This is a genomic window from Vibrio sp. AH4, assembly GCF_030710545.1.
GTDB lineage: Bacteria > Pseudomonadota > Gammaproteobacteria > Enterobacterales > Vibrionaceae > Vibrio > Vibrio metoecus.
In genome coordinates this window covers 287,766-345,436 of record NZ_JALAIV010000001.1, presented here as the reverse complement: position 1 = coordinate 345,436, position 57,671 = coordinate 287,766, and the positions used below count along the sequence as shown (strand labels likewise).

Sequence of the window (57,671 nt, the reverse complement as noted above, 5' to 3'; positions counted from 1 at the left end):
TGAACCGTCATGAGCATCATCCCGAATTGGGGCATGTGATGGATGAGGCAAGCATGCGCCGCGACATTGAATTGATGAAACAGAGCAATTTCAATGCGGTGCGCACCGCCCATTACCCCAATCATCCGCGTTGGTACGAATTGTGTGATGAGTACGGTTTGTATGTGGTGGATGAGGCCAATCTCGAAACTCACGGCCAATTTCCAATGAGCCGACTTTCCAATGATCCACAATGGGTGAATGCCTATTTGCAGCGCATGATTGGCATGGTGGAGCGCGATAAAAACCACCCTTGTGTGATCATTTGGTCGCTCGGCAATGAATCGGGGATTGGCACCAATCATCACGCCATGTATCAGTGGACGAAACAGCGCGACCCATCGCGTCCTGTGCAGTACGAAGGGGGCGGCGCTAATACGGCGGCGACCGATATTGTTTGCCCGATGTACGCGCGGGTCGATCAGCATCAGCCACATCCTGCGGTTCCCAAATATGCGCTGAAAAATTGGATCAGTTTGCCGCAGGAAAACCGCCCCCTCATCTTGTGTGAATATGCTCATGCGATGGGCAACAGCTTGGGCGCGTTTTATAAATACTGGCAGGCGTTTCGTGAGTTTCCTCGTCTGCAAGGTGGCTTTATTTGGGATTGGGTCGATCAGGGCATTTCCAAATGGGATAGCGAGGGGCGCCACTATTGGGGCTATGGCGGTGATTTTGGCGATACGATTAACGATCGCCAATTCTGCATAAACGGTTTGCTGTTCCCAGATCGCACGCCGCATCCTGCTTTGCATGAAGTCAAAAAAGTCCAGCAGCCGTACCAGTTCACGCTGAACTATCCCAAGCTCACCATTCACAATGAGCGCTTGTTTGCAGCGCTGCCGCTGGAGTTGGTAGTCAGTGTGCTGTGCGATGGGCAAGAGATTAAGCAAGAGCGTCAGCCGCTTGATATTGCGCCGCGCGCTACAATCACGTTGGATTTAGCGTTGATGCCAATGTTGCCAGAGCATGAATACCACCTCAATGCAGTCTTATTGTGTCGTGAGGATCAGCCTTGGTCTCAGGCTGGGCACTGTATTGCTAGTGAGCAGTGGTGTTTGCAGCCACGAAGAAGCATGTTACCTAAAATCACACACGCTCCGCTGCCTCAATGGCAGCAAGATGGGGATAAGTTGCGCATCGAGGCGGCCAATCAGCAATGGCAGTTTAACCGCCAAACTGGGCTATTGGAGCAGTGGTGGCAAAGTGGTCAGCCCGTATTGAGTGAGCCGCTGCGCGATAACTTTTACCGTGCGGTATTGGATAACGATATTGGTACCAGCGAAGCACAGCATCTTGACCCCAATAGCTGGATTGCACGTTGGCATGCGGCAGGCTTAGATAAGCTGCGTGTGGAATGTGAGGATCTTCGCGTCACCACCTTGGCCAAGAGTGTTGAAGTGGTGGTCGATGTCGCCCATTACCATCAGCAAGCGTTAGCGATTCGTACCCGTTGGCGTTACCACATCTTCGGTGATGCGCGGGTAGAACTGAATGTTGAGGTGAGGGTCTGTGCCGATTTGCCGCCGCTGCCAAGAGTGGGATTAACGCTCGCATTGCCAGTGGCAGAAACCCCAGTGTCTTGGTTTGGTCGCGGGCCGCATGAGAATTATCCAGATCGTTTGCAATCGGCGCATGTGGGGCGATACACCGCCACGGTGGATGAGCTGCATACACCGTACATTTTCCCGAGCGAAAATGGTTTGCGTTGTGATACTCGCCAGCTACAAGTGGGCACTTTGGCGGTGGAAGGGCATTTTCACTTCTCGCTTAGTCGCTACTCACAAGCGATGTTGGATAAAGCCAAACACAGCAACGAGTTGGTGGCGGGCGATAAGTGGTATCTCAATCTGGATGCGCAGCATATGGGGGTGGGCGGTGATGATTCGTGGAGCCAAAGTGTGCACCCTGAATTTTTGCTCACTCAGCCGCACTATCAGTATCAGCTCACCTTACGTGTGAAAGCGTCATCCCCACAATAAGCCAGAGAGCCTTAAGGCTCTCTTTTTTGTGCCACGCTGTCGCGGCGAACGATGGTGGGCGAAAAGATCATCGGATCATTTTCACGCGGTGCATCGGTTGCCAAAGCAAGAGCCAACTGAGTGGCTTTTTCTGCCATCAGTTGGATTGGGTAACGCACGGTCGTCAGGCGTGGGCGTAAGTAGCGCGAAATCAGGGCATCGTCAAAACCAATCACTGAGACATGTTCAGGAACCGAATGCCCATTTTCCTCAAGTACCAACAGGGCTCCAGCGGCCATATTGTCGTTGTAGGCGACCACTGCGGTAAAAGGCAGTGATTTCACCAGTAGGTTAGTCATCGCCTGTTCGCCGCCTTCACTGTCTGGGCTGGCTTTTTCAATGTAGCTGCTGCTTAGGGTTATGCCATGTTCGTTCAAGGCTTGTTGATAGCCCGCAATACGCTGATCGGCATCCTCAATTTGATGAGAGGAACTGATGCAAGCAATGTTTCTATGTCCTTGACGGATGAGAAAATCGGTTGCTAAATAAGCACCTTTCTGGTTGTCGAGTGAAATACAGCGATCGGCGAGCTGAGGAATATGGCGATTGATCAACACCAGCGTTTTTACCTCGTTGGCGTACTCAATCAGCTCTTCATCGGGAAGCGCTTTGGAGTGGATGACCAAGGCATCACAGCGGCTGTTGATGAGCAGTTCCAGCGCGCGGCGCTCTTCTTCCGCTCGGTGGTAGCCGTTGCCGATCAGCAAATGTTTTCCTTCGCGGTGGGCGACAGTATCGACGGCTTTGACTAAAGTTCCAAAGAAGGGATCAGATACATCGCTGACCAAGACCCCTATGGTATTGGTGCTTTGATTGACTAAAGCGCGAGCGGCGGCGTTCGGACGATAGCCGAGTTTGTGCATCGCACTGGTCACCGCATCAATCGAGGCTTGGCTAGCTTTCGGGGATTTGTTGATGACGCGTGAAACCGTTGCCACAGATACACCGGCTTCACGCGCTACGTCTTTTATGGTTGCCATAAGATTCCTTTTCTGTCACAGGCGCAATAGTAGCGCTCTCTGTGAAAACAGCGCAATTGTAACTGAGTACATAAGAGTGAATTGTGAGCCATCACGCTTGTTCAACAGGGATTGGCGTAAAGTGTAAACGTTTTTAATGATAAGAAGGGTGATTGCTATGGACTCGGCGTTTTTGACGGTAGGGTACGATGATTTTGCGCGATTGGATTTGCGTATTGGAACAATTATTGAGGTAAAACCTCATCCTCGTTCAACACGCCATTATATTGTGCAAATCGAAGTTGGAGAGCAGCCTTTGCAAACTGTCACGGCGTTAGCACCTTATTACGCAGCAGATGCCTTACTTCATCAGCAAGTGGTGGTGCTGTGTAATCTCAAACCAAGTTTAGTTGCGGGAGTGCAATCACAATGCATGTTGTTGTGCGCGGAAACGCAAGATGGTGAAGAGAGTGTATTACTCACCCCACAGCGCGCCATCGCAAGCGGGGTGAGAATTGTTTAACGCACGGTAGCAATTAATTGATCAATCAATGAGTGATGTTCTGGATTCACCCCCGCCAAGTTGCCGTATTTGGGGGCGTGACGGTCATTGTCTAACGGATGCTGCCAGCCCAAAGTTTGCTCGACAAATTGCCGTGCAAACGCTTCGGAAAACTCAAGGCAGCCACTGAGCACGGTATCGACATAGGTTTGCACGATCGGGCTTTGTGAACAGGGCGGTTGATGCTGCTCAGTGACGTAAATCCAAATCGGTTTTTCATGATCAAAATGGTCTTCTGCATGAATACGATCAGCGTTCAGTGCAATGCGCTGATAACCGCGCTCACGGCGATCAAATTCCGCTAACGCAACCTCATTAATTTCCAACAGCACGCCGTTAATTTGCCCGTCACCTTGATGAACCACTAAGGGCGAAAGAATGTAACTGTCATCGATTTTGCCAAAATAGCGCACTAATCCGGTTGCGCTGGCGGGAATAGCACGTCCAGTCTGGCCAGTTAAACGGCGTGAGGCAGAGTTAATTAGGCTTCCATAGCCAAAGATATACATGATGACTTCCTGTAGCGATTTACGATTGATTTTCAAAAAAACGCAGACGGCGCAAAATCCAAAACTCTAAGCCGAAAATTAGCCCAAGTCCTGCGCAAAATAGCCCAAAGGCGATGGGCGATTCAGTCCCCGGAATGCCGCCAACGTTCACGCCTAACAAACCCGTTAAGAAACTGGTCGGCAGGAAAATTGCCGCGATCACGGAAAACAAATACGTGTTCTGGTTCATCTTCTCTGCATGGTACTGGCGCAGCTCACCTTTGATGATTTCCAGCTCACTCAAGAAGAAGTCCAAGGTTTCGTTAATCCGCGTTACCGTGTTGACGCTGTGGCGCAAACGTAAATGCTGGTTTTTCGCGGGGGTAACCTCCGAGTTGAGGTAGTCATCCAAGGCGTATTGCTGGGGTTTAATAAAACGTTTGAGTTTGAGCAAGGATTTATGGGTTTCCATCAACTCATTACTGAGCTCTAACTCCTCATCAAATTGAGCGATTTTGTCTTCGATTTGATCGAGATAGACGTCGATATTTTTATTCAGTTCATCGACCACTCGCACAATCAATTCAGCTAAGTTTGAAGGCCCTTGGCCTGCTTCTAGCGCTGCACGCACAGTGCTGATCGCTTTAGACGGTGTTTTTCGGGTTGAAATCAATGCCCCGTGATAATAAAGAATACGCACACTAAGCATGTCGGCTGGATCTGCATTGTCATTGAGATTCACGCCACGCAGAATCAGCAGAAAGTTTTGTTCATCATACTGTTCAAACAGGGGGCGAGTATCTTCGGCCAACAAACTTTCGATAACCGATGAGGGAATGCTCTGTTCGAGTAGCCACTCACGCAGCCCTTCCGCATCTCGTTGACAGTGATACCAATCACCGGCTTGTAGCTTTTGCAATTGAGCGGGATGGCGTTGTGGCGCTGCATCACCAAAGCGCCAGTGATCGATGAGAAACTCCATGGTTATCCTTGTTTACAAAACGTTGATGGCAAGAAAGTAACAATGGAGCGATAAAGAGTCAAAGCCCGGAATATCTCCGGGCTTAGTTGAGAAGGGTAAAAATGCTTTAGAAACCACGCATCTGAATACGGCGTAAGAACTCGGTCATGATGCGGTCATACAGCAGATCGCCCAAAAACGCGTCTTCCACATGGTGATCGATACTTGGGTTATCGTTCACTTCAATCACGTAAACTTGACCATCAATCTCTTTAAGATCCACACCATAGAGGCCGCCACCAATCAGGTTTGAGGCTTTCACCGCCACATCGACGACATTTTTGGGTACTTGTTTGAGATCCAGTGTCTCAAAGCCGCCCGCAGTCACTCGACCGCTGTTGTGGTGCTGGTAAATCTGCCAGTGGCCACGGCTCATCATGTACTTACAAGCAAAAATCGCTTGGCGGTTCATCACCCCGATACGCCAGTCAAAGTCGGTCGGCATAAAGGCTTGCGCCAAAATCAGCGCACTTTTCTCAAACAGGGTGCCGGCTTCTTGCTCCAGCTCTTGTTCATTACGCACTTTCACCACACCGCGAGAGAAAGCACCATCTGGGATTTTCAGCACCATCGGGAAATCCAACTGTTCCATCAGTCCGGTTTTCCACTCAGGGTCAAAACTGCGGATGATCACGCTTTTCGGAGCAGGTACTTTGTTGGTTTCCAACAGCTCAGTCAAAAATACCTTGTTGGTGCATTTCATGATCGATTCAGAGTCATCCATCACCACTAAGCCCATCTTCTCGGCCGTTTTCGCGAAGCGATAGGTGTAATTACTGATGTTGGTGGTGGCGCGAATAAACAGACCATCAAATTCCCCCAAACGCGACAAATCATCCGGTGAAATAGTTTCCAAGTTCATACCCAAACGGTTGGCGGCGCGATGGAAACGTTTGAGCGCAGAAGCATCAGACGGTGGCATTTTTTCATCTGGGTCGACCAGCATTGCGATGTCGTAGCGGTACTTCTTCTCTTGTTTTGGGCGACGCCACACTTTGGTAGAGAACATTTCTAGCGACTCAATGAAGAAATCCTGCTCGGGGTCTTCTAAGTCTTGAAACGGGAAGGGGGCGATTTTGATGATCTGCCATTGCCCTTGGTATTTGTGCATTTCCAGTTCAATCACGGGCACCATGAACTGCTCAAACAGGCGGCGCGCCAGTTTTTCTAAGCCTTTTTGTGGAGTGCGGCCAAAGTAAATTTTGGTGTTGATTACGTCAGTACCACTGTTCAGTTTGTGCATCTTGATCAGGCCGGAAGAGAGGAAAAACGGCTGATTGATATCATTGATCGCCATCACGCGCGGGATCACGCGGTGGCCACGGGCTTCGGCCATCAAGGAAACATAGTAACCGCTACTCATGTAGCCGTAATCGCGACACAGGTTGACTACCTGTACACTGCGGTGATTGAATTTCCAGTCAGTATCGAGATATTGATCGACACTAACAACTTGTTCTGAAGGGAAATATTGTTGCCAGTCACTGACCTGATCGGTCACGATTAAAAGGTTAGCCATCGGTATATTCTTCCTATTGTCATAGGTTTATGCCCTTCCTACTTGTCATGGCAGCGGTGTTGGCTAGGTTCATTCACCCCAAACATAGAGTGAACTATGCTCATGGGGATGAATTCACTTGCTGCCTACCTGCAACTTCAAGTCGTTTGGGGCTATTATGTGAGTCGCAATCTCGTCAATCCACTCATTACTAAGGATGTTGAATGGACATTCGTCGTGCCAATAGCGCTGATCTCAATGCGCTCAATGCGTTAGAACAACAGCTTTTTGACGGGGATAGAATCTCTCCTCGCCAAATGAAGCGTTTTTTACATTCCGACCATGCGGCGTTATTCGTGGCAGATGCCGGCGACCAGCTGGCGGGATATGCATTGCTTCTATTTCATCAAGGTACACAGCTATCAAGATTGTATTCGATTGCCGTAAAACCTGAATTCAGAGGGCAGAGAATTGCTCAGAGTTTAGTCGAGCAATGCGAGCGTGCTGCTCTTGATCAAGGCTCAACTACATTACGGCTGGAAGTGCGTGAAGACAATACCGCCGCCCTAAAATTATATGAAAAGATGGGCTATAAAACCTTGAAGTTGCTCATCCATTACTATGACGATTTGTGCGATGGGCGCAGAATGCAGAAAAGGTTAACGCCTCAAGAGTCCAAAGTCTTGCTGCCGATGCCTTTATATGTGCAAACCACGCCATTTACGTGTGGTGCAGCCTGTCTGTTAATGAGTTTTGCCTGCTTGGATAAAACCTTTGAGCCGAGCCGCACGCAAGAGATGCAGCTGTGGCGTGAAGCCACCACGATTTTTATGGCGGCTGGGCATGGTGGCTGCAGTGGGCAAGGTTTGGCTCTGGCCGCCGCAAGACGTGGCTATCATGTTGAGCTATGGAACCAATCTCGATCAACGCCTTTTATTGATAGCGTACGTGACCCCAACAAAAAGCAGATCATTGAGTTAGTGCACCAAGATTTTTGCCAGCAACTTGCTGAGCAAGATGTGAGTATGATTGATGCGCCACCATCGCAAGCCCAGCTCGAAGAGTGGGTACGGCAAGGTGCCTGTGTGCTGCTGCTCATTAGCACGTACCGTTTTGATGGTAAGAAAGAGCCGCACTGGATTGTGCTCAGTGGTTTGAGTGATAAGTTCTTCTTTTTCCATGATCCGCATGCCGAATCGGAAGAGCATGTGAGCGGTTCGGGTTATATTCCGGTGGGCAAAGCGGCACTGTCGCAAATCATCGGCTTTGGTAAGCAAAAGCAGATCGCTTGTGTGGTGATCACACCTCGCCTATAGAGTTTGAGTGAAACACACATTAAAAAGTCATAATGACTCGATTTTTCGGTGTCATTATGACTTTTCCTTTTTCTAGTCTATTGATTTTAAATATGAATTATCTTGGCTTGGTTTGTGCTCATCACTGGTTCGGTCTGTGATGAAGTCGGCGAAGGAGCCAAAGTGATCAACATTATCGATAAACGTGTCGAAGAGCGTATTCCTGCCGTACTGCGGTTGGGATTTCGTCCTTTCTTCTTACTTGGCAGTGTTTATGCCGTGGTGGCGATTGTGGCTTGGGTGTGGATGTTTCAAACCGGACAACCGCCACACTTGCAAGTCCCCGCGCTGTGGTGGCATGTGCATGAAATGCTGTTTGGTTTTGCGATGGCGATTGTGGCCGGATTTCTGCTCACGGCGGTGCAAAACTGGACGGGCATGACTGGCACGAAAAGCCACCGTTTAGCTCTCATTGTGGCTTTGTGGCTAATGGTGCGGATTCTGTTTTGGTTGCCTGTGCCGCTGTGGTTAACGTCGAGTATTGAAGCGCTATTTCTTCTGGCGGTGGCCTATGAAGTGGGGTTACGGGTGCTAAAAGCCAAAGGTTGGCGCAACCTATTTTTTATCCCTCTGTTTCTGTTGGCGATTGCCGCTAACTTTGCCAGCTACGCCACCATTAAAGGCATGCCGCCATTCCCGAGCAGTGCGGTGTGGCAAGCCATGCTGTGGTGGTTTATGTTGCTGCTTTCAGTGATGGGCGGGCGAGTGATTCCGTTTTTCACCGCAAGACGTTTCCAGTTTACAAAAGCGGAGCCGATTTTGGCTTTGGATGTGATCGCTAACGGTAGCTTACTGGCTCTGTTTGTACTTAGTTTCTTCCCATTGACCATGGCACAACTCGGCCAGCCTTTGATGCTGGTAGCTAGCGTCGCGCAATTGATCCGCTTTTTACGTTGGCAGCCTTGGCGTACTTTCAGTGAGCCTTTGGTGTGGTCACTGCATGCTGCCTATCTGTGTATCCCGCTGAGTTTGCTGCTGCGTGGGGGAGTGAGTAACGCTTGGCTGAACCACAACTTACTGCATTTATTTGCGATAGGTGCGCTCTCAGGCCTAGTTTTAAGCATGATTGCGCGTGTCACTATGGGGCACACGGGGCGAGCGATTTATCAAGGCCCTAACATGCAATGGGCATTTATCGCTTTGCTGCTTGCCGCTGTCGTGCGTGGTGTCGGTGTGGGTTTGCTACCGCAGCAGTTGCTGATTTGGGTGAACCTGAGCGCTGCGCTGTGGGTGATTGCGTTTGCACTGTTTGTGCTGCGCTTTGGCGCAATGTTGCTGAAACCAAGAGTGGATGGTCATCCCGGTTAAGCGTATTGAAATGCAAGATTTGAGATAAAAAAATGGCTTGGAAATCCAAGCCATTTTTCTTGCATCACGAACGTATCAAGATCAGTTGTTCTTGTGCAGTTCGCTGTTGAGTTCCACGGCCGATTTGTTGGCCAGACACTCAATTTGTCCAGTCAGTGAGTTACGACGGAACAGCAAATCCGAAACGCCAGCCAGATCGCGTGCTTTTACGATATCGACTTGGTTGCCATCTTTATCCAGCGTGCGCACTTTGGTGCCGGCCGTCACGTACAAGCCTGATTCCACAGTACAGCGATCGCCGAGTGGGAAGCCCAAGCCTGCGTTGGCACCAAGCAGTGAGTTTTCACCAATCGATACCACTACTTTGCCGCCGCCAGACAGCGTACCCATGATGGATGCGCCGCCGCCGATGTCTGAGCCATTGCCCACCACAACACCCGCAGAGATACGGCCTTCAACCATGCTCACGCCAGAGGTTCCCGCGTTGAAGTTGATGAAGCCTTCATGCATCACAGTGGTACCTTCACCCACATGTGCGCCCAGACGTACGCGAGAAGTGTCCGCGATACGAATGCCAGTTGGAACCACGTAATCGACCATTTTCGGGAATTTGTCGACGCAATCGACCGTTAGCACACGGCCAGCCAAACGCGCTTCGATCTGGCGCTCCGCTAGTTCTGGCAGATCAATGGGGCCTTCGTTGGTCCATGCGATGTTGTGCAGTAAGCCGAAAATGCCATCCAGCACAGTACCGTGTGGTTTAACCAGTCGGTGAGAAATCAGTTGTAACTTTAGGTAGCCTTCAGCCACGCTTTGTGGCTTGTCATCGCTGGCCAGAATCACCAGTACGAGAGGCTGTTTGGCATTGGCAGCTTTATCAGCAAATGCTGCGCTTGCGGCTTGTTGATGAGCGGCGAAAACAGCGGCTAATTGCGCGCTTTGTGCCGCGGTGATTTCTAGCGCTTGATTGCCTTCTTGATAACCTGCGATCGGTGCCAATGCCGCAACCAAAGCGTCGCTAGGAGCCAGAATGGGGGTTGGGAAGAAGGCTTCAATAATTTTTCCATCACGATTTTTGGTCGCGGTTGCTAGACCTAAAGCAAAGTACGCCATGTTTATTCTCCATCATCAAAAGTGAGCGGTTTACTGTTGTGTTTTGCAGCAGCAAAGGCAGTAAGTTGAGCATCCACCGCTCAACCGATAGGTAGTTCATCATAAAGAGTGGATGAGCAGGATAAAAGACCGCAAAGGCAATCCGTCTGTAGAAGAATGCATTTTGTCTTTTTAAAGAGATATTGCGTTTCCCCTTCCTACTTGAAGCTGCAGCGGTGTTAGCTACGTTCGTTCACCCCAATCACATAGTTTATCTATGCTCATGGGGATGAACTCTCTTGCCGCCTACCTGCAACTCCAAGTAGTTTGGGTATAAAAAGAATCCCGTTCGTTTTTCGCAGTGCTTCCTTTGTGAGTCAACCTCAGCAAATAAAAAACCGCTGGTTTCACTCAGCGGTTTTTTGAATTAAGCAGCGTCGTCGATAGACTCATCTTCATCACTGTCTGCAACTGCTTTCGGCTTTTTGCCCGTTGCTGGAGCCGGTTTGCGTTTGGCGCCCAGTGCACACAGTACGTCTTCTTTGTTTTGAGCCAAGAACATGGCTAGCTCTTCTTGCTTGGCTTCATCTTCGATCAGAGCACTTTTACCCAGCAGTTCGAACAGCTCGTCTGCCATATCCAGCATTTTGTCATAAGCGTCAGCTTCGGCTTTCGAGGTAAAAGTCATTTTCTCTTCTCCGTTGCGCTCCACCACGTACTTCACGATAACAGCCATGGTTAATCCTCTAGTTTGTCGCTAAAAATAACTGGCTGTTTATACAGTTTCTAGTCATTAAAGTCCAGTTATGACCGCCAAAATGCGTGCTAAGTCATATCCCTTTGGGGTTGGAATTAATCGAGTTGCAGCAGAGCACTTTCGTTTGCCCATTGTGGACAAAATTCAATAAATTGGCGCAGCAGGGGATTTTGGTATTTCTCTTTATGAACCAACATCCAGAAGCGACGTTTCATATCAAGAGGGACATTGAGAATCACCACACGCCCATCTTGTTGAGGCGTTTTCGCGGCTAATCGAGACAAGCAGCCTAGCCCTAAACCGGAAGAGACACTATTGATTAGCGCTTCGGTGGTATTGAGCTCAAAGGCTTCAATCCAATGTTCGATGCGCGGAGCAATCACGCGTAGGAAAAATTCGCGCGAGCCTGAGCCAGCTTCGCGCAGCACCCAATCGCTGTGTTCAAAATCGCTCATCACCAAGCGTTCACGTTGAGCAAAAGGATGATCGGGCGCACAGATGATACACATCTCATCTTGGCTAAATTGAGTGGAAATAAGTTCCGGATGCTGCGTTTTGCCTTCAATTAGGCCGATATCGAGTTCGTAATCAACCAGTTTCTGGCACACTTGCGCTGAGTTGGAAATAAACAGGCTTTGTGACGGATGCGGATGCAACTGCCGAAAGGCACTGATCAGATAAGGTGCAACTTGATTACCTATAGTGTCACTCGAACCGATGCGCAGTTTGCCAGTGAGCACCTGCTGCTCTGCAAACAGGCGGTCGATATCTTTGGCGCGCTGCAGCAGTTCATCGGCCATTGGCAGCAGTTTTTGCCCTTCTTGGTTAAGCACCAAGCGGTTGTTGACGCGATCAAACAGTGCATGGCCAAGCTGTTTTTCTAACTCTGACAGAGCGACACTGACCGCGGCTTTGGAGAGGCACAGCACTTCTGCGGCGACAGTCAAACTTTTATGTTGAGTGATGGTGGTGAAAACCCGCAATTGTTTGAGTGAAATATGGCTAGCCATGGCGATCGTTTAGTTTTATTGAACATGTGTTAGAAATAATTAGATAGTTGAAAACAAAGTGCAAGCGTAAGATGCGCTTATTAACCGATAACCATCAATAGAGAGACAGTATGATTCGAGCAGCAAAAGCAAAAGTGATGGGAGCGCCGACCCCAATGGCCGGCCTCGCGCTAGGGATTGCGAGCTTGGGATGGAGTTGGGAAAATATGATTGCGGCACACGGTGTCGCGCAGTGGGTGGGGGCAGCAATCGCCAGTGTGCTATTGATTGTGCTGGCCTTTAAATTTCTATGGCACGGCCACTTGTTACGCCAAGATTTGGCACATCCGGTAGTGGGCAGTGTGGTGCCAACCTTTGCCATGGCAACCATGGTGGTGTCGGCGTCGCTGGGTCATTTTTACCCTGTGGCTGGCGATGCTTTGTGGCTGTTTGCCGTGGGCTTACACATTCTGTTTTTGGTGAGTTTTTTGTATCACCGCGCCCAAGCGTTTGAGCTGCACCACATGGTGCCAAGCTGGTTTGTGCCTCCCGTCGGCATTATTGTCGCTGACGTTTCTTTCTCGGGCCATCCTGCGTTAGCGCCAATTGCCTACGCGTGTTTAGTGTTTGGCATGCTGGCTTACGCCGTGATGCTGCCTATGATGATCTATCGTTTTATCTTCACTCAAGAGATCCCAGATGCGGCGAAGCCAACGTTGGCGATCATGGCCGCGCCTGCCAGCCTCTCTCTGGCGGGGTATCTGACCGTCGTGGCAGATCCTTCACCTGTGATTGTGGCGCTGCTGTTTGGGATAGCGGTACTGATGACCGCCATCATCTACTTAGCATTCACACGCTTACTGCGTCTGCCTTTTAGCCCCGGCTACGCGGCATTCACCTTCCCGATGGTGATTGGCGCGACCGCGCTATTTAAAATGGCGCACTGGATGGAAAATATCGGCGTGGCAGAGCATTACGTAGCACAAGTGCATTGGTTAGCGAGCCTTGAGTTGATCGTAGCCACGGTGGTGGTGAGCTATGTTGCGATTCGTTATCTGGCCTTTTATCAACCACATAAAGTGTTAGTGGGTTCTCGTTAACCAATTGAGATCCTGCCCAGAGCTTTTTTATCCTTCCCGACATGCACTTATGCTACTCTCAGCTCATGATGAGTCGAGCAGCATGAGTGCATTGTGTTTACTGTCTACCACTCCAACCAAGTTGAAACGCTGAAGATCCTGTTGGTGCATTTAATCAAAAATGAGCCGTTGGACGATCCCTTTATTCCTGAAAGCATTTTGGTGCAAAGCCCCGGTATGTCGCAGTGGCTTAAAATGGCGATGGCCAGTGAATTAGGGGTTGCCGCGAATCTTGAGTTTCCTCTACCGGCAACCTTTATCTGGCAGATGTTTACTCAAGTGTTGCCAGACGTTCCGCAGCGCAGTGCCTTCAATAAAGAAGCCATGAGTTGGCGTTTGATGGAGCTACTGCCTAAGCTGCTTGACCGTGAAGAATTCCAACCGCTGCAACGCTATTTACAAGACGATGAAGATGATTCTAAGCGCTTCCAATTAGCGGAAAAAATTGCCGATATTTTCGATGGTTACTTAGTGTATCGCCCCGATTGGATTTTAAGTTGGGAAGCGGGGGAAGAGGTGGCGGAAATCGCTGACCAACACCCGTGGCAGCCGATTTTGTGGCGTGAACTCTACGCTTACACGCATAAGCAAGGGCACTCGATTTATCACCGTGCTAACCTCTATCAGCGTTTCATTGAGCAGTTGGCGAGTGGCGATTTTGATCGCAGCACATGGCCTAAGCGCTTGTTCATCTTCGGTATTTCTGCGCTGCCGCCCCGTTATATTGATGCGCTGCGCGCGATGGGTGAGCATATCGATGTGCACCTGATGCTGACCAACCCTTGTCAGCACTATTGGGGCGACATTCGTGACCGCAAATATCTGGCGCGAGTGGCAGCGCAAAAACGCAAACTCCTGCACATTAACGGTGAACAAGTCACCATCGGCAGTGAAGTTTCGCCGCTCAAAGGCGATGTGGAAAACTATCTGCAAGAGTCGCTGCACCTAAGTCACGCGGTAGGCAATAGCTTACTGGCCTCGATGGGCAAAATGGGGCGCGATAATCTCTATCTTCTGGCACAAAACGATCAGTCCGAATTAGAGCTGTTTATTGACATTCAACGCGACTCGCTGCTGCATCACATCCAAGCGGATATTTTGCATCTGCAAGAGCATCAAGACGATGCCAAGTTCGCCATCAGCAGCCATAAACCCAGCATTGCCGCGCAGGATGATTCCCTGCAGATTGCCTTGTGTCACAGCCCAATTCGTGAAGTGGAAGTGCTGCACGACCGACTGCTGGCCGAGTTTGAGCGTGACCCTAGCCTGAAACCGCGCGATGTGATTGTGATGGTGCCTGACATTAACGCCTACGCGCCTTACATTCAGGCGGTGTTTGGCAACGCGCCCGGTGAGCGTTTTATTCCGTTTTCAATTTCCGATCGCAGCGCCGATCAGGAAAGCCCTATCTTAACCGCCTTCTTGCAGTTGTTAGCGCTGCCGCAATCACGCTGTCTGGCGTCTGAATTGCTTGAGCTACTTGAAACCCCGGCGATTATGGCGCGTTTTGCAATTGACGAAGAAGAGTTTGCCACTGCCAAACGTTGGGTCGAAGAAGCGGGCATTCGTTGGGGACTCAATAGCGACACGGGCGCAGAGTTTGAACTGCCCGCCAGTGAACAAAATACGTGGCAGTTTGGCATTGAACGTATGTTACTGGGTTACGCCATGCCGGCTGAAGCGGGATTGTATGAACTTGGCGGCCAGTGGCTTGCTCCTTATAACCAAGTCCAAGGTATGAGCGCTGAGTTGGCGGGTAAGCTCGCGCACTTTGTACAAACGCTCAGCGAGCTGCGTAGCCAACTGGCGCAAACCCAAAGCATGGAGCAGTGGCGTTATTGGCTCAACGAGCTGTTGGAGCGCTGTTTTAGTGTCGATCTGCAAGGTGAGCTGGCGCTGAAAACCATCCGCGATAGTTTGGTAAACCTAAAACAGCAGTTGGCCGATGCGGGCTACCAACAAGCGATTTCACCGGCCATTATTCGCCAAGTGCTGACCAATAAACTCTCCGGCACGCGGATTAGCCAGCGCTTTTTAGCGGGACAAGTGAACTTCTGTACTCTGATGCCGATGCGTTCGATCCCGTTTCGCCGAGTGTGCCTACTTGGCATGAATGATGGGGTTTATCCACCCAATGAAATGGTGGAGGGGTTTGACCTGCGTAATGTGCAGCGCCGAGTCGGTGACCGTTCGCGGCGTGAAGAGTCGCGCTACCTGTTCCTCGAAGCCTTGTTGTCAGCCAAAGAGCAGCTTTATATCAGCTATGTCGGCCGATCGATTCAAGATAACAGCGAGCGCGTGCCTTCAGTGCTGGTCAGTGAGCTTTTGGAATATTGCGAGCAGAACTACTGCTTGGCTGGCGATGAAAACCTAGAAAGTGATGACTCCGGACGCCGCTTGGTTGAGCACTTAACCACCCAGTATCCTATGGTGCCGTTCAGCCCGCAGGCGTTTATCGCTGGCAGTTTTGCCCGCGAATGGCTGCCTGCCGCGCGCCGCCAAGGGCAGAGCAGCGCCGATTTTCTCACGCCACTCAGTGATTATCTGCTCGAAGTGAGTTGGCCGATGGAACTGGATCTGGTCGAGTTGCAACGTTTTTGGCGTCTGCCCGTTGAGTATTTCTTCAAACGTCGCTTGAAAGTGAGCTTTGAGCCGCCGCTTGCCGTGCTGGATGATGATGAGCCGTTTGCTTTGGATGGATTGAGCGCGTATCAGCTGCGTGATGAGTTGGTGGAAAATCTGCTCGCTTGCCGCGATGGCGCAGAGCGTGACCAAGTGGTGGCGCAGTTTGCTAAGCAGCAACGAGCGCAAGGCAAGTTGCCGGTGGCGGCGTTTGGCGATCTTGAATTGGCGCAAAGTGCGCAACAAGCTTTGGCGCTGGCGGAAAAAATTGGCTTTTTGTGTCACCAACCACTGGACGATGAAGAGATTGATCTACGCTTGCAGCCCTTTGACGATGGCCGAGAAGTCTTACTACGTGGTTGGCTCGTGAAGCGTTATCAATCTGGCTTGGTGCGCGCACGCAGTGGCGCGATTCGCTCGGAAGATTTATTAGCCGCATGGATTGATCATCTCTGCTTGGCGGCGAGCGGCAAAGCCGTCACGACCCATTTGATTGGTTATGAGCGCAAAGAAGGAGTGCAGCACCAGATGCTGCGGCCACTTAATGACACGCAGCAAGCCAAGGCGCTACTGAGTGAACTGGTGACGCTGTTTTGCCAAGGCATGAACCAGCCTTTGGCTTATTTTCCGAAAACGGCGTTGGCTTGCGTTGAGGCCGGATTTTCCCGTGGCAAATGGCAGGAAGATGAAGAGAAGTCCTACAAGAAAATGGCGGACACCTTCAACGATAGCTTTTACATCAAGGGTGAAGGCGGTAATCGCTACATCGCGCGTATTTGGCCGCAGTGGAGTGATGAACTGGCAAAAACGCTGCGCCAATTGGCCATCACAGTGCTGCAAACACCGCGTTTACAAGTGCAAGATGCCGAACAGGTTTAATCATGAATGACGTGGGAAGTGGGTGGCCGCCAGAAAATCATTATTGGTGTAGGGCGTTCGCTGTACGGCCACAGGTCAGAGGGACCTAAATTCTTGTGTAACAAATGAATTTGTTAACGTGCGCGCAGTGTAAAGTGCCGCCTTGGCTTGTACCGTGAAGTGGATCCCATAAGCCCATACTCAATCACGGTTTTTAGTTTAATGCAGAGAAATATTCGTTTGGGGTCACATCTCTGTCGTCGGTAGATAGAAGGATTAAGGCTGATGAGTGCCGATTCAAATAAGCTCGCTGTTACGCTCGATACGTTGCGCTTTCCTTTGCATGGAGCGCGGCTGATTGAAGCCTCGGCAGGCACCGGAAAAACCTACACCATTGCCGGACTCTATCTGCGTCTGGTGCTTGGGCATGGCTGCGCGGAAACTCGCCACGCGCATCCGCTAAGCGTGGATCAAATTCTGGTGGTGACTTTTACCGAAGCGGCCACCGCAGAGCTGCGTGACCGTATTCGTCGCCGCTTGCACGATGCGCGCCTCGCCTTTGCCCGCGGTGCAAGTGACGATCCACTGCTTTGCTCCCTGCTGGCTGAATTTACCGATCACAACTTAGCCGTCTCTTTGTTGCTGAGTGCCGAGCGACAGATGGATGAAGCGGCCATTTTCACCATCCACGGTTTTTGCCAACGCATGCTGACGCAAAATGCGTTTGAATCGGGCTGTCGCTTTGAAAATGAATTCGTCACTGATGAAAGTCGCCTCAAAGCGCAAGTGGTGGCCGATTATTGGCGTAGACAGTTCTACCCTTTGCCCATTGCCCTCGCGAGCGAAGTGCGCCGCTTATGGCCGGCGCCCTCTGCGCTGTTGGCTGAGATTGCCGGTTATCTTTCTGGGCCGCCAGTCAAACTGACCACACCTTTGATGGAAGGGGATTTGGCCGCGCTGCAACAAGCACAGATAGCGCGCATTTGCGAGATTAAGCAGCACTGGTTAGCGGAGCGAGAGGAGATTGAGTCCGCAGTAACTGGCTCTGACCTGCACAAAAATAGCCAAAATGCGCTGCTGCGCCGTTTGCCGATTCTGGATGCTTGGGCGCAAAGTGAAACGCACGATCTGCAAGTACCGTCAGAGCTTGAAGAGTTCACCCAAAGCGGGTTGCTTGCCAAATCGAAGAAAGGCAATCCGCCACAATTAGCGCTGTTTGAACGGATAGAAGCGTTTCTTGCTGAGCCTGTGTCACTCAAAACGCCGCTTTTGGTGCATGCGATTCATCACTGTCGCCACTGGTTGGCGAAAGCCAAATCCACCCATCATTGGCTCTCGTTTGATGACTTGCTGACTCAACTCAGCGCTGCGCTCGATAATGATGAACAAGGGCTATTGGGCGATCGCATTCGCACGCTGTATCCGGTAGCGATGATCGACGAATTCCAAGATACCGATCCGCTGCAGTACAGCATTTTCAGTCGGCTGTATCTGGACCATCCGCAGTGTGGCTTGTTGATGATCGGCGACCCGAAACAGGCGATTTACGCTTTCCGTGGAGCCGATATTTTCACTTACATCAAAGCGCGCAATCAGGTGAGCGCTCACTACACCTTGGGTACGAACTGGCGCTCCAGCGCGGCTATGGTGGCGGCAGTTAACCAAGTGTTCAGCTTTGCGACGCATCCGTTTATTTACAGTGATGACATTCCCTTTCAGCCCGTGGCGGCAAGCCCTGGTGCCGATAAACGCCACTGGACACTGGAGGGGCAAGTACAACCAGCCTTGACCTATTGGTGGCCGGAAGATCTCGATAAACCACAAAGCAAAACCGATTACTACGCGCAAATGGCTGAAGCGTGTGCGGCGCAAATTCAGCATATTTTGACTGCTTCGGCCTCTGGCGCGGCGACTTTTCACCGCGGCGAGGCGATTGAAGCGGGCGATCTGGCGGTGCTGGTGCGCACCGGTAATGAAGCACGCATGGTGCGCGATGCGCTCAGTCAGCAAGGCATCGCCAGTGTTTACCTTTCCAACCGTGACAGCGTGTTTGCCAGCGATGTGGCACAAGATATTGAACGCTTGCTGCTTGCCGTGTGGCAGCCAGAAGATGAACGCTTGCTCCGTGCGGCTGTCGCCTCGAATCTGTTTGCGTTAACCGCCAGCGAGCTGGATGCGCTGAATAACGATGAAAACGAATGGGAACAGTTGATTGCGGAGTTTCGTCAATATCGCCGCTTGTGGAGTGAGCGCGGCGTATTGCCGATGCTGCGTGCGGTGTTGACACAGCGCCATATTGCCGAGCGTTGGCTGGCGGAAAGTGAAGGTGAGCGCTGGCTCACCGACTATCTGCACATCAGCGAACTCTTGCAGCAAGCGACGCGTGAGATTGATAGCGATCAGGGCTTACTGCGTTTTCTGACTCAGGCGATGGCGGATGCTGCGCAAGGATTGGGGGGCTGTGATGAGCAGATCCAGCGCCTCGAATCTGAGCGCCGTTTGGTGCAGATCGTCACCATCCACAAATCAAAAGGGCTTGAGTACCCGTTGGTATTTTTGCCGTTTGTGATGAGTTATCGCGAGAGCAGCGAAGGCAAATATTACGACGTTGAATCGGCCACTACTTGGGTCGATTTAACCGGCAATGAAGAGGCATTAGCCAAAGCCGATCAAGAACGCTTGGCAGAAGATTTACGCTTGCTGTATGTAGCGCTCACTCGCGCTGTGTATGGCTGTTTTATTGGCATTGCGCCGCTGCGCAACGGCAATTCGAGCCAAGAGCCAACCTCGGCGCATCGCAGTGCGATCGGTTTCCTGCTGCAAGATGGTCAAGAGGGTGGTATCGCGGATCTGCAGCAAGCGCTGCTCAAACAGTGTGAAAACTTGCCAGATGTCGCGCAATGCCCGCCACCGAAGCGTTTTGAGCAAGTGTATCAGCCACCCCAATTGGACGAGCGAGAGCTGACTGCCCGTGAGTTAAGCCAAGCGATTGATCGCCGTTGGCGAGTCACCAGTTACTCAGGTTTGGTGATGCAATCGAGTCATGCTCGTCACGATCCTTTGCAAGAGTTTCCCCTACTTGAAGTGGGCGGTTTTGATCTTGATAGCGCGCAAGAGCGCGATGGAGCGGCGCTGGAATCTGTCGAGCGCTCGATTTTCAATTTCCCGCGTGGCGCACGCCCCGGCACGTTCTTGCATTCGCTGTTTGAAGAGGTGGATTTCCAGCAATCGGCGCACAGTGAACCCAATACTAAAATCATCCTTGAACTGATGGAAAGTGAGCAGATTGAAAGCGAGTGGCTGCCGGTGTTGCAACAGTTGGTTGACACCGTATTGAGCACGCCACTGGATGGTAAAGCGCTGCGCTTACAACAAATTATGGCCGCCCAGCGTCTGACCGAGTTGGAATTTTTACTGCCAATCGAAGTGTTGGATGCGCCAACCCTGAATCGCATCACCCAGCGCCATGATCCGCTTTCGGCACACGCGGGTGATCTCGGTTTTCACTCAGTACAAGGCATGCTCAAAGGCTTTATCGATCTGGTGTTTCAATATCAAGGGCGCTATTACGTGCTGGACTGGAAATCCAACCATTTAGGTGACGATCCTGCGGCGTATCATCCACAGCGTTTGGGCAGTGCGATGGCCGATCACCGTTACGATCTGCAATACCAGATTTACGCGTTAGCGCTGCATCGCTTTTTGCGCAGCCGTTTAGCCCATTACAATTACGAGCAGCATTTCGGCGGCGTGTTTTATCTCTTCTTACGCGGGATGGATGGGCGCAGCGATCAAGGTGTGTTCCATACCAAGCCAAGCTTGGCCTTGTTAGATGAGTTGGATGGGTTGATTGCAGGGCGTGAGCTGGCACAAAGAGCGAGTAAAGCTGGGCAGATGGAGCTTGATTTATGATGTTTTGGGATAGCGAAGTAGCGAAACGTCTGCTGGCACAAGGTGCGCTTCGTCCTTTGGATGTGCAGTTTGCTCGCTTTATTGGTAAACAAGCCGCGTTAGCAGGACATAGCGTGGCAGAAAGCGAGCTTTTGAGTGTACTGAGCGCGGCGCTCAGTGCAGAACTTGGGCGTGGGCACATCTGTTTGCCACTGTGTGATACACACGGCAATCTCTGCGATCTGGCGGCGCTGATTGGTCTTTATGGTGACGCGAGTTTGCAGCACTGTGAACGCTGGTTAGCGGTAGATTGGCAAGCCTTACTGCAAGCTTCATCTCTGGTGGGGCAGCAAGGTGAAGCGGTGCCGTTGATGTTTGATGGCGCAAGGCTCTATCTACATCGCTACTGGCATTATGAAAAGCAACTGGCGGCGCGATTGACTGAGTTGGCCGCCCCCCAACGTTTAAGCCCTGCTGAATTGGCTAACTTGCGTGAACGCCTGAATACCTTATTTGCCCGCGACTATTTAGGCTTGTGGCAAGCACTACAACAAAAGCCGCTAAGTTCGGTCGAGCGGATTCAACTGCTGAATGATCGATTGGATGTGGTGGAGTCGGATGCGCTGGATTGGCCAGCGATTGAAGCTGTAGTCGAAAAAGCGCAGCGCGCCGCGGATTTACAACCGTTAGAGCAGCTTATTCCGCTTACTCACTGCTTAAACTGGCAAAAAGTGGCGGCCGCCGTCGCGCTGACGCGCCGTTTTGCGGTGATTTCCGGTGGGCCGGGAACCGGCAAAACCACCACAGTGACCAAGCTTCTGGCGGCGCTGATTAGCCAGAGTATGGCGCAAGGCAAAGTGCCGGAAATCAAATTGATCGCCCCAACCGGTAAAGCCGCGGCGCGTTTAACAGAATCGATGGGTAAAGCGGTAAGCCAACTGGCGATAGAACCAGAGATCGCCGCGGCGATCCCAAGCACTTCCAGCACCATTCACCGTTTGCTTGGTGCGATTCCGGGCAGTGCTGAGTTTCGTCATCACGCACGTAATCCACTCCATCTTGATCTGTTGGTGGTCGATGAAGCGTCCATGGTTGACTTGCCTTTGATGGTGAAACTGGTCGAAGCGCTACCGAAGCGCGCTCGGTTGATTTTGCTTGGCGATAAAGATCAATTGGCCTCGGTGGAAGCGGGGGCGGTGCTCGGTGATATTTGTACCTTCCTGAACCAAGGTTACGGCAATGAGCAGGGCGCGCAGTTGGCTGAACTGACAGGCTTTGCTACTCTGCGCCAAACTGCCAGTAAAGCGGTGAATCCGGTGGCGGATTGCTTATGTATGCTGCAAAAAAGCTACCGTTTTGATGCGCGATCTGGCATTGGTCAACTGGCAAAAGCGATCAACAGTGGATCTCCGGCGCGCGTTGAAACTGTGTGGCAGCAATCGTTCAGCGATATTGAACACTTTGCGCTCAGTGGCGAGCATTATCAGCAACTGCTGCAAACCTTAGTGCAGGCTTATCGTCCTTATCTGAATTTACTCAATCAATCGACTGAGCAATTTGAGTCGACAAAGCAAACCATGCTCACACTTGCCAAATCAGCACTTGATGCGTTCAGTCGCTGCCGATTGCTCTGTGCGCTGCGTGAAGGCGATTTTGGGGTGATGGGGCTGAACACTCGTATTGAACGGGCGTTGAATGCTCATAAGCTGATTAAAACCCAAGAAGAGATCTGGTATCACGGACGGCCGATCATGGTCACGCGCAACGATCATGGTCTAGGGTTATACAATGGCGATATTGGCTTGTGTATGCGCGATCGCGAAGATGAACAGGGGAGACTGAAAGTCTATTTTGAGTTGCCGGATGGCAGCATCAAAGCCGTGTTACCGAGCCGAGTACCGCAACATGAAACGGCGTATGCGATGACCATACATAAATCGCAAGGCAGTGAATTTGATTTGACCTTGCTGATTTTACCGCCGGATTACAGCCCGATTTTGACGCGCGAGCTTGTGTATACCGGCATTACTCGTGCGAAAAAACAGCTCAAATTGTATTGTGATAATCAAGTATTGCAGCGGGCAATTAAAGTGAAAACACAAAGGGCAAGTGGGTTAGTGGCGAGGTTGGAGCAGTAAGTGCTCCGCCAATCCATGGCGGCACGGTATTAGATTTTCGCAAACGCTTTGGTAAAGGTAATGCTGCGAATCTGGTAACGTTCACATGACTGAAGTAGGAACGTTTTTAGGTTGTCACTGGCTGGGAATACACAGTGCACATCAAGCCCAGAGAGGAACTCAGCGTCAGCCATGTCCCAAAAGCTTTGTAGAGAATTACAAATAACGGTTTTCATAGACGATTTGCTCTTAGATACTGAATTTAGTAGTAAAAGCAATCCATGCGTGAATTGAGAAAAATCTCAAGCGTCAAATCCTGACAAGAAATGTTGAACAACATTTAATCAAACGCGCGCATTCTACCGATCTCTCGCACAAAATAAAAGCAAAAATCGAATAAAAAAGATGCAACAAATTGCATCTTTTTTTCACTTACGTTCATATGTATTTCAAGCTGTTGAATTTAAAGCGACAACATCAAAATTTTCGAGCGACGTTGGTAGTTATATAAGCTCTTTTTCGCCACCGGTAGCGCTTCCACATCGACCTCATTAAAACCTTGTTCACGAAACCAGTGCGTGCTGTGAGTGGTGAGTACAAATAGGTGACGGATGCCCATTTGCTTGGCTTGATGCTTGGTGTGTACCAATAAATGCAGGCCGCGGTGACCATCTCGATATTCAGGATGAATCGCGACACAAGCCATCTCAGCCATACGTTCTTCTGGATAAGGGTAGAGTGCAGAGCAGCCAATCACTAAGCCATCTTTGTCGATGATAGTGAATTTGTGGATCTCTTGTTCCAGTTGCTCACGAGAGCGGCGCACCAGAATGCCTTGTTCTTCTAGTGGGCGAATCAAATCAAAAATACCGCCGATATCATCAATCGTGGCTTGGCGGATCTGCTCGGCACTCGCCATCACAATTTGAGTACCGATACCATCAAATGAAAATAGCTCTTGGATTAATGCACCATCTTCTTTGTAACTCACCAAGTGGCTGCGCGGCACACCGGCGCGGCATGCTTTTAAAGCGGCGCGCAAAAAACGCATGGTGCTAAAGCACTCTTCATCATCTGGCGCACACTCTTGCTCCATGTTTTTGACGAGGCGCTCTACATCGCTTGGGAAGAGTTCGGCAATCGCGTTGCCTTTGGCATCGATGATCCCTTGCTGCGGGCAAAAACCGATCAGCTTGTCGGCTTTAAGTTTTATCGCCACTTGGGTCGCTACTTCTTCGGAAAGCAGATTGAAACACTCGCCCGTAACGGAGCTAGCAATCGGGCCAAGCAACACAATCGAGCCTAAATCCAGCATGCGGTTGATGCCTTCCACATCAATCCGGCGAATACGTCCACTGTGGCAGTAATCGACACCTTCATCTATACCTAGTGGTTGAGAGATGATGAAATTGCCGCTCACAACGTTGAGCTGAGTTCCCGCCATCGGGGTATTGTTGAGGCTCATCGAAAGACGTGCGGTGATTGCGTGTTGTAGTTGCCCTGCCGCTTGCATCACTAAACCCAGTGAGGATTCATCAGTGATCCGTACACCTTTGTGATACGGCGTATCTCGATGATTTTTCTCAAGGATTTGATTGATTTGCGGACGTGCACCGTGCACGAGTACTACTTTAACGCCAAGGCTGTGCAGCAACGCGATGTCGCTAATGATGTTGGGAAAATTTTTATCAGCAATGGCTTCCCCACCGAGCATGACAACCATGGTTTTTCCACGGTGGGCATTAACATAGGGCGCTGACTGGCGAAATCCTTTGACGAGAGCGGTACTGCGAATTTTCACGGCTGAACATCCTTGGTGTTTAAATATGCGCAAATAATGACTTTTTATTCTTTTTTGAGCAAGCGGTTTTTTATATGACCGGATGAGAAATCAACCCATTTCAAATCCTGTTCCTGCAAATTAGAACGAATGCAAAACAGTGGGATGACGAAACGATGAATTGTGCGGGTTGTGATGAGTCGGGCTGAAGATGAGTTGAGTTGAAATGGTGAAAGCGGAACGTCAAGCAAATGGAAAAAATGGAGCCTTGAGCAAAGAGCGTTTACTGCTGTTGCTGGCCGTGTTAGGGACGGCTTATGTCTTTATGTTGTACAGCAATATTTTTGGTCGATTACAAGAGCATTGGTTTCCAAAGTCTGAATTGTATGGCGTATGGGTTGAGCAAAATGTGGCAGCCTATTCAGCACAAAAAATCACTATTGGCACGCAGGGCGTGATCCTTAATGGACGGTTAGTGACTACCCATTTTGACTACGATGGTGCTCAACTTGAATTTATGGTGAATGGGCAACCTTATCGGTTTGAAATCATGTTGGAGAAAAAACAGATGAAGCAACGCTCATCCGCGCACTACCAACCTGTCTATCAATTGTCAGAAAATTCGAAAAAAAACTTCCATTAACAAAACGCCAATTGCACAGTGACGCCGACTTTGTCATCCTCTTGGCAAACTCAAACCATGGACTTCATTTGTGAGTAAACGTCTTCTTTCTCTTGTCAGTTTGGCGCTGTTATTTGGTTGTGCACAACAATCGACGGATCGCGCGCAGCAATACCCGCAACAAACCTTCCCGCAAATTCTCAACCGTGTCGATGTGGTTGAATCGAACAAACCCCGCGACTATACCGAATTCAGCAAGCAAAGTGAGTTGGTGGTGCAGGGGTCGGCGTCGTTAGCCAAGCTCTATCAGCCGCTGTACGAACAGCTCAATGAATGGGTGCTGCAAAGCGGAGACCCAGCAACACTCGCTCAATTCGGTATTCAAACTGCGCAATTGGGCGGTGGCGATAAACAAGGCAACGTGTTGTTTACTGGCTATTTTTCACCAGTGATTGAACTGCGTCATCAACCTGACCATCAATTCAAGTACCCAGTGTACAGTCTGCCTAAGTGCAATAAAAATTGCCCAACCCGTGCGGAAATTTACCAAGGCGCACTGGAAGGTAAAGGGCTGGAATTAGGCTATGCGGCGAATTTGATCGATCCATTTATTATGGAAGTGCAGGGTAGCGGCTTTGTGCACTTTGGTGATGATGACACGTTGGAATACTTTGCTTACGCGGGCAAAAACAACAAAGCGTACGTCAGCGTTGGCAAGGTACTGATTGAGCGCGGCTTGGTTGAACGTGAAAAAATGTCGCTCAAAGCGATCAAAGATTGGGTACTCGCTAATGATGAAGCAACCGTGCGTGAACTGTTAGAACAGAACCCTTCTTTCGTGTTCTTCAAACCACGAGCGGCAGCTCCTGTGACCGGAAGTGCAGGTATTGAATTACTGCCCATGGCATCCGTCGCGGGGGATCGCTCAATCTTGCCGATGGGTACACCAATTTTGGCAGAAGTGCCACTACTGAATGCTGATGGTACTTGGTCTGGTGCACATCAACTGCGTTTGTTGATCGTGCTCGATACCGGTGGTGCGGTAAAACAAAACCATCTTGATTTGTATCACGGCATGGGGCCACGAGCGGGGCTAGAGGCGGGGCATTATAAGCACTTTGGCCGAGTGTGGAAGCTCGGATTAGAAAATTCACCTACCCAAGCACCGTGGGCATTGCCGCCAGAAAAACAACAATAGTTTTGCCTCCATTGCGTAGGCAGCAAACTGGACATTTTTGTGAAGAGTGCGTATAAATCGCACTCTTTATTTTTCAGCTAGAGTGGAAATGTGGTTATGCGTGAACTCGATACTCCTGCCTCCGACAGTTACAACCAACGTTTTGGTGGTACGCGCCGTTTGTATGGTTATAGCGAAGTCGACATTTTACGTGCCGCGCACGTATGTGTGATTGGAATTGGTGGTGTAGGTTCATGGGCGGTTGAAGCGTTAGCTCGAACGGGCATTGGTGAGCTGACTCTGATCGATATGGATGATGTGTGTGTCACTAACATCAACCGTCAAATCCATGCCATGACCGGTACGATTGGCAAAAGCAAAATCGAAGTGATGGCGGAGCGCGTTAAGCTCATCAATCCAGAGTGCAAAGTCAATTTGGTTGATGATTTCATCACGCCGGATAATCAACATCTTTATCTCAGTAAATCGTTTGATTATGTGTTAGATGCAATTGATAGCTTGAAAGCTAAGGCTTCTCTGCTCGCGTATTGCCGCAGCAATAAAATCAAAGTGATCACGGTAGGCGGCGCGGGTGGACAAACCGATCCAACGCAAATTACCGTGGCGGATTTGACCAAGACGATTCAAGATCCACTGGCGAAAAAGCTCAAAGACCGCCTGCGTCAGCACCACAACTTCCCAACCAATCCAGCGCGTAAATTTGGGATTGATTGTGTGTACTCGACCGAGCAACTCAAATACCCACAAGCGGATGGTTCAGTATGCGCCACCAAATCCACCGCGGAAGGTCCCAAACGTATGGATTGCGCCAGTGGATTTGGCGCTGCGACGGTAGTGACGGCGACGTTTGGTTTTGTCGCGGTAGCACGCATCGTCGATAAACTCATTCAAAAGCATAAAGTGAAGGCGTAAGGGCATGATGAGTTCATTTCCTGCTCATCCCTTTGGTGATGAAATTAATGCACAAACCGTCTTAGAAACCATGCAAACACTGCACGGTTGGGAAGATCGTTATCGCCAGATCATTCAATGGGGCAAACTGCTGCCTGTGATGCCTGAAGTGCTGAAAAGTGAGCAGGTTCTTGTCTCTGGCTGTGAAAGTGAAGTGTGGCTAGTGGCAGAGCAGCAAGGTGAGCCGTGGTTTTTCTGCGCCGATTCCGATGCGCGGATTGTGCGCGGTTTGATTGCGATTGTGTTGGCGGCGCTGAATGGCAAAACGTCTGCAGAAATTAGCGCGTTTTCTATGGATGACTACTTTGCCGAGCTTGGCTTGCTGGCGCATTTAAGCCCATCACGCGGTAATGGCTTGCAAGCGATAGTCGCGACAATTCAGGCTAAGGCCAAGAACTAACCACCTACTTTTCCAATGAAAAGAGCCTCATCGTGATGAGGCTCTTTTGCTATTGATGCTCAGGTTTACAGCAGATCCACCGCTTTATGAATGGCGGCGATCAAACGTTCTACCTCTTCTGCGCTGTTGTATACCCCAAACGAGATTCGCACCGTCCCTTTGACGCCAAACGCATCCATCAAAGGATGAGCACAGTGATGCCCGGCACGAACGGCAATTCCTTGCTGATCGAGCAAGGTGGCGAGATCTTGATGATGCACGCCATCCATCACTAAGCTCAGCACACTGGCGTTAGGCTGATAACCGAGCACGCGAATATCATCGATTTGCGAAATGGCTTGGTAAGCCTGCTGTTGCAGTTGGTGTAAGTGTGCTTCAACGGCTTCACGACCAAGATTCTGATACCAAGCAATCGCTGTAGCGAGGGCAATCGCACCTGCCACATTCGGCGTGCCTGCCTCAAATTTTCCGGGCAGGCCGGTAAAGGTTGTACCATCAAACGAGACCTTTTCAACCATCTTGCCGCCGCCATGCCAAGGTGGCATCGCTTCTAAAAGCGCTGTTTTGCCGTACAGCACACCAATGCCCGCTGGCGCATACAGCTTATGGCCGGAGAATACATAGAAATCCGCATCCAGCGCTTGAACATCGACGGTTTCATGGACTATGCCTTGAGCGCCATCGATCACCACAATCGCACCTTGTTGATGTGCGGCTTGGATGACCGCTTCAATCGGCTGGCGAGTTCCCGTGACATTGGTGATATGGGCTAGGGCAACGATTTTGCAGCGTGGTGACAGCAATTGCCGAAAGGCAGCAAGGCCAAATTCACCCCTTGTTGTCATCGGGATTTTGACCACTTTCGCGCCCGTTTGCTCAGCGACCATTTGCCACGGCACGATATTGGCGTGGTGTTCAGTTTCACTGACCAAAATCTCATCCCCAGCTTGTAATGTGTTGCGGGCATAACTTTGCGCAATGAGGTTGAGTGCTTCGGTAGCACCGCGTGTCCAGATAATATTTTTGCTGCTTGGCGCACCAATAAATTGTGCGACTTGTTCACGCGCGCCTTCAAATTGGCTGGTGGCTTGCGCCGTCAAACTGTGGCTACCGCGATGCACATTGGCATTGTGCTGGCTGTAGTAGTGGCTGATCGCATCAATCACACATTGCGGTTTTTGCGTAGTGGCAGCACTGTCGAGATAGATCAGTGGGTTGCCGTTGACGGTTTGTTGCAGCGCCGGAAATTGCGCGCGGATTGCATCAAGATTGAGCATCAATAAAGCCTGAAAGTTCGGTCAGTTGTTGAGGATGAAGCGCCATTGGGGTGGCGACTTGTTGAGCCAATTCTGCGCCAGCAAGCAGTGCTATGATGGCCAGAGCAAATTCCAGCGCCGTGCCCGGTCCTTGGCTGGTCAGTAAATGTTGTGTGGCATAGTAGCAGACGCGCTGACGGCTTAAGCGTTCACTCGGGATCTGGTCAAAAAAGTTGGGGTGGCAGGTCATGCGTGCGCCAACAAATTTCTGCTGTTTGGTGAAAACCAGTGCGGGAGTGGCGCAAATCGCCGCAACCAACTTGCCTTGTTGTTGGAAGGCATCCAGTAACGTGAGTAGGTATTCACTACTGGCAAAGGCTTGTGCGCCGCCAACGCCACCAGGCAGCACCAGTGCATCAAAATCTTGCGCAGAGAGGGTATCTAGTGTTTGCTGTGCTGTCAGCCAGACTCCGCGTGAGCCTTGTACTTGTAACTTGTCACCGACCGCTGCCATAGTGACTTGAAAGCCAGCCCGCACTAAAGTATCAACAATAATGACACTCTCCATTTCCTCGCTGCCGTTGGCAACGGGGACTAGAATTCGTTTGCTCATGCCTTGCTCCAACTCTGCTCTAACGTTTTGATCTGCTGATATAACTGGTTATTTACTGGGGTGGCAATACCATGCTGTTCTCCCTTACGCACCACGTAGCCGGTAATAAAGTCTATCTCGGTTGGCCGTTGGTGGAAAACATCTTGATGCATCGAGGAGCGATTAGCCGCAGTCGCTCGGATGACTTGATAAACCAACTCATGCAATACAACTTTATCACTGTGCACGTTTTCAGCCTGCATTACTGCTATCACCTCATCTAAAATTGCGGTGATTTGTGGCTGAAATTCTGAGGCTTGTAACACACCATTTGGGCATTGATGAATCGCAGTCAGCGGATTAATCGCGCAATTGACTACAAGTTTATGCCACAGAGCCTGCCGGATTTCTGGATTCCATGTCACTGGAGCCAGTGCGTGCTGTAAAACATCAGCGATAAAATCACACCGTGCACCGAGGGCATTAAACGGCCCAACTTGGGTTTGGCCGAAACCCGTGTGGCAAACTTGATGGAGTGTGGTCTTGAGAGCACCGTGAGTTGTAGTGGCGAGCAATACCGGAAAATGAACCAAAGATTCGTTGATGGCTTCGATTGCGCCCATACCATTGTGCATAAACAACAGCATAGTATCGCGATTCAAATGGGGCAGGAGAGGCAATAGTGCGGCTTCCACTTGCCATGCCTTGACGGTGATCAGCAGTAAATCGGCGTTGGTTAGCGTGTCTCTGTTTTGATTGCTGAACAGAACTGGCTCACCATCGTCAAGTTGTAACTCTAACGTTGGTTGAGATTGGCGGCTCCAGAGTGCCACTTGGTGACCCGCACGATGCAGATGCAATGCCCAAAGAGAACCGACCGCACCTGGGCCAAGTACCACAATATTCATCTCTATCCCCTGCTGAAAATCGAATGCGCCAAGGATAGCGAGGGAAGTTTTGAAAGCAATAAAAAATGGCGCGAAGTCGCGCCATTTTTACTAAAAGATAATTACCACTTATATGTTACGGCTAAGTAATGACCTACTCCTGAAGTACGTCCTGCAACACCTTCATCCGTTAAACCATACACATCGTCGTAAAGTTTTAAACCATAACCTACAGCAAATTGATCACTATGCCAGTAGATACCGTTAAACATTGCGCCACCATGAGACGATTTTAGCTGACCAACTCCTGGGATATGAACTTTGTCGATCCCGAACTCGTAATCAATGTAGCCTTGGTAAGAAATAAATGAACCATTTTCAAAGAAGTAGAATGGTTTAAACCAGACAGTTGAAAATTGGTATCCGTTCCATTCTTTTGCTTTTACGTCATAGGTTTTATAGAGGTTAAACTGCATCTTGCCAAACCACGGAACCATAACGTCGGAACCAATACCCCATTTGGTTAAGAATCCTGGAGTATTAGATTTCTCATTACCATCTTTGTCATAAAGATTATAATCTGCGCCCCCATCGAGGGTTGTGTAGTTTGCTAGATAAATTTCTTGAACAGGACCAAAAGAGAGATCTTTTCCTGTTAGTCCATCAATTGACATACGAGGAGCAAATTTCACAAAGAGCTGGTCTTTCCCTGCTTTATCGCTGCTATCGCTATCTGTCAAATTGAATACGTCAAGATAGCCATACAAGTCAAAAATACCAGAACGACCACCGAACTCCATCTCTAAATAGGTATGATCGCTATTCCCAGGCTTCTCATTAATTGCATGCATTAAGTTGAATTGCATCCAAGAGAAATCATTTTTGTGAGTGTCGCCATCAGAATAGTCAGCGGCCATAACTGGTGCTGAAGTTGCTGCCAATAGGCTCAAAGCAAGAAGTGATTTACGCATAAGGGGAACTCTCTTTAAGTGTGTTGTGTATGGCGGCCGCTAAACTGCAGCTCGTTCAACTGGCGGGCATGATAGCGATAAAAATCGCAATTAAAAGTGATAAAGGATGCAAAATTAGACCTATTGAGTGATGTTAATCACACCTTTATCAATTAATTTTGAACTTATTTTGTATTTCATAAAATTGCATTTTTATTGTGATCTTTATCGTTTTATTTCTGAATTTATCAAACGTATAGGGGGATCGATAAACCAACATATTTGGTGAGTGATCGGCAAATGGACTCTTTTCGTATACCTAAGTGAATTTATGAAAAGGAGTGAGTAATGGAAGAGATAATGTTGTTTCCACTTAGCTCCGTCGTACTTCCTGAAGGAAAAATGAAGCTGCGTATTTTTGAGCCCCGCTACCAGCGGATGGTGGCTCAATGCAGTAAAACGGGCAGTGGATTTGGCCTTTGCTTGTTCAATAGTAAGTCGAATAAAAATGCAAACGAATTGTCTAAGTTTGGGACTTTAGTCAAAATCGTTGATTTTGAAACGTTAAGCGATGGGCTGCTGGGTATCACCGTGGTTGGCATGCGTCGCTTTGTGATTCGTAAAGTTCGGGTTGAGTATGATGGCTTACGTATCGCAACGGTGCAGTGGTTGCCCGATTGGCCGAGTCAGGAGTTGTTAGCGAGGGAGCGTTTTTTAGGTGAACAACTGCAAGAAGTGTATCGACAGTTTCCACAAATCGGGGAACTACATAGCTTATGTTTTTTCGATGATGCGAGTTGGGTCTGTCAACGTTGGCTTGAGCTGCTACCTTTAAGTAACGATCAATTTGATGTATTAGTGGGACAAACAGATTGCCATGCGTCCTTGGCTTTTTTGCAACGTACCATCGAATCGTATTTGGATACTTGAATAAATTTGTTGGTTAGGATTGATCTTGAGTGGTAACCCTGACGTATAGGCTAGCAAGGGTGTCTGCGTGAGTCATAAAGGATGCGTTTCTATGTTTAATCCATCACCTCATACGTTTGGTCGCCAAGAGTGGCTCGACTGTATGGAAAAGGTCAAAACCAGAGATAAGCAGGCGTTTGCTCTGGTTTTTAGCTATTACTCGCCCAAACTGAAGCAGTTTGTGATGAAGCATGTCGGGAGTGAGCAGGTGGCGCTGGAGTTGGTTCAAGAAACCATGGCCACGGTTTGGCAAAAAGCGAGTTTATTTGATGGACAGAAAAGCTCATTAGCGACTTGGATTTATACCATAGCGCGTAACCTGAGTTATGACTTGCTACGTCGACAAAAAGGGCGTGATGCCTATGTGCTTGCCGATGATATCTGGCCTGACGAATATTGTCCTCCCGACTTAGTTGACTACTACGCCCCAGAACAAGATCTTCTCAAAGAACAAGTTAGGAAGTTTCTTGACCGATTACCCGAATCTCAGCAACAGGTGATCAAAGCGGTTTATTTAGAGGAAATACCACAACAGGATGTGGCTGATATGCTCGATATCCCTTTGGGCACGGTGAAGTCACGTCTGCGCCTTGCAGTCGAAAAGTTAAGATTATCAATGGATGCGGAGTCTGTATGAGTTATCACCCCGATTATGCTTTGCTCGCCAATTACGTTGAGGGCGATTTAGATTGTGCGCATGGTCTTGCCATTACGGCTCATCTAGAGATTTGCCCACATTGCCGCGATATTGTGCATGAAATTGAAGGCGAATTGGGTGAGCGGCTCAATCAACAATCAGCACTGGCCGCAGCTTTGCCTGCAGAAGCTGATTGGCAACATATGTTTGATTCGATCGTGGCGTTACCTCAACACCCAACTGCACCGATAACGGTAAAAACGTGTCCAATCTTGGTAAAGGTCAACGGTAAGCAGATCGCTATTCCCAAGGCTCTGGCTCGCCTCGTGAAACAAGAACAAGCGTGGCGGAGTTATGGCGGCAAAGTGTTTAGTTTACCTTTGCGATCAGAAGAAAATGTACGAATGAATCTGATGTACATCAGCCAAGGTGTTTCGATTCCGCAACATACTCACAAGGGATTTGAGTCAACCTTGGTGCTGCATGGTGGATTCAGTGATGAAAACGGTCATTATGAAGTGGGTGACTTTATTCAGCATGACGGGCAAGTTTGCCACTCACCTCGTACGCCGCAAGGGCAAGACTGCCTCTGTTTAACGGTACTGACTGAGCCGATGGTGTTCACCCAAGGGGTGGCGCGGATCTTTAACCTCTTTGGCAAAGGGCTCTATCCCTAATTGGGGCGATGTCATGGAAAGTTGAAAGGGAGCTGCTTGGCTCCCTTTCATTGAGTCCATTTAACAAGATAGATAAGCGCTCTATTGGGCGATGTTATCCTCTGGTGTTGGATCTTCCTTATGCTGTTTGGCTTTTTCCAACATCAAGGTAAAGTCATGGCGCAGTGAATAAAGCATGATCAAACTCGGGATCACCATTACCGCGGTCAAAATAAAGAACAGCGACCAATCATTAAGGTAATCCGCTAATTCTCCACTAAATGAAGCGATCGTTGTCCTGCCTAAGTTACCCAGAGAGGCAAGCAAAGCATACTGGGTTGCTGAAAATGCTTGCCCGGTCATTAAGGTTAGAAACGACACAAAGGCCACTGTGGAAAAGGCCGAAGTAAAGTTATCGACGACTAATGTTGCCAAAAACAGGTGTTCATTAGGACCGACTTTGGCGATCCAGGCAAACATCAAGTTACTCGACGCCATAGCGATACCACCAATCATCAGGCCTCGCACAATCCCGAATTTGATATTGACTAGGCTGCCAAGTAAGGTAAACAAAATGGTGATACCCCAACCGAGCAGCTTAGAGTAGTAGCCGATCTGTTCGTTGCTAAAACCGATTTCCTTGTAAAAGGCAATCGACATACGACCCAAGAAAGCTTCGCCGATTTTGAACAGGAATACGAACAACAACAGTGTTAAGGCGACACGGAAACCGTTGCGTCGGAAAAAATCGATAAACGGCTCGAATACCGTAACGGTTAACCAACGAAGAATTCGATTGCTAACGATCTGTTGGTGGCGTTCTTCGGCAAGTTGCTGTAATTGATCTCGCTGAGTGTGTGGCTCACCGACCAGCAAAGTAAACAGCATTAATAGCCCAACCACTGCTGCCATAATGTAGTAAACCCCATTCCAACCCATGCTATCGGCATTCACGAACGCAAAATAGCCTGGCAGAGAGTACCCAGTAGACCAACCGATCACCGCCATTGCGGAAGCTTGGGGTAGCTTGTTCGATTCACTTTTTGAGAAGGAATCAATTCGGAAGGCATCTATTGCGACATCTTGCGTGGCTGAAGCGATGGCAATCCCCAGAGCAAACATGGAGGTGAGTATGAGATTATTGGCAGGGTTAATGCCTGCGATCAGCAAAGTACCGATTAAAATGATGCACTGACAAAAAAAGATCCAGCTTCGGCGCTGACCAAGCATCGAGTGCAGAATGGGTAACTTGACTCTGTCGATTAGCGGAGCCCAGAGAAAGTTAATCGCGTACACCGTAAATATACTGCCGAAATAACCGATGGCAGTGCGGCTGAGTCCGGCATCTTTCAACCAGCCAGTCATGTTAGAACCAATCAATACCCATGGGAAGCCGCTGGCACAACCCAGCATAAATACCCACAGCAAGCGTCGATCAAAATAGCTAACAATCAATTCTAGCCAAGAATGGGACCGGGGCTGTTGAACCATAACGAGTCCTTTATGAGAGTGATTCGGAAAGAGAGTCGCACTCCTGCGATGAGGAGTGCGAAGAGGTGATTTAAGGCAGACGAGTGACTTTATTGATCACGATAGGTGTCACGGGAACGTTTTGCATCCGGCCTTGATTTTTAGTTGGTTGCAGAGCCATCTTTTCAACCACATCAAACCCTTCAATGACTTGACCAAACACGGCATAACCCGGAGGTTGTGCCGCGTAGTTCAAGAAGTTATTATCCACCAAGTTGATGTAAAACTGACGAGTCGCCGAGTTGGGGTTTTGAGTGCGAGCCATAGCAATCGTCGCAGTATCATTACGCAGACCATTACTGGCTTCATTTTCAATCGGTGCATAGGTTTGCAGCTGATTCATACTTGCATCAAAACCGCCACCTTGCGCCATAAACCCTGGGATCACGCGATGAAATTGACTGCCTACATAGCTACCGTCATCGACATAACGCAAAAAGTTGGCGACTGAAATTGGCGCCTTTTCTTGGTTAAGTTCGATGGTGAAGTTGCCAAGCGAGGTTTCCACCGCGACTTTGGGACCCGCCCAAACCCAGCTGCTTAGCAGTGCGGTGGCGGCCAACAGCCATGATTTAGCCATTGAAACGCTCCTGCATATAGCTTTGCAGTTCGGTATCGTTGGCAATCTCTTTGAGTACGATATTAATCACATCATTGAGGACCATTTCGATCTCATCATTTGAAGCGCTTAGCATGCCTGTGCGCTTAGCAGTGCCGTTGTAACTCTTTACTAGCTTGCCTTTTGGAGTTTCAGCAGTCACTTCCAGTGTTACGCTACCATCCATTTGGTTTTCAATCATGGAGTGCTTCACCGAAACCAACAACTCTTGGATTTCCAGCGTAATTGTGTTTTCACTGTTCACATTGACACGGAAGCCTTGCGAACCAAACTGTTCAGCCAGCGCATTCTCTAGAGTAATGCGAACATTTTGGCGCGGATGGATGGGCTCGATATTGTTACGACCGCTGTCCACTAATGCCACATACTGCGCCGAGCGCACGTCTTTACTGACAAGAGAAAAACTGCTGTTTTTCACAATCGCGTTATGACTTAACGTTGCTTGAGGTGTCACGTTGATTTGGGTCTGCTGAGGAGCAGAACAAGCGGTAAGTAAAGCGATTGAAGCCGCAAGAACCAGTTTTTTCATGGTTAATTCCTTTCGTTTATTGTGCATACAGCCGCAAGGCTCAAGATTTAATAGCTTGTAAGATAACAAATTTACTGTTGTTGGCGATCACTCTAACATGGCTTTTGCCAAACAATCTTGCCAGTTTTACATCGTAGCCGAGGTGGCGATTGCCGATCACCCATAATTTCCCGCCTTTTTTCAGAACATGCTTTGAGTCACAGAACATCTGCCAAGCAATGTGATCTGTAATCGTCTGTTGTTGATGGAAAGGCGGATTACACACAATCATCGAACTGCTTTGTGCGGGGAATTGGTCTAAACAATTGTTTGTCACACAATGAGCGCTCCGTTCACCGAGATTGTTGGCCAGGTTTTTTTGAGCTGAGGCAATCGCCATAAAGCTTTCATCGACGCATGTGATCGACGCTTGAGGATTTAATTGCCCCAGACGAACAGAGAGCACGCCATTTCCACAACCCAAGTCAATAAAATCCTCTAAAGCAGGATCGGGCGGCAAATGCTCAAGCATAAATCTGGCACCCAGATCTAAACTTTCACCAGAGTACACATTCGGTAGATTGGCGAGAGTGATAGCATAAGGTTCAACCTTCCAACAACAATCCTGATTGACCTCAATCAAGGGGGTAACGGTTGCAGAGCTGAAGACTAAGCGATGTTTCTTCCAAGCTAATGATGTTGTAGTAGTACCTAAGTGTTTTTCAAATAGACTCAGGGTGGAAGTGTGGATTTCCTTTGCTTTATTGACAGCAATGATTGGGACATTAGCGGGCAAGCTTTTACGCAGTTGACTCAGTATCCAAACCAAATGGCGATTACTTTTAGGCAGCTGCAATAACACGAGATCCGCATCACTTGGAATTGGATCCATCGTGGTGAGCATCGTCACTGGGGTGCAGTGATTTTGTTGCAAGTTAGCTTGAGTAGCTTGGTGGGCAATATAGGAATCACTCATCATGCTGACTTTATGTTGTCTTGCAAACCAACAACTCAACGCCCCGAAATGATCGTTGATCACGACCACATGACGATGATCAGGCAGATTGAGTTCAGCGACATGCTGAATGAGGTACTCATCGCCGGCGTCCCAAGCTTGCAGGGTTTCATTATTGCGTTTAGGGAAACGATGAAGAGTGAGCGTTTGCTCAAGCAAGGTAAGCTCAGTTTTCATATTGCTCGTGTTTTTAGTAAATTGACGGCGCATTGTCTCAGATGGCGATAAAACAGCAAACGAAAACCTAGGTTTTTGTATTTTTAACCACACGTCAGGCCTTCCATGGTCTATTCTCAATTTGTCATGTTGTCGACACACAAGTGCTCAACAAGGAAAGCAATATGATTCAAGATGTTATTGAAATGAAGTTGCGTAGCGAGCTACAGCCAGATTTTTTTAAAGTCATTAATGAAAGTGATATGCATAACGTGCCAAGAGGTTCGGAAAGCCATTTTAAAGTCACTATCGTGAGCGATCGCTTTAATGGATTGCGTCCGGTTGCACGTCATCGTTTAGTTAATCAAACCTTGGCTGACGAATTAGCTAACCATATTCACGCTTTGGCTATCCATACCTATACTCGTGAAGAGTGGCAACAGATGAATAAAGAGATCCCAGAAAGCCCAATGTGCTTGGGTGGGTCAAGAAAAAGCGCTCAATGAAACAGGATTAATTCATTATCCCTGGTCGCTTTTTAAGCAAGTTGTTAACACTGTTTAAACAAATGGACTGCGGTAAATCGAGTTAAGCGAGCGTTTAGCGCAGCAAGATGACAGATAAGCCTACACAAAATAGGCCTTAATGAGTTTGTGCGATGCTTCAAAAATATGATGATTTCTTAGCCTTTCACTCAGGATTCGTTTGAAATTAAACAGTGATTCAGGGCATTGGTCATGGCATCGAGTTCCTAAAAGATGCTAGACTACAGCACCTGACAAATCCCCCACATGATTTGTGATGGGATTTTTAAAAGGATGTTGCGATTTTAATGGCCAAGGTCATTAAAACGGACACAAACAATGTCGTGTCTACCGAGGTAAGGATTCCGCTAGCGTTGTTCAGTTGTAAGAACAAGGCAAACGGAGTGCGCCTCGAATTTGCGCAATGAAAGAATCTTTTTCCCGATAAAAGTAGTGCAAGTGCGTATGATTACAATAAAAAAGGGATTGGACCTTCCTATCGCAGGAACTCCTTCCCAGGTGATTAGTGATGGCAAAGCCATCAAAAAAGTCGCCTTGCTTGGCGAAGAGTACGTTGGCATGCGTCCTACTATGCATGTTCGCGTAGGTGATGAAGTAAAAAAAGCTCAGATTCTTTTTGAAGACAAGAAGAATCCGGGTGTGAAGTTTACTTCACCAGTCAGCGGTAAAGTGGTTGAAATCAATCGTGGTGCTAAGCGCGTTCTTCAGTCTGTAGTGATTGAAGTGGCGGGTGATGACCAAGTGACATTCGACAAGTTTGAAGCCAATCAATTAGCCAGTTTGAATCGCGATGCGATCAAAACTCAGCTGGTTGAATCTGGTCTTTGGACTGCTTTACGTACTCGTCCGTTCAGCAAGGTTCCAGCCGTTGATTCCACTTCTGAAGCCATTTTTGTGACTGCCATGGATACCAATCCGTTGGCGGCTGAGCCGACTGTCGTGATCAATGAACAATCGGAAGCCTTCGTAGCCGGTCTTGATGTTCTTTCTGCGTTGACCACAGGCAAAGTGTACGTTTGTAAAAAAGGTACTAGCTTGCCGCGTTCTCAGCAGTCGAATGTTGAAGAACATGTGTTTGACGGCCCACACCCAGCAGGTCTTGTTGGCACTCACATGCATTTTCTTTACCCAGTAAGTGCAAACCATGTGGCTTGGAGCATCAACTATCAGGACGTGATCGCGATGGGTCAGTTGTTCTTGACGGGTGAGCTATACAATCAGCGTGTAGTTTCTCTTGCGGGTCCTGTTGTGAACAAACCTCGTTTGGTTCGTACCGTAATGGGGGCGTCTCTAGAGCAACTGGTTGATAGCGAAATCATGCCAGGTGAAGTGCGTATTATCTCTGGCTCTGTGCTGTCTGGTACTAAAGCCACTGGACCACATGCTTATTTAGGCCGTTACCACTTACAAGTCTCAGTCCTACGTGAAGGACGCGATAAAGAGCTGCTCGGTTGGGCAATGCCAGGTAAGAATAAGTTCTCTGTAACTCGCTCTTTCCTTGGACATCTGTTCAAAGGTCAAGTGTACAACATGACCACCACCACCAATGGTAGTGATCGCGCCATGGTTCCAATTGGTAACTATGAAAAAGTGATGCCATTGGATATGGAGCCAACCTTGTTGCTTCGTGATCTGTGTGCTGGCGACAGTGACAACGCGATTCGCCTAGGTGCTTTGGAACTAGATGAAGAAGATCTGGCACTGTGTACTTTCGTTTGCCCAGGCAAATATGAGTACGGTCAGCTCCTGCGTGAGTGCTTAGACAAGATCGAGAAAGAAGGGTAATTTCCATGGGCCTTAAAAAGTTTCTTGAAGACATCGAGCATCATTTTGAGCCAGGCGGCAAACACGAGAAGTGGTTTGCATTGTATGAAGCGGCGGCAACGCTGTTCTATACACCAGGTCTGGTTACTAAAAGAAGCTCACACGTTCGTGATAGCGTTGATCTAAAACGTATCATGATCATGGTTTGGCTAGCCGTATTCCCAGCGATGTTCTGGGGTATGTACAATGCTGGCGGCCAAGCGATTACAGCGCTTAATCATCTGTATTCAGGTGATCAACTTGCTGCGATGGTAGCGGGTAACTGGCACTACTGGCTGACTGAAATGCTTGGCGGAACCATGTCAAGCGATGCCGGTTGGGGCAGTAAAATGCTACTCGGTGCAACTTACTTCTTGCCGATTTATGCCACTGTGTTTCTTGTGGGTGGTTTCTGGGAAGTGTTGTTCTGTATGGTGCGCAAGCATGAAGTCAACGAAGGTTTCTTCGTCACTTCAATCCTGTTTGCTCTCATTGTTCCGCCAACTCTGCCTCTGTGGCAAGCAGCACTGGGTATTACCTTTGGTGTTGTTGTTGCTAAAGAAGTGTTTGGTGGTACTGGCCGTAACTTCCTTAACCCAGCGTTGGCTGGCCGTGCTTTCCTATTCTTTGCTTACCCAGCACAGATTTCAGGTGACCTAGTATGGACTGCGGCGGATGGCTTCTCAGGTGCAACAGCACTGAGCCAATGGGCGCAAGGTGGTGCAGGTGCACTGATTAACAACGCGACTGGCCAAACGATTACTTGGATGGATGCGTTCATCGGTAATATCCCAGGCTCTATCGGTGAAGTTTCAACACTGGCACTGATGATTGGTGCGGCGTTTATCGTATACATGGGCATTGCTTCATGGCGCATTATCGGCGGCGTGATGGTTGGTATGATTCTGCTGTCAACACTGTTTAACGTGATTGGCTCTGATACCAATGCAATGTTCAACATGCCATGGCATTGGCACCTTGTTTTAGGTGGTTTTGCATTCGGTATGTTCTTCATGGCGACTGACCCAGTTTCAGCTTCTTTTACCAATGGCGGTAAGTGGGCTTACGGTATTTTGATCGGTGTAATGTGTGTACTGATCCGTGTCGTGAACCCAGCGTACCCAGAAGGTATGATGCTGGCGATCCTATTCGCGAACCTATTTGCACCACTGTTTGACCACGTGGTTGTAGAGAGAAATATCAAGCGGAGATTAGCGCGCTATGGCAAGCAATAACGATAGCATTAAAAAGACGCTGTTTGTTGTTATCGCGTTGAGCCTAGTGTGCTCAATCATTGTATCGGCAGCGGCTGTCGGTCTGCGTGATAAGCAAAAAGAGAATGCAGCATTAGACAAGCAGAGCAAAATTCTGCAAGTGGCTGGTATTCCAGCGAAAGGCAGCAAACAAATCGTTGAACTGTTTAATAAGAGCATTGAACCACGTCTGGTTGATTTCAGCACGGGTGACTTTGTTGAAGGCGATGCAGCGAACTACGATCAACGTAAAGCAGCGAAAGCCGCCTCTGAGTCAATTAAGCTGACGGCTGAACAAGATAAAGCCAAGATCCAGCGTCGTGCGAATGTTGGTGTGGTTTATCTCGTGAAAGATGGCGATAAAACTAGCAAGGTGATTCTGCCTGTACATGGTAATGGCCTATGGTCAATGATGTACGCGTTTGTCGCCGTTGAAACTGACGGTAACACCGTTTCAGGTTTGACCTACTACGAACAAGGCGAAACTCCGGGATTGGGTGGCGAAGTTGAAAACCCAGCTTGGCGTGCTCAATGGGTTGGTAAAAAGCTGTTTGATGAAAATCACAAACCTGCGATCAAGATTGTCAAAGGTGGCGCACCACAAGGTTCTGAGCATGGCGTAGACGGTCTGTCTGGCGCAACGCTGACCAGTAATGGTGTTCAACATACCTTCGACTTCTGGTTGGGTGATATGGGCTTTGGTCCATTCCTGACAAAAGTTCGTGACGGAGGTCTTAACTAATGTCTAGCGCAAAAGAGCTGAAAAAGAGTGTGTTAGCCCCAGTTTTGGACAATAACCCTATTGCATTGCAAGTTCTGGGTGTGTGTTCGGCGCTGGCGGTAACCACTAAGCTGGAAACGGCATTTGTTATGACGCTAGCGGTAATGTTTGTTACTGCATTGTCTAACTTCTTCGTTTCTCTGATCCGTAACCACATTCCTAACAGCGTACGTATCATCGTGCAGATGGCCATTATCGCGTCGTTAGTAATTGTGGTAGACCAGATTCTGAAAGCGTATCTGTACGATATTTCTAAGCAACTGTCGGTATTCGTTGGTCTGATCATCACCAACTGTATCGTAATGGGCCGTGCAGAAGCATTTGCGATGAAGTCGGCGCCAATCCCATCATTTATTGATGGTATTGGTAACGGTCTAGGATATGGTTTCGTGCTGATGTCGGTTGGTTTCTTCCGTGAGCTTTTGGGTTCAGGCAAACTGTTTGGTTTGGAAATTCTTCCTCTTATCAGCAACGGTGGTTGGTATCAGCCAAATGGCCTGATGCTACTCGCGCCTTCAGCATTCTTCCTGATCGGCTTCATGATTTGGGCGATTCGTACGTTCAAACCAGAACAAGTAGAAGCGAAGGAGTAAGGTTGTCATGGAACATTATATTAGTCTGCTGGTGAAATCGATTTTCATCGAGAACATGGCACTCTCTTTCTTCTTGGGGATGTGTACATTCTTGGCGGTGTCGAAAAAAGTTAAGACATCATTCGGCTTAGGTATTGCGGTTATCGTCGTACTGACTATCTCTGTACCAGTCAATAATCTGGTGTACAACTTAGTGCTAAAACCAGATGCACTGGCTGAAGGGGTAGATTTAAGCTTCCTGAACTTTATTACCTTTATCGGTGTTATTGCGGCATTAGTACAGATTCTGGAAATGATCCTCGATCGCTTCTTCCCGCCTCTGTATAACGCACTGGGCATCTTCCTACCGTTGATCACAGTAAACTGTGCCATCTTCGGTGGTGTGTCTTTCATGGTGCAGCGCGACTACAACTTTGCTGAATCTGTGGTATACGGTTTCGGTTCTGGTGTGGGTTGGATGCTGGCTATCGTCGCTCTTGCAGGTATCCGTGAGAAGATGAAGTATTCAGACGTTCCTCCTGGTCTGCGTGGTTTGGGTATTACCTTTATCACCGCTGGCTTGATGGCGTTGGGCTTCATGTCATTCTCTGGTGTTCAACTGTAAGTCGGGTAAACCGCAGCAATAAAGGAATAGTTAATGTCTACTATTATTTTTGGTGTAGTGATGTTTACCCTGATTATACTGGCGTTGGTTTTGGTGATTCTGTTCGCCAAATCCAAGCTAGTACCAACAGGTGACATTACAATCTCAATCAATGGCGATCCTGAAAAAGCGATCGTAACCCAACCGGGTGGTAAGTTGCTGGGTGCATTGGCTGGTGCCGGTGTATTCGTATCTTCTGCTTGTGGTGGTGGTGGTTCATGCGGCCAATGCCGTGTAAAAATCAAATCGGGTGGCGGTGATATTCTGCCAACAGAACTGGATCACATCAGCAAAGGCGAAGCCCGTGAAGGCGAGCGTTTGGCGTGTCAGGTTGCTGTGAAAACCGATATGGATCTAGAACTGCCAGAAGAAATCTTTGGTGTGAAGAAGTGGGAATGTACGGTTATCTCTAACGATAATAAAGCCACGTTCATCAAAGAGCTGAAACTGCAGATTCCTGATGGCGAATCAGTACCGTTCCGTGCGGGTGGTTACATTCAGATTGAAGCGCCTGCGCACCACATTAAGTACGCTGATTTCGATGTGCCAGAAATGTATCGCGGTGATTGGGACAAGTTTAACTTGTTCCGTTATGAGTCTATCGTAAATGAAGACATCATCCGTGCTTACTCTATGGCGAACTACCCAGAAGAGTTCGGTATCATCATGCTGAACGTGCGTATCGCGACTCCGCCGCCAAATAATCCAAACGTGCCACCAGGCCAAATGTCTTCTTACATCTGGTCACTGAAAGCCGGTGATAAATGTACAATTTCTGGCCCATTCGGTGAGTTCTTCGCGAAGGATACGGATGCAGAAATGGTCTTTATCGGTGGTGGTGCAGGTATGGCGCCAATGCGCTCGCATATCTTTGACCAGCTGAAGCGTCTGAAGTCTAAACGTAAGATGTCTTACTGGTACGGTGCGCGTTCTAAGCGTGAAATGTTCTACGTAGAAGATTTCGATGGCCTAGCGGCTGAGAATGACAACTTCGTATGGCATTGTGCTCTATCTGATCCTCAGCCAGAAGATAACTGGACGGGTTACACCGGTTTCATCCATAACGTGTTGTACGAAAACTATCTGCGTGACCATGAAGCACCAGAAGATTGTGAGTACTACATGTGTGGACCTCCGATGATGAACGCGGCTGTGATCAACATGCTGAAGAACCTCGGTGTAGAAGAAGAAAACATCCTGTTGGATGACTTCGGTGGTTAATTAATCATTTGCTACATCATGATGGCTGGCTCATTAGAGTCAGCCATTGTTTTTTGCAAATCGGATATTGAAAGTGTCGATCCCATTACAGCTAGAATGTGTTGGTATCGGTATTTCCCATATCAATTTTTAACGATGAAAGGAGTAAACAAGTGAGACATTGGCTTGTTGCATTAGCTTCTCTTCTCTTGTTGGCTGGCTGTGAAAAGCCGGTTGAGCAAGTGCATATCAGTGGCCCAACCATGGGAACCACTTACAATATTAAATACATTCAACAACCTGGCGTTGCTGATTCCACAACCTTGCAAACTGAAATCGACCGTTTGTTGGAGGAAGTGAACGCTCAGATGTCGACGTATCGTAAAGACTCTGAATTAAGTCGTTTTAATCAACACACCAATGCGGAGCCGTTTACGGTATCAACACAAACCGCGACTGTTGTGAAAGAAGCCATTCGTTTGAACGGTCTGACTGAGGGTGCGTTAGATGTGACCGTAGGACCGTTGGTGAATCTTTGGGGATTTGGGCCTGAGGCTCGCCCTGATATCGTACCGACGGATGAAGAGTTGAATACTCGCCGTGCAATTACCGGTATTGAGCATCTGACGGTGGAAGGTAATACGCTGAGTAAAGATATTCCTGAGCTGTACGTCGACCTATCTACCATTGCAAAAGGCTGGGGAGTTGATGTGATCGCGGATTATATTCAATCACAAGGTATCGAAAATTATATGGTCGAAATCGGTGGTGAAATCCGTTTGAAAGGCTTGAACCGTGAAGGTGTCGCTTGGCGTATTGCGATTGAAAAACCCAGTGTTGATCAGCGCAGCGTGCAAGAAATTATTGAACCGGGTGAATATGCGATTGCGACATCAGGAGATTACCGCAACTACTTTGAGCAAGATGGCGTGCGTTATTCACACATTATTGAGCCAAAAACAGGACGTCCGATCAACAATCGAGTGGTTTCAGTCACCGTATTGGATAAATCATGCATGACGGCAGATGGGCTAGCGACCGGTTTAATGGTCATGGGTGAAGAGCGTGGTATGGCGGTCGCTGAAGCCAACCAGATCCCAGTCTTGATGATTGTGAAAACCGATGACGGTTTCAAAGAATACGCATCAAGCAGCTTTAAACCGTTTTTAAATAAGTAATAGTGAGCATAAAACAATGAACACATTTTTGATTACTTTTGGTTTCTTTCTTGCTGTCATTGCAGCGATGGCCGTTGGTTACATTTTCCAACGTAAAGTAGTGAAAGGGAGTTGTGGTGGCTTAGGTGCCGTCGGCATCGAAAAAGTGTGCAACTGCCCAGAACCTTGTGATGCACGCAAAAAGCGTGAAGCAAAAGCAGCAGCGCGAGCAGAACGCCTTGCCGCTTGGGAAAAAGATCGCATCGCGTAATCAAGGCTACTCAAGTAAAAAGCTCGCTTCGGCGGGCTTTTTGTTTATCAGACTTTCCTTATCGATGGCTTGTTATTATACTGTTTATGTATACAGTATTTGGTGGGCTATGCAAGACAGAATTCGCAAGATAATCCATGTGGACATGGATTGCTTTTTCGCAGCAGTGGAAATGCGAGATAATCCTGCTTATCGTGATATTCCACTTGCTGTGGGAGGGCATGAAAAGCAACGTGGTGTGATCAGCACTTGTAACTATCAAGCTCGGCAGTTTGGTGTGCGTTCTGCAATGCCGACGGCTCAAGCTCTGAAACTATGCCCTCAACTGCATGTTGTTCCGGGAAGAATGCCTGTTTACAAAACAGTTTCTCAACAAATTCGTGCCATTTTTCAACGTTATACCTCGGTGATTGAACCGCTCTCTTTGGATGAGGCTTATCTGGATGTCACAGAATCTACGGCTTATCAAGGAAGCGCCACTCTGATTGCACAGGCGATTCGTCGAGACATCTGGCAAGAATTGAACCTAACGGCTTCGGCAGGTGTTGCTCCAATCAAATTTCTGGCCAAAGTCGCTTCTGATATCAATAAGCCAAATGGACTGTATGTGGTGACTCCTGAGCAAGTGCAGATCATGGTCGATTCCCTACCCTTAGAAAAAATTCCGGGAGTTGGCAAAGTGGCGTTAGAAAAACTGCATCAAGCCGGTCTTTATGTCGGGGCTGATGTTAAAAACGCGGATTATAGGAAGCTACTGCATCAATTTGGTCGTTTGGGGGCGTCTTTATGGAAAAAGAGCCATGGTATTGATGAAAGAGAGGTCATCACCGAGCGTGAGCGTAAATCAGTCGGGGTGGAATACACTTTTAGCCAAAATATCACCACCTTTGATGAATGTTGGCAGGTGATTGAACAACGACTTTATCCTGAGCTTGATGCTCGCTTGAAGCGTGCAAATTCACAGCGAGCGATTATCAAACAGGGAATTAAAGTGAAGTTTGCCGATTTTCAACTGACGACAATTGAACATATTCACCCCGAGTTGGACTTAGAGTACTTCCATGAACTGCTTGAACAAGTATTAACTCGTCAACAGGGGCGAGAGATTCGCTTGCTCGGCTTAAGTGTGATGTTAAAACCAGAATTGCAAATGAAGCAGTTATCTATGTTTCCTAACGAATTGGATTAGAGCCATTACACTCAGAAAATGCGTTGAACCGAAGAAGTCCATCTGATCGTTAAGTGCTTGGGTAAAAATTATCAGTAATGCGCTATTTTTGACGATTTATTGGCGTATCATTCGCCAGGATTGATTATAGTTGGCAAAACTTAGCCAGAGAAAACCATGAAAAAAACCATTTTAGCTTTCGCTGTATTAATGAGTTCCTCTACTTGGGCTACACAGTGCCGAGTGGATATTCAAAATGAAGTTCACCTGAATACTCAGCGAGTGGAAATTCTGCGCACAGCGAGCGATACGGCATTGATTGATAAGCAAAATAATCTCTATATTCAAGGCCAAAAAATAGCGCTGACCGCGGATCAGAAAAATGCAGTGCGTCGTTATCGTGAACAGCTTGTCAACATGGTGCCTAAGGCACAGCGTTGGGCTGATGACAGTTTAAAATCGGCCAATCAATTGGTTGATGAGGTGGCGACTTCTCTAGAAGCACCACAGGCGTTTGATAACGTAAAGCAGTCAATGGCAACGTTTTTTGCGGATGCTAAAGCCCAGTATTTTAAAAATGGGGATATGATCGTGCCTGCCGAAACGTTTGAAGCAATGCAGAACCGTTTTCAACAACAGTTTTCTCGTGGTAAGGAAGTGCTCACACAGCAATTTTTTGCCAGTGCGTTTGATGTGATGTCTACCAAGATGCAAAAAGAGGGCGGCTTGAATCTGACGCAGCTAGGCAAAAATATGGCAGATCTGAAAACAAAGTTGGATGTGAAGCTAAAAGAGCAAACCTCGACTTTTGAAAAGCAGGGGCAGGAATGGTGTGACGCATTAAACGAAATGACTCAGCAAGAGCAGAAATTACACAAAAAGATCCCTCAATTAAAAAACTATCAAGTCTTCACCATCTAAACTTAAAAGAGCGTAAAGCCACGCTCTTTTTGTTTTAGGTAAGGTTTGTCATGACGATGGTGATATGAATTTAAATAATGTTAGTTTGCGCAAATTAACTGCACTCAATGCATTGGCAGTAGTGGTGTGCTTTTTGCTTTTTTATCTGATCTTCAAATATTTTTGGTCACACGATCGCGATATTGCGCAAGCCCTGCAATTACAACAAGCAGAATTACACCGTGTTGAAACCATAGTGTCGTTGGAACGTAAAGCGATGGGGGCTTCTCTGGCTGATTATGCAGCTTGGGACGATATGGCGAATTTCATTGCTCATCCGACAGCGGAGTTTATTGAGAGCAATATTGGTGAACTGGCTTTTACCTCTCAATTTCTGGATGGCATTTTTATTTTTGATGCCAATAAAACGTTAGTCTGGGGTAAAAAATACGATTCTGAACTCAATAAAAGTGTCAGCTATGAACACTTGTTACCTGACTTTTCTGGGATTTTGCAGCAGGCTCAACGTTTAAGCTCCGACAAAGTTTCAACATCTGTGCGCTATATGGTGGTGGATGATGAACCCTATCTCGCGGCTACTGCCCGAGTGTGTGATAGCGAAGGAAAATCGTGTAATAAAGGTTACCTCATCTTTATTAAAAAAGTCCGAGCACAATTTACCAATGTGGTTGAACAAGCGACAGGCATCGATATTGAGGTATTAACGTGTGCAACCAATGCCCCATTACCTGAAGATGAGCAGGATGTCTCCTATTTAAAACAGCTTGATTACAGCGGCCAGTCCAGTGTGCTGTTTAAAATCAACCACCAAGTTAAACATCCACCTTTCATCCGTAATGATGAAGTCTTCGCTCTTTTGTTTTTTTCGCTAGTGATGTACTTGATAAACCTATGGGTGGTACAGGCGCTGATTCGCCCTATCACAAGGGCAAATCATGTGTTGCAACAGTTCAAAACATCGGGTGGTAAAGTACCAGATGCAAACTCTTTTATTTCTTCAGAGATGAAAGAGTTCGCAAATACCATCAATCACATCGTGAGCCAACTTGATGACAGCCAACAAGTGTTGCGTTGGCAGTCTGAGCATGATCCTCTAACTCGGATTTCAAACCGCCGTTACTTAGAAAAGCAACTTAAAAGCTATTTGAGTGATCGCCCTTTTCGTTATTTAGTTTTGTATCTCATTGATATTGATTATTTTAAACGTTTCAACGACAGTTTTGGGCATTTAGCCGGTGATGAGGCATTGTGCTCAGTGGCGGATATCTTGCAATCGGTGGATTTTGCAGGAGAGAAAATTGTAGCCCGTTTTGGTGGTGAGGAGTTTTGTGTGGTGCTGGCTTCAGATCAGCCATTTGATGGTGAACAATATGCCCAACAAATGCGTGCCAAAGTGGCTCAGCTTGCGATTACCAACCCAGTTGACTCTACATTTCAATATCTCACGGTCAGCATTGGTGGAATTTATGCTTTATCTCCTCTGACGGATGCCTATCAGTCACTCTTTCATCAGGCTGATATAGCGCTGTACCATGCTAAGGCAAGCGGTAGGGATCGCTATGTTGTGCGTAACTTTGTTTGATTTTTAAACAGAAAATTAGTTTTATTTTGATTCAGCTCGATAAAAGCAAAGTGTTTGTGCGTTTTTTCAGCGAATGATTCTGTTGTCGATTGAGTCAAACGGCACTTTGTATTAATGTACTAGTCAACTAGTGTGTTGGTATCGTGTGAGTCGTCGTCATGGCACAATCAAATTCTCGTGAGACATTCAGTTCTCGTCTTGGTTTTATTCTTGCTGCAGCTGGAGCTGCGGTGGGGTTAGGTAATATTTGGGGATTTCCAACCCAAGCTGCCAGCAATGGTGGCGGTGCGTTTTTGTTGGTTTATCTGGTTTTGATCGTTGTTGTTGCCTTTCCTATGTTAGTCGTTGAAATGGCCATTGGTCGTTATGGTCAAGCTAACCCTGTTGATAGTATGCGATCGCTAACCGCAAATCCTACCGCAAAGAAAGTGGGTGGCTTAGTCGGCTGGGTTGGGCTAAGTGTGCCGAGTGCGGTTTTGGCTTTCTATAGTATTGTGGGTGGTTGGATCATCTGCTTCTTATTCGGGGCGATGGCGGATCTCTTCGGCCTAGAAAGCATCAGTGCTTGGCTAAAAGGTTTTAGTGTAGAGCGAAACTTGCTTGGTACGATCATTTTTTATGTCCTGACGATTTTGATTGTGCAAGGTGGAGTGAAAAAAGGGATTGAACGTTGGTCTACACGACTGATGCCCGCATTATTTGTGCTGTTTGCCGTCCTGTTTGTCTACATCATGACGCAACAAGGTGCGATGGAAGGCTTAAAGCACTACTTGATCCCTGATTTTGACAAAGTGTGGGATCGTAAGTTGATTTTAGCGGCGATGGGACAAGGATTCTTCTCGCTAACCATTGGCGGTTGTTCGATGCTGATTTACGGTTCTTATCTGAGTAAGAAAGAAAACCTACCAAAAATGGCGATGAGCGTTACGTTGGTCGATACCGCTGTGGCTTTTATTGCCGGTTTGGTGGTATTGCCGGCCATGTTTGTTGCTATGCATAAAGGGGTTGAGATTTACGCTCAAGATGGCTCCCTACTGAGCTCTGATACTTTAGTGTTTACTGTGTTACCCCTGATGTTTGATAGCTTAGGTACACTTGGACAGATTTTCGCGATGGTGTTCTTTTTGTTGCTCACCATTGCCGCACTGACTTCTTCAATCTCGATGTTGGAATGTCCAGTCGCGCTAGTTGGAGAGCGTTTCAATACACGCCGCACGCCAACCAGTTGGGTGTTAGGTAGCTTGATTGCGCTAGTGAGCGTGGTGATTGTCTATAACTTTGGTGCGTTATTTGGCTTGGTCGCAACATTAGCGACGCAATACTTACAACCTACTGCTGCTCTGATGTTCTGTCTGTTTGGTGGGTGGGTATGGCAGCGTGACGCTAAAATGAAGGAGCTACAAGCTGGATTCCCAGAGTTGCAACAGAGCCTCTTTGGCAAAATTTGGCCTTGGTATGTGAAGTTTGTTTGCCCAATTTTGGTGGCGACAGTTATCTGGGCTTCCTTTGGTTAAAAGACAGCGTACAGTCATAACAAAGCCCTCGTCATGAGGGCTTTTCGATCGGCCATTTATTGAGTCACGATATGGCCTGTGGTGAGCGGTTCTACATCGGCTTCAGTTAACTCTTCAATAAATTCTTCGACTACTTGTTCAACAATATCATCATCTTGATCAAAGTAAGCAAGGTGGAATACGGCATCACCTTCATTGACTAATGGTAGGGTTTGCTGACCGATCACGATCCCCCCTTTATTGGCGAGGATCTCCACTTCCAGCTTACCAAGTGGTGAGTTGATGTAGGCGAGTATTTGCCCCTTTTCGACCTTATCCCCCAGAGATACCAGAGTGCGTAGAATGCCATCGGCTTCCGCACGCAGCCAGCTTGTGGATTTAGCAATGATCGAGGCTGGTGTTTTTTTGCGGCTGGCTCTGAGCATACCAATCGCCTGCATGACCCGCTTAATACCGATAATTCCAGCGTTAATTGCAATCGGGTCAAAACGCAGCGCTTCACCCGCTTCATAGGTTAATACAGGGATTTGCTGTTTTTCGGCTTCGCTACGTAGCGAGCCATCTCGTAAGGGCGAATCAATGATCACTGGAGTGGCAAACGCTTGTGCAATGCGTAGAGTTTCGCTGTTACTCAGATCCGCACGAATTTGCGGTAGGTTGGTGCGGTGAATTGCTCCGGTATGCAGATCGAGAATGTAATCACAACGCTCGGCGACTTGAGAGAAAAAAGTATGTGCCATGCGTGAAGCAAGGGAGCCTTTTTCACTGCCGGGAAAGCAGCGGTTTAAATCACGACGGTCGGGTAAATAACGGGATTTATGAATAAAACCGAACACGTTAACAATTGGAACGGCGATGAGTGTGCCTTTGAGTTTTTTCTCATCGAGAGTGTTGAGCAGTTGGCGAATAATTTCTACGCCATTGAGCTCATCCCCATGAATGGCGGCGTTGATCATCAACACTGGGCCGGGAGCCGAACCATGGAGCACTTCGATTGGAATGGAAAGAGGGGAGTCGGTATACAGTTTTGCGGCTTCGAGTTCGATAACTCGTCGGGAAGAGGGGGAAATTGTTTCCCCCAAAAATGAAAATGCGCTGTGCTTTTTAGCCTTTGCCACGAGTTTTTGTCCTTTTACTGGCTGCGTTTTTCTCAATGAATTCGACAATCATTCCTGCGATGTCCTTGCCGGTTGCCGCTTCAATGCCTTCCAATCCGGGCGAAGAGTTCACTTCCATCACCAGTGGACCGCGAGCGGAACGGAGCAAATCAACACCTGCGACATTCAAGCCCATGATTTTTGCAGCGTCAATCGCAGTTTTGCGCTCTTGTGGGGTAATTTTAACCAGTGATGCCGTGCCGCCACGATGCAGGTTAGATCGAAACTCGCCATCGGCACCTTGGCGCTTCATTGCGGCAATCACTTTATCACCAATCACGAAACAGCGAATATCCGCACCGCCGGCTTCTTTAATGTACTCTTGGACCATGATGTTGGCTTTGAGTCCCATAAAGGCTTCAATCACGCTTTCCGCCGCGGTACGAGTTTCGGCGAGAACGACACCGATCCCTTGTGTGCCTTCCAGTAGTTTGATCACCACCGGTGCACCACCGACCATGTCGAGCAAGTCTTTCACATCATCAGGTTTGCTGGCGAAACCAGTGATCGGCATGCCGATCCCTTTACGTGATAGTAATTGCATTGAGCGCAGTTTGTCGCGTGAGCGAGTAATCGCGACCGATTCATTCGCAGGATAAACCCCCATCATTTCGAATTGGCGTAATACCGCAGTGCCATAAAAGGTCACGGAAGCCCCGATCCGAGGAATGATGGCATCAAAACCCGCTAGTTCTTCACCTTTGTAATGAATCTCCGGCTTTTCGGAGTTGATATTCATGTAGCAGCGCAAGGCATCAATCACACGAACTTCATGGCCACGCTGTTTGCACGCTTCTATCAAACGCTTGGTCGAATACAGCGAAGCGTTACGCGACAGAATACCAATTTTCATTTACTCGGCTCCTCGAAAGGGATTAAAAACGATTTAGTTGGATCAACGATGATTCGGTGATGCATGGCGGTACGTCCTAATAACATACGAAATGCCATATTTTCTCGATTGGTCAACGTGATCTCAATTGGCCAGATTTGGCCTCCAAAGCTAAGTTCCGATCGAATGACGTAGCGCTTTTCTTCGTGGCCACCGGAATCACGAACCACTCGTTCGTCCACTACCGCAGCTTCACATTCATTCACTAGCTCGTCATTCTTTTGCATCGGGTGAATCCAAAAACGAACCCACGGAGCTCCTTCCTTAGTGAAGCTCTCTACCTTGAACGCGTGCAAGCAAGACGTTCGGGCTCCGGTATCGATTTTCGCTTTAATGCGCTCAATACCTAACCCTGGAAGGCTGAGTTCCTCACGCCATCCGACAATCATTTTTTCTTTCATCGCAATTTCATTAGTTTGAGAATTTCAGATACCGCTAAGGACAAGCAGCACCCTCGAAACAACCTGCGTTTGGCAAGTCGTCGCTTGAAGAGAGTTTGGTGAATAACTCTGGGAACTTCAAGGGGGCGAACTCTAGCAGCCAACCTTAAATTCAAGCTAATGAATTAAATTTTCCTTTTCGACAAAAAAAATTGATACAAAAAAGCCGAGTGATTTCACTCGGCTTTTTATCGCATTAGGCTTTCACAGGGATGTTCGCTAATAATGCGACCATTTGTTGCCAGTAAAGATCTACGGTATCAATTTTTACTTTTTCATCAGGTGAATGCGGGAACTTGATGGTTGGACCAAACGAAACCATATCCATATTAGGATAAGGTTTTTTAAACAACCCACATTCAAGGCCTGCATGGATCACCATGATGTTCGGTTTGTGGCCGTAAATACCTTCATACATATCACGGAAAATATGCATGATTTCGGAATCGGCATCCGGTTTCCAGCCTGGGTACGCGCCAGAAAGCTCAAGCTCGGCACCTGCCAGCTCAGCGACCGATTGCAACATACCTTCCACTTGCTGGCGACCCGAATCCATCAACGAGCGGATAAGACACAACACTTTGATTTGCGAAGCTTCGGTCGTGATCACGCCTACGTTTAGTGAGGTTTCCACGACACCAGCGATGTCATCACTCATGCGGATCACGCCATTGGGGCAAGCGTTGAGCGCGGCAATAAAACGTTGCTGTGTACCAGATGTCAGCATTTGAGCGTTGATCTCTTTGGTATCAAGGAAAGTCACCAGACTGGTTTCAACCTTACCCAACTCCGCTTTGAGTAAGTCAGTATAATGGTTAAACAGTGTTTCTAATTCGGCGACTCGGCTTTCTGGCAGTGCCACCGTCACAAACGCTTCACGTGGAATAGCGTTACGCAGGCTACCGCCACGAAATTCGATTAAACGAAGTTCTAACTCCTTGGCATGTCCCGCTAAGAAGCGTGCCATCAGTTTGTTCGCGTTACCGCGGCCAGTGTGAATATCACAACCCGAATGGCCGCCTTTCAAGCCTTTCAAGGTCAGTTGACGACCCACATAGCCAGCAGGAACTGCTTCACGTTCAATAGGGAAAGCAAACTCGGCATTCACGCCACCAGCGCAACCCATGTAAACTTCGCCCTCTTGCTCAGAGTCGGTATTGAGCAGAATGTCGCCCTCCAGCCAACCCTCTTTGAGGCCAAAAGCGCCGGTCATGCCCGCTTCTTCATCAATAGTCAGCAGAACTTCAATTGGACCATGTTGGATCTCTTTGGAGGCCAGTACTGCTAGGCAAGAAGCCATGCCGATACCATTATCCGCGCCAAGCGTAGTGCCCTGAGCGGTAACCCATTCACCATCAATATAAGGCTGGATCGGATCTTTGGTGAAATCATGCACTGTGTCTTCATTTTTTTGCGGCACCATATCAATGTGTGCTTGAAGTACCACACCTTTACGATTTTCCATGCCTGGTGTCGCTGGCTTTTTAATAAAGACGTTGCCTGTTTCATCACGACGTACAGCGAAACCTTGTTCCTTTGCCCAACCAATGATGTATTGAGCTAACGCCTCTTCATGTTTTGAAGGGTGTGGAATGGAACAGATGGTCGCAAAAAAAGGCCAAATAGGATTTGACGATAACTTACTGATTTCGGTTTGGAACTCAGACACAGATGACTCCTTACTGTAGGTTTTCCCATTTATTCTCTTAGCCAAGTTCGTTCATGGTAGAGAATTTACCTATAACAGGTGGGTACTTTCGCTGCACAGCATATCACCGAGCTAGGCGGTGGTGTAGGTCAAAAAGTGCTAGGAATGTGGGTTTTACGTTTTTGGTATTATGCCGCTGAACAGCGCAAAGCCTCTTGGTTGGCTAATGCAATGCATCGCTATGCACTTTTGGTGTAATTTAACTTTATAAAACTGTAATTTAATTACTTCATTATGCTGATGGAGATCAAATAAAATGATTTTTGTGATTTTAATCACCATTTTTATTGTAATTAAATTTCTTAGTGGTATATTTGTGTACAACTTCGCTAGCGAAGAAAAAACGCTCAAAGGATGAGTCCGATTTATCGCCTCCATGGAACCGAGAAATCAAGTAAACAGTTTTTGATTTTAATGGTGATAGTTATGAATAAAGGTTTATCGTCTGTAATGTTCTGGAATCAACACGCTGTGTATACCGGTAACTTTGCATACCCTCGTAGCTTCGGCTACTAATACGCAAATTTTTTGCGTCTCGAACAAGTTTTGTTCACCCCTAAATTAGAATTTATTGGCAACCAAATTTGGTTGATATGATTCACCGCCATCTCAGTTGAGGTGGCGTTTTTTTTGCGCTATACAGAGATAACTGTCGATGTTGATCGCAACATTTTGTTTGTGAAGCTCAATTTTCCTTCCTAGCCCTCGGCCTTTTCCTCGTTTGCTTAGAAAACCAGCGTGCAGTCAGAATTGTGTCTGGAATTTGTTATTTGATAACTCTATAATCGCCGCCAATCGTTTACGCAACCGTTTACTTTTTATCTTTAAAGGATTCGAACATGCTGGAAAAGCTTTTTAAACTCAGTGAATATCGCACTAACGTGCGTACTGAGATCCTCGCTGGGGTCACCACTTTCCTGACCATGGCTTACATTATTTTTGTTAACCCAGCGATTTTGTCGGATGCTGGCATGGATCGCGGAGCTGTGTTTGTCGCGACCTGTTTGGCTGCAGCGATTGGCTGTTTTATCATGGGTTTTATCGCCAACTATCCGATCGCCCAAGCACCAGGTATGGGGCTTAACGCCTTCTTTACTTACGGTGTGGTTCTGGGCATGGGGCATACATGGCAAGTGGCACTGGCCGCTGTGTTTTGCTCTGGTGTGCTGTTTATCCTACTCAGCCTGTTCAAAATTCGTGAATGGATCATCAATTCGATTCCGCATTCTTTACGTACCGGCATCTCAGCGGGTATTGGCTTATTTTTGGCTTTCATCGCATTAAAAAATGCGGGTATCGTCGTCGATAACCCAGCGACACTGGTTTCACTCGGTGCGATCACCTCATTGCATGCGGTATTGGGCGCGGTAGGTTTCTTCCTGACGATTGGCTTGGTATACCGTGGCGTAAAAGGTGCGGTGATGATTGCCATTTTAGCGGTGACAGGCCTTGGCTTAGTTTTCGGTGATGTACAGTGGGGCGGTGTGATGTCAGCGCCACCAAGCATTGCGCCGACGTTCTTGCAACTGGATTTCTCTTCAGTCTTTGAATTGGGGATGATTTCAGTGGTGTTTGCTTTCCTATTTGTTGACTTGTTTGATACCGCAGGCACTTTGGTGGGCGTAGCGACAAAAGCAGATTTGATTGAAAAAGATGGCAAAATTCCTCGCCTAAATCGCGCACTGTTAGCGGATTCTACCGCGACTTCCGTTGGGGCATTGCTGGGTACTTCAAATACTACCTCGTACATCGAAAGTGTTTCCGGTGTCGCGGTAGGTGGACGTACGGGGTTAACCGCTGTGGTGGTTGGCATTTTGTTCCTTCTTGCATTATTCTTCTCGCCACTAGCGGGTATGATCCCAGCTTATGCAACAGCGGGTGCACTTTTCTATGTAGCTATTCTGATGATGTCAGGTTTAGTGAGCATTGATTGGCGTGACCTGACTGAAGCGGCACCCACTGTTGTCACCTGTTTGATGATGCCTCTGACATTCTCAATTGCCGAAGGTATCTCACTGGGTTTCATTGCTTATGCGGCGATCAAACTCTTCAGTGGTAAAGGACGCAGCGTCTCCCTCAGTGTATGGGTGATGGCAGCCATTTTTGTCATCAAATACATTTTGGCAGCGTAAGAGAAGAAATTATAAAAATTCAATTTAGGTTTATCACATGAGCAAAAAATTCGTTATCACCTGGGACAATATGCAGCATTACTGCCGTGAACTTGCACAGCGTCAAATGCCTGCAGAACAATGGAAAGGTATCTTGGGTGTCAGCCGTGGTGGCTTAGTTCCAGCTGCAATTCTCGCTCGTGAATTGGGTATTCGTTATGTAGATACTGTGTGTATCTCTAGCTATGACCATGATCACCAGCGTGATATGACAGTATTAAAAGCACCTGAGCATGACGGGGAAGGTTTCCTGATCATTGATGATCTCGTGGATAGCGGTGATACCGCGCGTAAAATTCGCGAAATGTATCCAAAAGCTAAATTTGTCACTGTGTGTGCTAAGCCTGCTGGTAAAGACTTGGTTGATGAATATGTAGTTGATATTCCACAAGACACTTGGATTGAACAGCCATGGGATATGGTTCTGTCC

Annotated in this window: 52 protein-coding genes (2 of these 52 cut by a window edge); 31 read left to right on the top strand and 21 right to left on the bottom strand. The window is 48.1% G+C overall.

What is annotated here, in order from left to right:
* A protein-coding gene (locus MKA69_RS01745) for a beta-galactosidase (protein WP_305847407.1) crosses the window boundary here: on the top strand, positions 1–2,021 show its 3' portion. It extends 1,054 nt beyond the left edge of the window; 2,021 of the gene's 3,075 nt are visible here — the last part of the coding sequence; its start codon lies off the left edge, out of view; its stop codon occupies positions 2,019–2,021.
* A gap of 11 nt (positions 2,022–2,032) precedes the next feature.
* Here MKA69_RS01745 and MKA69_RS01740 read toward each other — a convergent pair whose 3' ends face one another.
* Positions 2,033–3,040, bottom strand: coding sequence for a substrate-binding domain-containing protein (locus tag MKA69_RS01740; protein WP_019829868.1), 1,008 nt, complete (start codon positions 3,038–3,040; stop codon positions 2,033–2,035).
* Between the two features lie 157 nt (positions 3,041–3,197).
* On the opposite strand from MKA69_RS01740, the gene MKA69_RS01735 reads away from it, so the two are divergent.
* The gene (locus MKA69_RS01735; RefSeq protein ID WP_055031565.1) at positions 3,198–3,542 is read left to right on the top strand and encodes a tRNA-binding protein; all 345 of its coding nucleotides are present in this window, start codon (positions 3,198–3,200) and stop codon (positions 3,540–3,542) included.
* Here MKA69_RS01735 and MKA69_RS01730 read toward each other — a convergent pair.
* The 3 genes from MKA69_RS01730 to MKA69_RS01720 all read right to left on the bottom strand — a co-directional run bounded on the left by MKA69_RS01730 (position 3,539) and on the right by MKA69_RS01720 (position 6,609).
* On the bottom strand, positions 3,539–4,090 hold the full coding sequence (locus tag MKA69_RS01730; RefSeq protein ID WP_188371653.1) for a gamma-glutamylcyclotransferase family protein: 552 nt from the start codon (positions 4,088–4,090) through the stop codon (positions 3,539–3,541). The genes MKA69_RS01735 and MKA69_RS01730 overlap by 4 nt on opposite strands.
* Positions 4,091–4,109: 19 nt before the next feature.
* Positions 4,110–5,051, bottom strand: a complete 942-nt coding sequence (locus MKA69_RS01725) for a zinc transporter ZntB (protein WP_055029115.1) — start codon at positions 5,049–5,051, stop codon at positions 4,110–4,112.
* A gap of 106 nt (positions 5,052–5,157) precedes the next feature.
* A complete protein-coding gene (locus MKA69_RS01720; protein WP_114716716.1) occupies positions 5,158–6,609 on the bottom strand; it encodes a RimK family protein in 1,452 nt (483 codons plus the stop codon).
* A 203-nt stretch (positions 6,610–6,812) separates the two neighbouring features.
* Between MKA69_RS01720 and MKA69_RS01715 the strand changes: the two genes are divergently transcribed.
* Positions 6,813–7,904 carry a GNAT family N-acetyltransferase/peptidase C39 family protein gene (locus MKA69_RS01715; protein WP_000354940.1) on the top strand — a complete coding sequence of 364 codons (1,092 nt, stop codon included), beginning with the start codon at positions 6,813–6,815 and terminating at the stop codon, positions 7,902–7,904.
* 162 nt (positions 7,905–8,066) lie between these two features.
* A complete protein-coding gene (locus MKA69_RS01710; protein WP_305848218.1) occupies positions 8,067–9,251 on the top strand; it encodes an NnrS family protein in 1,185 nt (394 codons plus the stop codon).
* Between the two features lie 81 nt (positions 9,252–9,332).
* On the opposite strand, the gene dapD is transcribed toward MKA69_RS01710, so the two are convergent.
* The 3 genes from dapD to MKA69_RS01695 all read right to left on the bottom strand — a co-directional run bounded on the left by dapD (position 9,333) and on the right by MKA69_RS01695 (position 12,110).
* Positions 9,333–10,364: a 2,3,4,5-tetrahydropyridine-2,6-dicarboxylate N-succinyltransferase gene (gene dapD, locus MKA69_RS01705; RefSeq protein ID WP_095469880.1), complete on the bottom strand. Its 1,032-nt coding sequence runs from the start codon at positions 10,362–10,364 to the stop codon at positions 9,333–9,335.
* 406 nt (positions 10,365–10,770) lie between these two features.
* The gene (locus MKA69_RS01700) at positions 10,771–11,079 is read right to left on the bottom strand and encodes a YebG family protein (RefSeq protein WP_055027574.1); all 309 of its coding nucleotides are present in this window, start codon (positions 11,077–11,079) and stop codon (positions 10,771–10,773) included.
* 116 nt (positions 11,080–11,195) lie between these two features.
* Positions 11,196–12,110: a LysR family transcriptional regulator gene (locus MKA69_RS01695; protein ID WP_305847406.1), complete on the bottom strand. Its 915-nt coding sequence runs from the start codon at positions 12,108–12,110 to the stop codon at positions 11,196–11,198.
* A 110-nt stretch (positions 12,111–12,220) separates the two neighbouring features.
* Between MKA69_RS01695 and MKA69_RS01690 the strand changes: the two genes are divergently transcribed.
* The 4 genes from MKA69_RS01690 (at position 12,221) to recD (ending at position 22,737) form a co-directional block, all read left to right on the top strand.
* Positions 12,221–13,189: a TDT family transporter gene (locus MKA69_RS01690; protein WP_305847405.1), complete on the top strand. Its 969-nt coding sequence runs from the start codon at positions 12,221–12,223 to the stop codon at positions 13,187–13,189.
* Positions 13,190–13,282: 93 nt separating this feature from the next.
* Positions 13,283–16,729 carry an exodeoxyribonuclease V subunit gamma gene (recC, locus tag MKA69_RS01685; RefSeq protein ID WP_305847404.1) on the top strand — a complete coding sequence of 1,149 codons (3,447 nt, stop codon included), beginning with the start codon at positions 13,283–13,285 and terminating at the stop codon, positions 16,727–16,729.
* 264 nt (positions 16,730–16,993) lie between these two features.
* Entirely contained in the window at positions 16,994–20,620 is a 3,627-nt protein-coding gene (recB, locus tag MKA69_RS01680) for an exodeoxyribonuclease V subunit beta (RefSeq protein ID WP_305847403.1), read from the top strand.
* Entirely contained in the window at positions 20,617–22,737 is a 2,121-nt protein-coding gene (recD, locus tag MKA69_RS01675; RefSeq protein WP_305847402.1) for an exodeoxyribonuclease V subunit alpha, read from the top strand. Before recB ends, recD begins: the two co-directional genes overlap by 4 nt.
* A gap of 29 nt (positions 22,738–22,766) precedes the next feature.
* Here recD and MKA69_RS01670 read toward each other — a convergent pair whose 3' ends face one another.
* The gene (locus tag MKA69_RS01670) at positions 22,767–22,952 is read right to left on the bottom strand and encodes a hypothetical protein (RefSeq protein ID WP_000859477.1); all 186 of its coding nucleotides are present in this window, start codon (positions 22,950–22,952) and stop codon (positions 22,767–22,769) included.
* A gap of 227 nt (positions 22,953–23,179) precedes the next feature.
* The gene (gene argA, locus MKA69_RS01665; RefSeq protein WP_162174417.1) at positions 23,180–24,517 is read right to left on the bottom strand and encodes an amino-acid N-acetyltransferase; all 1,338 of its coding nucleotides are present in this window, start codon (positions 24,515–24,517) and stop codon (positions 23,180–23,182) included.
* A 205-nt stretch (positions 24,518–24,722) separates the two neighbouring features.
* On the opposite strand from argA, the gene MKA69_RS01660 reads away from it, so the two are divergent.
* From MKA69_RS01660 to csdE, 4 genes are all read left to right on the top strand, one after another.
* A complete protein-coding gene (locus MKA69_RS01660) occupies positions 24,723–25,139 on the top strand; it encodes a DUF2850 domain-containing protein (protein ID WP_095468758.1) in 417 nt (138 codons plus the stop codon).
* A 70-nt stretch (positions 25,140–25,209) separates the two neighbouring features.
* Entirely contained in the window at positions 25,210–26,316 is a 1,107-nt protein-coding gene (gene mltA / locus MKA69_RS01655; protein WP_055027578.1) for a murein transglycosylase A, read from the top strand.
* 96 nt (positions 26,317–26,412) lie between these two features.
* Positions 26,413–27,228, top strand: a complete 816-nt coding sequence (tcdA, locus tag MKA69_RS01650) for a tRNA cyclic N6-threonylcarbamoyladenosine(37) synthase TcdA (RefSeq protein ID WP_055029125.1) — start codon at positions 26,413–26,415, stop codon at positions 27,226–27,228.
* Between the two features lie 7 nt (positions 27,229–27,235).
* Positions 27,236–27,667 (top strand): cysteine desulfurase sulfur acceptor subunit CsdE, encoded by a 432-nt coding sequence (gene csdE / locus MKA69_RS01645; protein ID WP_305848217.1) that lies wholly within the window; start codon positions 27,236–27,238, stop codon positions 27,665–27,667.
* Between the two features lie 65 nt (positions 27,668–27,732).
* On the opposite strand, the gene csdA is transcribed toward csdE, so the two are convergent.
* The 4 genes from csdA to MKA69_RS01625 all read right to left on the bottom strand — a co-directional run bounded on the left by csdA (position 27,733) and on the right by MKA69_RS01625 (position 31,373).
* Positions 27,733–28,944, bottom strand: coding sequence for a cysteine desulfurase CsdA (gene csdA / locus MKA69_RS01640; protein WP_305847401.1), 1,212 nt, complete (start codon positions 28,942–28,944; stop codon positions 27,733–27,735).
* Complete coding sequence (locus MKA69_RS01635) at positions 28,931–29,536, bottom strand: DJ-1 family glyoxalase III (protein WP_305847400.1); 606 nt, start codon at positions 29,534–29,536, stop codon at positions 28,931–28,933. The genes csdA and MKA69_RS01635 overlap by 14 nt, the downstream gene beginning before the upstream one ends.
* Positions 29,533–30,423 (bottom strand): 2-dehydropantoate 2-reductase, encoded by an 891-nt coding sequence (panE, locus tag MKA69_RS01630; protein WP_305847399.1) that lies wholly within the window; start codon positions 30,421–30,423, stop codon positions 29,533–29,535. Before panE ends, MKA69_RS01635 begins: the two co-directional genes overlap by 4 nt.
* A gap of 101 nt (positions 30,424–30,524) precedes the next feature.
* Entirely contained in the window at positions 30,525–31,373 is an 849-nt protein-coding gene (locus MKA69_RS01625; RefSeq protein ID WP_055031669.1) for an outer membrane protein OmpK, read from the bottom strand.
* A 327-nt stretch (positions 31,374–31,700) separates the two neighbouring features.
* Here MKA69_RS01625 and MKA69_RS01620 point away from each other — a divergent pair, with 327 nt between their 5' ends.
* From MKA69_RS01620 to MKA69_RS01610, 3 genes are all read left to right on the top strand, one after another.
* A complete protein-coding gene (locus tag MKA69_RS01620) occupies positions 31,701–32,282 on the top strand; it encodes an LON peptidase substrate-binding domain-containing protein (RefSeq protein WP_305847398.1) in 582 nt (193 codons plus the stop codon).
* Positions 32,283–32,373: 91 nt separating this feature from the next.
* Complete coding sequence (locus MKA69_RS01615; protein ID WP_000483033.1) at positions 32,374–32,958, top strand: RNA polymerase sigma factor; 585 nt, start codon at positions 32,374–32,376, stop codon at positions 32,956–32,958.
* A complete protein-coding gene (locus MKA69_RS01610) occupies positions 32,955–33,635 on the top strand; it encodes a ChrR family anti-sigma-E factor (protein ID WP_305847397.1) in 681 nt (226 codons plus the stop codon). The genes MKA69_RS01615 and MKA69_RS01610 overlap by 4 nt, the downstream gene beginning before the upstream one ends.
* 81 nt (positions 33,636–33,716) lie before the next feature.
* Here the strand turns inward: MKA69_RS01610 and MKA69_RS01605 are convergent, their stop codons facing one another.
* From MKA69_RS01605 to MKA69_RS01590, 4 genes are all read right to left on the bottom strand, one after another.
* Positions 33,717–35,027, bottom strand: a complete 1,311-nt coding sequence (locus MKA69_RS01605; protein ID WP_304572765.1) for an MFS transporter — start codon at positions 35,025–35,027, stop codon at positions 33,717–33,719.
* A 148-nt stretch (positions 35,028–35,175) separates the two neighbouring features.
* Positions 35,176–35,724, bottom strand: coding sequence for a peptidylprolyl isomerase (locus tag MKA69_RS01600; RefSeq protein WP_305847396.1), 549 nt, complete (start codon positions 35,722–35,724; stop codon positions 35,176–35,178).
* Positions 35,717–36,292, bottom strand: a complete 576-nt coding sequence (locus MKA69_RS01595) for a YajG family lipoprotein (protein ID WP_000737551.1) — start codon at positions 36,290–36,292, stop codon at positions 35,717–35,719. Before MKA69_RS01595 ends, MKA69_RS01600 begins: the two co-directional genes overlap by 8 nt.
* A gap of 40 nt (positions 36,293–36,332) precedes the next feature.
* Entirely contained in the window at positions 36,333–37,463 is a 1,131-nt protein-coding gene (locus MKA69_RS01590) for a class I SAM-dependent methyltransferase (protein WP_305848216.1), read from the bottom strand.
* Positions 37,464–37,627: 164 nt separating this feature from the next.
* On the opposite strand from MKA69_RS01590, the gene MKA69_RS01585 reads away from it, so the two are divergent.
* From MKA69_RS01585 to MKA69_RS01525, 13 genes are all read left to right on the top strand, one after another.
* On the top strand, positions 37,628–37,948 hold the full coding sequence (locus MKA69_RS01585; RefSeq protein WP_000613863.1) for a BolA family transcriptional regulator: 321 nt from the start codon (positions 37,628–37,630) through the stop codon (positions 37,946–37,948).
* Positions 37,949–38,431: 483 nt separating this feature from the next.
* A complete protein-coding gene (locus MKA69_RS01580; protein WP_050418652.1) occupies positions 38,432–39,772 on the top strand; it encodes a Na(+)-translocating NADH-quinone reductase subunit A in 1,341 nt (446 codons plus the stop codon).
* A gap of 5 nt (positions 39,773–39,777) precedes the next feature.
* On the top strand, positions 39,778–41,025 hold the full coding sequence (locus MKA69_RS01575; RefSeq protein WP_000523297.1) for an NADH:ubiquinone reductase (Na(+)-transporting) subunit B: 1,248 nt from the start codon (positions 39,778–39,780) through the stop codon (positions 41,023–41,025).
* A complete protein-coding gene (locus MKA69_RS01570) occupies positions 41,012–41,785 on the top strand; it encodes a Na(+)-translocating NADH-quinone reductase subunit C (protein ID WP_055027583.1) in 774 nt (257 codons plus the stop codon). The genes MKA69_RS01575 and MKA69_RS01570 overlap by 14 nt, the downstream gene beginning before the upstream one ends.
* A complete protein-coding gene (locus MKA69_RS01565) occupies positions 41,785–42,417 on the top strand; it encodes an NADH:ubiquinone reductase (Na(+)-transporting) subunit D (RefSeq protein WP_000092892.1) in 633 nt (210 codons plus the stop codon). Before MKA69_RS01570 ends, MKA69_RS01565 begins: the two co-directional genes overlap by 1 nt.
* 7 nt (positions 42,418–42,424) lie before the next feature.
* On the top strand, positions 42,425–43,021 hold the full coding sequence (nqrE, locus tag MKA69_RS01560) for an NADH:ubiquinone reductase (Na(+)-transporting) subunit E (protein ID WP_000401428.1): 597 nt from the start codon (positions 42,425–42,427) through the stop codon (positions 43,019–43,021).
* A gap of 33 nt (positions 43,022–43,054) precedes the next feature.
* Entirely contained in the window at positions 43,055–44,281 is a 1,227-nt protein-coding gene (nqrF, locus tag MKA69_RS01555) for an NADH:ubiquinone reductase (Na(+)-transporting) subunit F (RefSeq protein ID WP_000103960.1), read from the top strand.
* Positions 44,282–44,433: 152 nt separating this feature from the next.
* A complete protein-coding gene (locus MKA69_RS01550; protein WP_305847395.1) occupies positions 44,434–45,438 on the top strand; it encodes an FAD:protein FMN transferase in 1,005 nt (334 codons plus the stop codon).
* A gap of 16 nt (positions 45,439–45,454) precedes the next feature.
* On the top strand, positions 45,455–45,688 hold the full coding sequence (gene nqrM / locus MKA69_RS01545) for a (Na+)-NQR maturation NqrM (protein WP_001091359.1): 234 nt from the start codon (positions 45,455–45,457) through the stop codon (positions 45,686–45,688).
* Positions 45,689–45,797: 109 nt separating this feature from the next.
* Positions 45,798–46,877 carry a DNA polymerase IV gene (gene dinB, locus MKA69_RS01540; RefSeq protein WP_009355391.1) on the top strand — a complete coding sequence of 360 codons (1,080 nt, stop codon included), beginning with the start codon at positions 45,798–45,800 and terminating at the stop codon, positions 46,875–46,877.
* A 156-nt stretch (positions 46,878–47,033) separates the two neighbouring features.
* Complete coding sequence (locus MKA69_RS01535) at positions 47,034–47,777, top strand: YggN family protein (RefSeq protein WP_000750985.1); 744 nt, start codon at positions 47,034–47,036, stop codon at positions 47,775–47,777.
* Between the two features lie 64 nt (positions 47,778–47,841).
* Entirely contained in the window at positions 47,842–49,359 is a 1,518-nt protein-coding gene (locus MKA69_RS01530; protein ID WP_305847394.1) for a diguanylate cyclase domain-containing protein, read from the top strand.
* A 158-nt stretch (positions 49,360–49,517) separates the two neighbouring features.
* Positions 49,518–50,873 (top strand): sodium-dependent transporter, encoded by a 1,356-nt coding sequence (locus MKA69_RS01525; protein WP_055027587.1) that lies wholly within the window; start codon positions 49,518–49,520, stop codon positions 50,871–50,873.
* A 56-nt stretch (positions 50,874–50,929) separates the two neighbouring features.
* Here the strand turns inward: MKA69_RS01525 and MKA69_RS01520 are convergent, their stop codons facing one another.
* The 4 genes from MKA69_RS01520 to MKA69_RS01505 all read right to left on the bottom strand — a co-directional run bounded on the left by MKA69_RS01520 (position 50,930) and on the right by MKA69_RS01505 (position 55,031).
* The gene (locus MKA69_RS01520) at positions 50,930–51,991 is read right to left on the bottom strand and encodes a succinylglutamate desuccinylase/aspartoacylase family protein (protein ID WP_304572494.1); all 1,062 of its coding nucleotides are present in this window, start codon (positions 51,989–51,991) and stop codon (positions 50,930–50,932) included.
* Entirely contained in the window at positions 51,978–52,883 is a 906-nt protein-coding gene (rimK, locus tag MKA69_RS01515; protein WP_000689987.1) for a 30S ribosomal protein S6--L-glutamate ligase, read from the bottom strand. The genes MKA69_RS01520 and rimK overlap by 14 nt, the downstream gene beginning before the upstream one ends.
* Positions 52,880–53,323: an ATP-dependent zinc protease gene (locus MKA69_RS01510; protein WP_000660268.1), complete on the bottom strand. Its 444-nt coding sequence runs from the start codon at positions 53,321–53,323 to the stop codon at positions 52,880–52,882. Before MKA69_RS01510 ends, rimK begins: the two co-directional genes overlap by 4 nt.
* A 235-nt stretch (positions 53,324–53,558) precedes the next feature.
* Positions 53,559–55,031, bottom strand: coding sequence for an aminoacyl-histidine dipeptidase (locus tag MKA69_RS01505; RefSeq protein ID WP_305847393.1), 1,473 nt, complete (start codon positions 55,029–55,031; stop codon positions 53,559–53,561).
* A 78-nt stretch (positions 55,032–55,109) separates the two neighbouring features.
* On the opposite strand from MKA69_RS01505, the gene MKA69_RS01500 reads away from it, so the two are divergent.
* From MKA69_RS01500 to gpt, 3 genes are all read left to right on the top strand, one after another.
* Positions 55,110–55,268, top strand: a complete 159-nt coding sequence (locus tag MKA69_RS01500; RefSeq protein ID WP_176465995.1) for a hypothetical protein — start codon at positions 55,110–55,112, stop codon at positions 55,266–55,268.
* A 641-nt stretch (positions 55,269–55,909) separates the two neighbouring features.
* Positions 55,910–57,202 (top strand): NCS2 family permease, encoded by a 1,293-nt coding sequence (locus MKA69_RS01495; RefSeq protein WP_000890420.1) that lies wholly within the window; start codon positions 55,910–55,912, stop codon positions 57,200–57,202.
* A gap of 37 nt (positions 57,203–57,239) precedes the next feature.
* Positions 57,240–57,671: the 5' portion of a xanthine phosphoribosyltransferase gene (gpt, locus tag MKA69_RS01490; protein ID WP_000037415.1), read on the top strand. 33 nt of this gene lie beyond the right edge of the window; 432 of the gene's 465 nt are visible here — the first part of the coding sequence; the start codon lies at positions 57,240–57,242; the stop codon falls past the right edge of the window.

What these genes read in the sequence shown, in the direction of transcription:
- dinB (WP_009355391.1), top strand. Translation starts at nt 45,798, where the DNA reads ATGCAAGACAGAATTCGCAAGATAATCCATGTGGACATGGATTGCTTT.
- MKA69_RS01565 (WP_000092892.1), top strand. Translation starts at nt 41,785, where the DNA reads ATGTCTAGCGCAAAAGAGCTGAAAAAGAGTGTGTTAGCCCCAGTTTTG.
- dapD (WP_095469880.1), bottom strand. Translation starts at nt 10,364, where the DNA reads ATGGCGTACTTTGCTTTAGGTCTAGCAACCGCGACCAAAAATCGTGAT.
- MKA69_RS01735 (WP_055031565.1), top strand. Translation starts at nt 3,198, where the DNA reads ATGGACTCGGCGTTTTTGACGGTAGGGTACGATGATTTTGCGCGATTG.
- recB (WP_305847403.1), top strand. Translation starts at nt 16,994, where the DNA reads ATGAGTGCCGATTCAAATAAGCTCGCTGTTACGCTCGATACGTTGCGC.
- MKA69_RS01615 (WP_000483033.1), top strand. Translation starts at nt 32,374, where the DNA reads ATGTTTAATCCATCACCTCATACGTTTGGTCGCCAAGAGTGGCTCGAC.
- nqrF (WP_000103960.1), top strand. Translation starts at nt 43,055, where the DNA reads ATGTCTACTATTATTTTTGGTGTAGTGATGTTTACCCTGATTATACTG.
- MKA69_RS01595 (WP_000737551.1), bottom strand. Translation starts at nt 36,292, where the DNA reads ATGAAAAAACTGGTTCTTGCGGCTTCAATCGCTTTACTTACCGCTTGT.
- MKA69_RS01510 (WP_000660268.1), bottom strand. Translation starts at nt 53,323, where the DNA reads ATGAAAGAAAAAATGATTGTCGGATGGCGTGAGGAACTCAGCCTTCCA.
- MKA69_RS01535 (WP_000750985.1), top strand. Translation starts at nt 47,034, where the DNA reads ATGAAAAAAACCATTTTAGCTTTCGCTGTATTAATGAGTTCCTCTACT.
- MKA69_RS01715 (WP_000354940.1), top strand. Translation starts at nt 6,813, where the DNA reads ATGGACATTCGTCGTGCCAATAGCGCTGATCTCAATGCGCTCAATGCG.
- MKA69_RS01670 (WP_000859477.1), bottom strand. Translation starts at nt 22,952, where the DNA reads ATGAAAACCGTTATTTGTAATTCTCTACAAAGCTTTTGGGACATGGCT.
- MKA69_RS01585 (WP_000613863.1), top strand. Translation starts at nt 37,628, where the DNA reads ATGATTCAAGATGTTATTGAAATGAAGTTGCGTAGCGAGCTACAGCCA.
- tcdA (WP_055029125.1), top strand. Translation starts at nt 26,413, where the DNA reads ATGCGTGAACTCGATACTCCTGCCTCCGACAGTTACAACCAACGTTTT.
- MKA69_RS01525 (WP_055027587.1), top strand. Translation starts at nt 49,518, where the DNA reads ATGGCACAATCAAATTCTCGTGAGACATTCAGTTCTCGTCTTGGTTTT.
- recD (WP_305847402.1), top strand. Translation starts at nt 20,617, where the DNA reads ATGATGTTTTGGGATAGCGAAGTAGCGAAACGTCTGCTGGCACAAGGT.
- MKA69_RS01720 (WP_114716716.1), bottom strand. Translation starts at nt 6,609, where the DNA reads ATGGCTAACCTTTTAATCGTGACCGATCAGGTCAGTGACTGGCAACAA.
- MKA69_RS01605 (WP_304572765.1), bottom strand. Translation starts at nt 35,027, where the DNA reads ATGCTGGGTTGTGCCAGCGGCTTCCCATGGGTATTGATTGGTTCTAAC.
- rimK (WP_000689987.1), bottom strand. Translation starts at nt 52,883, where the DNA reads ATGAAAATTGGTATTCTGTCGCGTAACGCTTCGCTGTATTCGACCAAG.
- MKA69_RS01610 (WP_305847397.1), top strand. Translation starts at nt 32,955, where the DNA reads ATGAGTTATCACCCCGATTATGCTTTGCTCGCCAATTACGTTGAGGGC.
- csdA (WP_305847401.1), bottom strand. Translation starts at nt 28,944, where the DNA reads ATGCTCAATCTTGATGCAATCCGCGCGCAATTTCCGGCGCTGCAACAA.
- MKA69_RS01600 (WP_305847396.1), bottom strand. Translation starts at nt 35,724, where the DNA reads ATGGCTAAATCATGGCTGTTGGCCGCCACCGCACTGCTAAGCAGCTGG.
- nqrE (WP_000401428.1), top strand. Translation starts at nt 42,425, where the DNA reads ATGGAACATTATATTAGTCTGCTGGTGAAATCGATTTTCATCGAGAAC.
- MKA69_RS01590 (WP_305848216.1), bottom strand. Translation starts at nt 37,463, where the DNA reads ATGAAAACTGAGCTTACCTTGCTTGAGCAAACGCTCACTCTTCATCGT.
- MKA69_RS01495 (WP_000890420.1), top strand. Translation starts at nt 55,910, where the DNA reads ATGCTGGAAAAGCTTTTTAAACTCAGTGAATATCGCACTAACGTGCGT.
- panE (WP_305847399.1), bottom strand. Translation starts at nt 30,423, where the DNA reads ATGAATATTGTGGTACTTGGCCCAGGTGCGGTCGGTTCTCTTTGGGCA.
- MKA69_RS01625 (WP_055031669.1), bottom strand. Translation starts at nt 31,373, where the DNA reads ATGCGTAAATCACTTCTTGCTTTGAGCCTATTGGCAGCAACTTCAGCA.
- MKA69_RS01570 (WP_055027583.1), top strand. Translation starts at nt 41,012, where the DNA reads ATGGCAAGCAATAACGATAGCATTAAAAAGACGCTGTTTGTTGTTATC.
- MKA69_RS01530 (WP_305847394.1), top strand. Translation starts at nt 47,842, where the DNA reads ATGAATTTAAATAATGTTAGTTTGCGCAAATTAACTGCACTCAATGCA.
- MKA69_RS01690 (WP_305847405.1), top strand. Translation starts at nt 12,221, where the DNA reads ATGATTCGAGCAGCAAAAGCAAAAGTGATGGGAGCGCCGACCCCAATG.
- MKA69_RS01580 (WP_050418652.1), top strand. Translation starts at nt 38,432, where the DNA reads ATGATTACAATAAAAAAGGGATTGGACCTTCCTATCGCAGGAACTCCT.
- MKA69_RS01695 (WP_305847406.1), bottom strand. Translation starts at nt 12,110, where the DNA reads ATGGCTAGCCATATTTCACTCAAACAATTGCGGGTTTTCACCACCATC.
- csdE (WP_305848217.1), top strand. Translation starts at nt 27,236, where the DNA reads ATGAGTTCATTTCCTGCTCATCCCTTTGGTGATGAAATTAATGCACAA.
- MKA69_RS01740 (WP_019829868.1), bottom strand. Translation starts at nt 3,040, where the DNA reads ATGGCAACCATAAAAGACGTAGCGCGTGAAGCCGGTGTATCTGTGGCA.
- MKA69_RS01700 (WP_055027574.1), bottom strand. Translation starts at nt 11,079, where the DNA reads ATGGCTGTTATCGTGAAGTACGTGGTGGAGCGCAACGGAGAAGAGAAA.
- MKA69_RS01725 (WP_055029115.1), bottom strand. Translation starts at nt 5,051, where the DNA reads ATGGAGTTTCTCATCGATCACTGGCGCTTTGGTGATGCAGCGCCACAA.
- nqrM (WP_001091359.1), top strand. Translation starts at nt 45,455, where the DNA reads ATGAACACATTTTTGATTACTTTTGGTTTCTTTCTTGCTGTCATTGCA.
- MKA69_RS01635 (WP_305847400.1), bottom strand. Translation starts at nt 29,536, where the DNA reads ATGAGCAAACGAATTCTAGTCCCCGTTGCCAACGGCAGCGAGGAAATG.
- MKA69_RS01575 (WP_000523297.1), top strand. Translation starts at nt 39,778, where the DNA reads ATGGGCCTTAAAAAGTTTCTTGAAGACATCGAGCATCATTTTGAGCCA.
- MKA69_RS01620 (WP_305847398.1), top strand. Translation starts at nt 31,701, where the DNA reads ATGGAAGAGATAATGTTGTTTCCACTTAGCTCCGTCGTACTTCCTGAA.
- MKA69_RS01730 (WP_188371653.1), bottom strand. Translation starts at nt 4,090, where the DNA reads ATGTATATCTTTGGCTATGGAAGCCTAATTAACTCTGCCTCACGCCGT.
- MKA69_RS01660 (WP_095468758.1), top strand. Translation starts at nt 24,723, where the DNA reads ATGGTGAAAGCGGAACGTCAAGCAAATGGAAAAAATGGAGCCTTGAGC.